Source organism: unidentified bacterial endosymbiont, assembly GCF_918797525.1.
Classification (GTDB): domain Bacteria; phylum Pseudomonadota; class Gammaproteobacteria; order Enterobacterales; family Enterobacteriaceae; genus Enterobacter.
Window position 1 is genome coordinate 4,478,900 of the sequence record NZ_OU963893.1, and the last position, 57,671, is coordinate 4,536,570.

At 53.0% G+C, this 57,671-nt stretch carries 53 protein-coding genes and 4 tRNA genes (2 of these 57 running past the window's edge); 20 read left to right on the forward strand and 37 right to left on the reverse strand.

All coding sequences use genetic code 11. The features are described from left to right. The 21 genes from NL510_RS21380 to nnr all read right to left on the reverse strand — a co-directional run. Window positions 1-95, reverse strand: partial view of a DUF2065 domain-containing protein gene (locus tag NL510_RS21380; RefSeq protein WP_253380167.1) — the 5' portion only. Its footprint begins 103 nt before the window's first position; the window shows 95 of its 198 coding nt (coding positions 1-95); its start codon is at window positions 93-95; its stop codon lies off the left edge, out of view. A 46-nt stretch (window positions 96-141) separates the two neighbouring features. Then, on the reverse strand, window positions 142-894 hold the full coding sequence (locus NL510_RS21385) for an SDR family NAD(P)-dependent oxidoreductase (protein ID WP_253380169.1): 753 nt from the start codon (window positions 892-894) through the stop codon (window positions 142-144). Next, window positions 881-1,129 (reverse strand): acyl carrier protein, encoded by a 249-nt coding sequence (locus NL510_RS21390; protein WP_253380171.1) that lies wholly within the window; start codon window positions 1,127-1,129, stop codon window positions 881-883. The genes NL510_RS21385 and NL510_RS21390 overlap by 14 nt, the downstream gene beginning before the upstream one ends. Window positions 1,130-1,141: 12 nt before the next feature. Next, window positions 1,142-1,906 (reverse strand): MaoC/PaaZ C-terminal domain-containing protein, encoded by a 765-nt coding sequence (locus NL510_RS21395; protein WP_253380173.1) that lies wholly within the window; start codon window positions 1,904-1,906, stop codon window positions 1,142-1,144. Further along, window positions 1,903-3,156, reverse strand: a complete 1,254-nt coding sequence (locus NL510_RS21400; RefSeq protein ID WP_253380175.1) for a beta-ketoacyl-[acyl-carrier-protein] synthase family protein — start codon at window positions 3,154-3,156, stop codon at window positions 1,903-1,905. Before NL510_RS21400 ends, NL510_RS21395 begins: the two co-directional genes overlap by 4 nt. Then, window positions 3,153-4,535 carry a TolC family protein gene (locus NL510_RS21405; protein WP_253380177.1) on the reverse strand — a complete coding sequence of 461 codons (1,383 nt, stop codon included), beginning with the start codon at window positions 4,533-4,535 and terminating at the stop codon, window positions 3,153-3,155. The genes NL510_RS21400 and NL510_RS21405 overlap by 4 nt, the downstream gene beginning before the upstream one ends. Continuing rightward, window positions 4,532-6,445 (reverse strand): ATP-binding cassette domain-containing protein, encoded by a 1,914-nt coding sequence (locus NL510_RS21410; protein ID WP_253380180.1) that lies wholly within the window; start codon window positions 6,443-6,445, stop codon window positions 4,532-4,534. Before NL510_RS21410 ends, NL510_RS21405 begins: the two co-directional genes overlap by 4 nt. Window position 6,446: 1 nt before the next feature. Next, complete coding sequence (locus tag NL510_RS21415) at window positions 6,447-7,598, reverse strand: efflux RND transporter periplasmic adaptor subunit (protein WP_253380182.1); 1,152 nt, start codon at window positions 7,596-7,598, stop codon at window positions 6,447-6,449. Next, the gene (locus NL510_RS21420) at window positions 7,588-9,666 is read right to left on the reverse strand and encodes a peptidase domain-containing ABC transporter (RefSeq protein WP_253380184.1); all 2,079 of its coding nucleotides are present in this window, start codon (window positions 9,664-9,666) and stop codon (window positions 7,588-7,590) included. Before NL510_RS21420 ends, NL510_RS21415 begins: the two co-directional genes overlap by 11 nt. A gap of 32 nt (window positions 9,667-9,698) precedes the next feature. Then, the gene (locus NL510_RS21425) at window positions 9,699-10,646 is read right to left on the reverse strand and encodes a lysophospholipid acyltransferase family protein (protein ID WP_253380186.1); all 948 of its coding nucleotides are present in this window, start codon (window positions 10,644-10,646) and stop codon (window positions 9,699-9,701) included. Continuing rightward, a complete protein-coding gene (locus NL510_RS21430) occupies window positions 10,646-11,317 on the reverse strand; it encodes a DsbA family protein (RefSeq protein WP_253380187.1) in 672 nt (223 codons plus the stop codon). The genes NL510_RS21425 and NL510_RS21430 overlap by 1 nt, the downstream gene beginning before the upstream one ends. 68 nt (window positions 11,318-11,385) lie before the next feature. Next, window positions 11,386-11,580: a DUF4762 domain-containing protein gene (locus tag NL510_RS21435; RefSeq protein WP_253380189.1), complete on the reverse strand. Its 195-nt coding sequence runs from the start codon at window positions 11,578-11,580 to the stop codon at window positions 11,386-11,388. A gap of 203 nt (window positions 11,581-11,783) precedes the next feature. Beyond that, entirely contained in the window at window positions 11,784-12,788 is a 1,005-nt protein-coding gene (gene hflC, locus NL510_RS21440) for a protease modulator HflC (RefSeq protein ID WP_253380191.1), read from the reverse strand. Window positions 12,789-12,790: 2 nt separating this feature from the next. Further along, complete coding sequence (gene hflK, locus NL510_RS21445) at window positions 12,791-14,050, reverse strand: FtsH protease activity modulator HflK (RefSeq protein WP_253380193.1); 1,260 nt, start codon at window positions 14,048-14,050, stop codon at window positions 12,791-12,793. 56 nt (window positions 14,051-14,106) lie between these two features. Continuing rightward, complete coding sequence (hflX, locus tag NL510_RS21450; RefSeq protein ID WP_253380195.1) at window positions 14,107-15,387, reverse strand: ribosome rescue GTPase HflX; 1,281 nt, start codon at window positions 15,385-15,387, stop codon at window positions 14,107-14,109. Between the two features lie 73 nt (window positions 15,388-15,460). Next, window positions 15,461-15,772, reverse strand: coding sequence for an RNA chaperone Hfq (gene hfq, locus NL510_RS21455; RefSeq protein ID WP_152083197.1), 312 nt, complete (start codon window positions 15,770-15,772; stop codon window positions 15,461-15,463). Between the two features lie 85 nt (window positions 15,773-15,857). Further along, window positions 15,858-16,808 (reverse strand): tRNA (adenosine(37)-N6)-dimethylallyltransferase MiaA, encoded by a 951-nt coding sequence (gene miaA / locus NL510_RS21460; protein ID WP_253380197.1) that lies wholly within the window; start codon window positions 16,806-16,808, stop codon window positions 15,858-15,860. After that, window positions 16,801-18,651 carry a DNA mismatch repair endonuclease MutL gene (mutL, locus tag NL510_RS21465; protein WP_253380199.1) on the reverse strand — a complete coding sequence of 617 codons (1,851 nt, stop codon included), beginning with the start codon at window positions 18,649-18,651 and terminating at the stop codon, window positions 16,801-16,803. Before mutL ends, miaA begins: the two co-directional genes overlap by 8 nt. Before the next feature lie 9 nt (window positions 18,652-18,660). Beyond that, window positions 18,661-20,001 carry an N-acetylmuramoyl-L-alanine amidase AmiB gene (amiB, locus tag NL510_RS21470; RefSeq protein ID WP_253380201.1) on the reverse strand — a complete coding sequence of 447 codons (1,341 nt, stop codon included), beginning with the start codon at window positions 19,999-20,001 and terminating at the stop codon, window positions 18,661-18,663. A 16-nt stretch (window positions 20,002-20,017) separates the two neighbouring features. Then, complete coding sequence (gene tsaE / locus NL510_RS21475) at window positions 20,018-20,479, reverse strand: tRNA (adenosine(37)-N6)-threonylcarbamoyltransferase complex ATPase subunit type 1 TsaE (protein WP_253380202.1); 462 nt, start codon at window positions 20,477-20,479, stop codon at window positions 20,018-20,020. Next, complete coding sequence (nnr, locus tag NL510_RS21480) at window positions 20,472-21,992, reverse strand: bifunctional ADP-dependent NAD(P)H-hydrate dehydratase/NAD(P)H-hydrate epimerase (RefSeq protein ID WP_253380204.1); 1,521 nt, start codon at window positions 21,990-21,992, stop codon at window positions 20,472-20,474. The genes tsaE and nnr overlap by 8 nt, the downstream gene beginning before the upstream one ends. On the opposite strand from nnr, the gene queG reads away from it, so the two are divergent. Beyond that, complete coding sequence (gene queG, locus NL510_RS21485; RefSeq protein ID WP_253380206.1) at window positions 21,991-23,130, forward strand: tRNA epoxyqueuosine(34) reductase QueG; 1,140 nt, start codon at window positions 21,991-21,993, stop codon at window positions 23,128-23,130. The genes nnr and queG overlap by 2 nt on opposite strands. 271 nt (window positions 23,131-23,401) lie before the next feature. Here the strand turns inward: queG and NL510_RS21490 are convergent. The 4 genes from NL510_RS21490 to orn all read right to left on the reverse strand — a co-directional run bounded on the left by NL510_RS21490 (window position 23,402) and on the right by orn (window position 24,463). Beyond that, a tRNA-Gly gene (locus tag NL510_RS21490) sits at window positions 23,402-23,477 on the reverse strand. 45 nt (window positions 23,478-23,522) lie between these two features. Then, window positions 23,523-23,598: transfer RNA gene (locus NL510_RS21495), tRNA-Gly, on the reverse strand. A 46-nt stretch (window positions 23,599-23,644) separates the two neighbouring features. Beyond that, window positions 23,645-23,720: transfer RNA gene (locus NL510_RS21500), tRNA-Gly, on the reverse strand. A gap of 197 nt (window positions 23,721-23,917) precedes the next feature. Beyond that, the gene (orn, locus tag NL510_RS21505; RefSeq protein ID WP_253380208.1) at window positions 23,918-24,463 is read right to left on the reverse strand and encodes an oligoribonuclease; all 546 of its coding nucleotides are present in this window, start codon (window positions 24,461-24,463) and stop codon (window positions 23,918-23,920) included. Window positions 24,464-24,570: 107 nt separating this feature from the next. Here orn and rsgA point away from each other — a divergent pair, with 107 nt between their 5' ends. The 3 genes from rsgA (at window position 24,571) to mscM (ending at window position 30,032) form a co-directional block, all read left to right on the forward strand. Further along, a complete protein-coding gene (gene rsgA, locus NL510_RS21510) occupies window positions 24,571-25,623 on the forward strand; it encodes a small ribosomal subunit biogenesis GTPase RsgA (RefSeq protein ID WP_253380211.1) in 1,053 nt (350 codons plus the stop codon). A gap of 97 nt (window positions 25,624-25,720) precedes the next feature. After that, on the forward strand, window positions 25,721-26,689 hold the full coding sequence (gene asd / locus NL510_RS21515; protein ID WP_253380213.1) for an archaetidylserine decarboxylase: 969 nt from the start codon (window positions 25,721-25,723) through the stop codon (window positions 26,687-26,689). 19 nt (window positions 26,690-26,708) lie between these two features. Then, entirely contained in the window at window positions 26,709-30,032 is a 3,324-nt protein-coding gene (gene mscM / locus NL510_RS21520) for a miniconductance mechanosensitive channel MscM (RefSeq protein WP_253380215.1), read from the forward strand. 36 nt (window positions 30,033-30,068) lie between these two features. On the opposite strand, the gene yjeM is transcribed toward mscM, so the two are convergent. Continuing rightward, window positions 30,069-31,568 (reverse strand): glutamate/gamma-aminobutyrate family transporter YjeM, encoded by a 1,500-nt coding sequence (gene yjeM / locus NL510_RS21525; protein ID WP_253380217.1) that lies wholly within the window; start codon window positions 31,566-31,568, stop codon window positions 30,069-30,071. A gap of 143 nt (window positions 31,569-31,711) precedes the next feature. Continuing rightward, window positions 31,712-32,689 (reverse strand): elongation factor P--(R)-beta-lysine ligase, encoded by a 978-nt coding sequence (epmA, locus tag NL510_RS21530; protein ID WP_253380219.1) that lies wholly within the window; start codon window positions 32,687-32,689, stop codon window positions 31,712-31,714. A 310-nt stretch (window positions 32,690-32,999) separates the two neighbouring features. Between epmA and frdA the strand changes: the two genes are divergently transcribed. The 5 genes from frdA (at window position 33,000) to ampC (ending at window position 37,659) form a co-directional block, all read left to right on the forward strand. After that, window positions 33,000-34,790: a fumarate reductase (quinol) flavoprotein subunit gene (frdA, locus tag NL510_RS21535; protein ID WP_253380221.1), complete on the forward strand. Its 1,791-nt coding sequence runs from the start codon at window positions 33,000-33,002 to the stop codon at window positions 34,788-34,790. Further along, window positions 34,783-35,517 carry a succinate dehydrogenase/fumarate reductase iron-sulfur subunit gene (locus NL510_RS21540; RefSeq protein ID WP_253380222.1) on the forward strand — a complete coding sequence of 245 codons (735 nt, stop codon included), beginning with the start codon at window positions 34,783-34,785 and terminating at the stop codon, window positions 35,515-35,517. The genes frdA and NL510_RS21540 overlap by 8 nt, the downstream gene beginning before the upstream one ends. Window positions 35,518-35,527: 10 nt before the next feature. Then, window positions 35,528-35,923: a fumarate reductase subunit FrdC gene (gene frdC / locus NL510_RS21545; protein ID WP_253385055.1), complete on the forward strand. Its 396-nt coding sequence runs from the start codon at window positions 35,528-35,530 to the stop codon at window positions 35,921-35,923. A gap of 10 nt (window positions 35,924-35,933) precedes the next feature. Further along, a complete protein-coding gene (frdD, locus tag NL510_RS21550) occupies window positions 35,934-36,293 on the forward strand; it encodes a fumarate reductase subunit FrdD (protein WP_253380225.1) in 360 nt (119 codons plus the stop codon). Between the two features lie 220 nt (window positions 36,294-36,513). Next, a complete protein-coding gene (ampC, locus tag NL510_RS21555) occupies window positions 36,514-37,659 on the forward strand; it encodes a CMY2/MIR/ACT/EC family class C beta-lactamase (RefSeq protein ID WP_253380227.1) in 1,146 nt (381 codons plus the stop codon). A 35-nt stretch (window positions 37,660-37,694) separates the two neighbouring features. Here ampC and sugE read toward each other — a convergent pair whose 3' ends face one another. Continuing rightward, window positions 37,695-38,012, reverse strand: coding sequence for a quaternary ammonium compound efflux SMR transporter SugE (sugE, locus tag NL510_RS21560; protein WP_253380229.1), 318 nt, complete (start codon window positions 38,010-38,012; stop codon window positions 37,695-37,697). 262 nt (window positions 38,013-38,274) lie between these two features. On the opposite strand from sugE, the gene NL510_RS21565 reads away from it, so the two are divergent. Beyond that, on the forward strand, window positions 38,275-38,874 hold the full coding sequence (locus NL510_RS21565; protein WP_253380231.1) for a helix-turn-helix transcriptional regulator: 600 nt from the start codon (window positions 38,275-38,277) through the stop codon (window positions 38,872-38,874). 36 nt (window positions 38,875-38,910) lie between these two features. Here the strand turns inward: NL510_RS21565 and ecnB are convergent, their stop codons facing one another. Together ecnB and efp are read right to left on the reverse strand one after the other, a co-directional pair. Next, a complete protein-coding gene (gene ecnB, locus NL510_RS21570) occupies window positions 38,911-39,057 on the reverse strand; it encodes a lipoprotein toxin entericidin B (RefSeq protein WP_047346104.1) in 147 nt (48 codons plus the stop codon). A 173-nt stretch (window positions 39,058-39,230) separates the two neighbouring features. Next, window positions 39,231-39,797 carry an elongation factor P gene (efp, locus tag NL510_RS21575; RefSeq protein WP_010427766.1) on the reverse strand — a complete coding sequence of 189 codons (567 nt, stop codon included), beginning with the start codon at window positions 39,795-39,797 and terminating at the stop codon, window positions 39,231-39,233. A gap of 40 nt (window positions 39,798-39,837) precedes the next feature. On the opposite strand from efp, the gene epmB reads away from it, so the two are divergent. Beyond that, on the forward strand, window positions 39,838-40,866 hold the full coding sequence (gene epmB, locus NL510_RS21580; RefSeq protein ID WP_253380233.1) for an EF-P beta-lysylation protein EpmB: 1,029 nt from the start codon (window positions 39,838-39,840) through the stop codon (window positions 40,864-40,866). Between the two features lie 35 nt (window positions 40,867-40,901). Here epmB and NL510_RS21585 read toward each other — a convergent pair whose 3' ends face one another. From NL510_RS21585 to NL510_RS21595, 3 genes are all read right to left on the reverse strand, one after another. Beyond that, window positions 40,902-41,255 carry a DUF4156 domain-containing protein gene (locus NL510_RS21585; protein ID WP_253380234.1) on the reverse strand — a complete coding sequence of 118 codons (354 nt, stop codon included), beginning with the start codon at window positions 41,253-41,255 and terminating at the stop codon, window positions 40,902-40,904. 134 nt (window positions 41,256-41,389) lie between these two features. Beyond that, window positions 41,390-43,036: a chaperonin GroEL gene (groL, locus tag NL510_RS21590; protein ID WP_253380236.1), complete on the reverse strand. Its 1,647-nt coding sequence runs from the start codon at window positions 43,034-43,036 to the stop codon at window positions 41,390-41,392. Window positions 43,037-43,067: 31 nt separating this feature from the next. Continuing rightward, window positions 43,068-43,361 carry a co-chaperone GroES gene (locus tag NL510_RS21595; RefSeq protein ID WP_003855929.1) on the reverse strand — a complete coding sequence of 98 codons (294 nt, stop codon included), beginning with the start codon at window positions 43,359-43,361 and terminating at the stop codon, window positions 43,068-43,070. Window positions 43,362-43,540: 179 nt separating this feature from the next. Between NL510_RS21595 and yjeH the strand changes: the two genes are divergently transcribed. Continuing rightward, the gene (gene yjeH / locus NL510_RS21600; protein ID WP_253380238.1) at window positions 43,541-44,782 is read left to right on the forward strand and encodes an L-methionine/branched-chain amino acid transporter; all 1,242 of its coding nucleotides are present in this window, start codon (window positions 43,541-43,543) and stop codon (window positions 44,780-44,782) included. A 21-nt stretch (window positions 44,783-44,803) separates the two neighbouring features. Here yjeH and NL510_RS21605 read toward each other — a convergent pair whose 3' ends face one another. Continuing rightward, window positions 44,804-45,268: an FxsA family protein gene (locus tag NL510_RS21605; protein WP_253380241.1), complete on the reverse strand. Its 465-nt coding sequence runs from the start codon at window positions 45,266-45,268 to the stop codon at window positions 44,804-44,806. Between the two features lie 334 nt (window positions 45,269-45,602). Here NL510_RS21605 and aspA point away from each other — a divergent pair, with 334 nt between their 5' ends. From aspA to NL510_RS21645, 8 genes are all read left to right on the forward strand, one after another. Continuing rightward, entirely contained in the window at window positions 45,603-47,039 is a 1,437-nt protein-coding gene (gene aspA / locus NL510_RS21610; RefSeq protein WP_253380243.1) for an aspartate ammonia-lyase, read from the forward strand. A gap of 117 nt (window positions 47,040-47,156) precedes the next feature. Then, window positions 47,157-48,458 (forward strand): anaerobic C4-dicarboxylate transporter, encoded by a 1,302-nt coding sequence (locus tag NL510_RS21615; RefSeq protein WP_253380245.1) that lies wholly within the window; start codon window positions 47,157-47,159, stop codon window positions 48,456-48,458. 113 nt (window positions 48,459-48,571) lie between these two features. After that, window positions 48,572-48,895, forward strand: a complete 324-nt coding sequence (gene cutA, locus NL510_RS21620) for a divalent cation tolerance protein CutA (RefSeq protein WP_253380247.1) — start codon at window positions 48,572-48,574, stop codon at window positions 48,893-48,895. Continuing rightward, entirely contained in the window at window positions 48,871-50,580 is a 1,710-nt protein-coding gene (locus NL510_RS21625; RefSeq protein ID WP_253380249.1) for a protein-disulfide reductase DsbD, read from the forward strand. The genes cutA and NL510_RS21625 overlap by 25 nt, the downstream gene beginning before the upstream one ends. 49 nt (window positions 50,581-50,629) lie before the next feature. Then, a complete protein-coding gene (locus NL510_RS21630) occupies window positions 50,630-51,205 on the forward strand; it encodes a transcriptional regulator (protein WP_253380251.1) in 576 nt (191 codons plus the stop codon). A gap of 119 nt (window positions 51,206-51,324) precedes the next feature. Beyond that, window positions 51,325-51,400 (forward strand) — tRNA-Phe (locus NL510_RS21635). Window positions 51,401-51,594: 194 nt separating this feature from the next. Next, window positions 51,595-52,803 carry a tyrosine-type recombinase/integrase gene (locus NL510_RS21640; protein WP_253380253.1) on the forward strand — a complete coding sequence of 403 codons (1,209 nt, stop codon included), beginning with the start codon at window positions 51,595-51,597 and terminating at the stop codon, window positions 52,801-52,803. Between the two features lie 324 nt (window positions 52,804-53,127). Beyond that, window positions 53,128-54,102: a ubiquitin family protein gene (locus NL510_RS21645; RefSeq protein ID WP_253380255.1), complete on the forward strand. Its 975-nt coding sequence runs from the start codon at window positions 53,128-53,130 to the stop codon at window positions 54,100-54,102. A 156-nt stretch (window positions 54,103-54,258) separates the two neighbouring features. Here the strand turns inward: NL510_RS21645 and NL510_RS21650 are convergent, their stop codons facing one another. The 3 genes in view from NL510_RS21650 to NL510_RS21660 are tightly spaced (each overlapping or abutting the next) and all read right to left on the reverse strand, a layout consistent with a single transcriptional unit that may run on beyond the window. Further along, complete coding sequence (locus NL510_RS21650) at window positions 54,259-56,592, reverse strand: AAA family ATPase (RefSeq protein WP_253380257.1); 2,334 nt, start codon at window positions 56,590-56,592, stop codon at window positions 54,259-54,261. Then, the gene (locus tag NL510_RS21655; RefSeq protein WP_253380259.1) at window positions 56,567-57,232 is read right to left on the reverse strand and encodes an ABC-three component system middle component 1; all 666 of its coding nucleotides are present in this window, start codon (window positions 57,230-57,232) and stop codon (window positions 56,567-56,569) included. Before NL510_RS21655 ends, NL510_RS21650 begins: the two co-directional genes overlap by 26 nt. Next, window positions 57,213-57,671 carry the 3' end of an ABC-three component system protein gene (locus tag NL510_RS21660; RefSeq protein WP_253380262.1) on the reverse strand. Its footprint extends 690 nt past the window's final position, so only the last 459 of its 1,149 coding nucleotides appear in the window; its start codon lies off the right edge, out of view — the gene reads right to left on this strand; it ends in the stop codon at window positions 57,213-57,215. The genes NL510_RS21655 and NL510_RS21660 overlap by 20 nt, the downstream gene beginning before the upstream one ends.

Genomic DNA, 57,671 nt, shown 5'->3' on the forward strand with positions numbered 1-57,671 from the left:
GCGATCATCCGCCGCCATGCGCGGGGATAAAGCATCGGGCCAAGGCCTTCAAGGACCAGAACGAGGGCCAGCGCCAGCCAGATCGTTGAATTCATATTGCTTCCTTTATAAAACTGCCTGCGGTGCAGGCAGTCGTGATAGCTAGAGGCTCATCCCTCCGTCAACCGTCAGGCACTGACCGGTTATCCACGGGCTCTCATCTGACATTAAAAACTGCACGGCTGAGACCACATCTTCCGGCTTACCGATACGCCGAAGAGGAATTTGGCGAGCCAGTACTTTAAACTTGTCGGCTGGCATTGTCTTTAACATCTCGCTGTCAATCATACCGGGCGCCACACAATTGACACGCAGGCCGAAACGTCCCACTTCCAGCGCCAGCGAACGGCATAAGCCAATCATCGCCGCTTTACTCGCGCTGTAAGCAGTCTGGCCCACATTGCCTCTCACCGCGCCCGACACAGACGAGATAAAGACCACAGCCCCCTTGCCCTGCGCCATCATTGAGGGCAGCAAAACCTGATTCCAGTAAAATAACGCATTCAGATTGGTGTTCATTACCTGGCGCCATCTCTCCCCCGTTTGCGAGATATGTAAAGCATCCAGCGTAACGCCTGCATTATGTACAACCCCGACGGGTGCCCCGAGGCGCTCTACCAGCATGGCTCCCGTTTGCCCAACCAATGCATCGTTGCCGCCATCGCATTGTATGGCCTCAACCGACCCGCCTGCTTCAGCGCAGTGCGCGAGGGTATCAAGGCAGGCTTGTTGATCGTTATGCCAAGTAAAGACGACATGCACCTGCGTTGAAAACGCCGTGACCAAAGCCCGGCCTATCCCCTTGCTTCCGCCGGTTATCAGCACCCAGGGCCGTAAGAAATCATGCTTTACCATCGGCAATGACCTGACAAAGCTGTCCCAGCGTAATGTCCGGGTGATTAATAAAGAGTTCAGGCGTCAGCGTGATCGCAAAATCACGTTTCACCGTAACCATCATTTCGACATAGTCCAGGCTATCAAGCTCCAGCTCGCTGAGCCGGGTCTCGGGTGCCAGCGTTTCTGCCTCTAAATCTTTGACGTCGGCCAGCAGACCAACAATGTTGGCCCACACTTGCGAAGAGTTTTCCATGTAATGTCCTTATTAGTTTGAAACGGCCACAGGCCAGGTTTTTAGCGTCACGGCTGTCGTCATCACCATTTTTCCTTCAGACAGGCAGGCGGCACGCATCTGTAAAATAAAACCATTCTGGCGGTCGCCCATCACCAGCGATGGGAGGGGAGCACAAGTCAGAACAGGGGGAAGGGCCGGTAAAGAAAAAAGATCGTACGTAAGCCAGATGTCGTGGTGAGTTTGCACGATGGGTAGCAACAGAAAGACGTCCCCCAGCGTTTGGGCCTGGAGTTCAGGCAGCACGCGGTGGACGACAGCCATTGATTCCGGGGCATCAACGATCAGTTTAAAAAGCAGTGCATCGAGATAACACCAGTCGCGTCGCGAGAAGGGATAGCGGAACGTGTTATCGGTTTTTAACGGCCTTAGAGACAGGTCCGCTGGTGTGACAAACGGGTTCGCTTTCTCCTCAAGGCGGCCGCTGAAACAACAGATTCCCGTTGAGGAATGACGGATTTCGCCTTGAACGCCCCTGGTGTCGGGCAATGCCGTCAGCGCGTAGGAGGTATCGGTCAACAAAGGCTGACGTAAACGGATCCCACAGTGCAGCTCGCCTGCGCGGGTCGCTTTCCACGAGTGCGCCATCTGCTGTTTGAGATCCCACATCGCGCGCATACCGTGAACGGTAACATCGTCAGCGCCTGCCGCCTGCGCGGCCGCACGGTCGAAATGAATGGGGTTGTGATCCCCGGAAAAAACAGCCCAGCGCTGCGCATCTTCTGACGTCCATTTCATTGTTCAGCCCGCCTCAGAACCAGTGCCGCATTGGCGCCGCCAAAGCCAAAGCTGAGATTCAGAGCGTAGGTAAGGGTGGCCTGTCGATGCCCCTCGGCGACGAAATCGAGATCGCATTGCGGATCGGCACTACTCAAATGGTGAGTGGCAGGCACAGTGCCGTGCCGTATTGCCTGCAGGCAAACAATGGTTTCAAAGCTACCGGCCGCTGCGATCAAATGCCCTGAGTAGGATTTTGTGCTAGAGACGGGGATACGATAAGCCGCGTCGCCAAAAGCCAGTTTGATTGCCTCACATGCGTTCTTATCGTTGAGCTGGGTTGAGGTGCCGTGAGCGTTAATGTAATCAACGTCATCATGCGCTATGCCCGCCTGCTGAAGAGCAAACGCAATCGTCGCCACTCTTGCCAGTTTATCGTCCGCTGGTGCGGTAAAGTCGGTGGCATCGGAGAAATTTCCATACCCCACAATTTCGCCCAACAGCGTCGCGCCGCGGGCAATAGCAGACTCCCGTTCTTCCAGACACACTACGGCTGCGCCTTCCGATAAGACGAATCCACTGCGGTTGAGGCTGAATGGGCAGCACGCCCGGGTGATGTCCTCCTGCTCGCGGCTCAGCGCACGCAGAATATCGATATTCCAGATAGAGGTATTACTGCGCAGCGACTCGCCGCCGCCCGCCAGCATCATGGATGCCCGTCCAGAGCGGATAGCCTCAAAGGCGTCGCCGATGGCAATAGTCCCCGTGGCACAGGCCGCCACGGGAGTATTTTGATATCCCCTCAATCCCCAAAACTGACTGCATGCCGCCGTTGCCACATTGGGCATCGAAAAAATACAACCAAAGGTCGAGCCGAGTCCCGTATCACGGTATTGATCGTGATTGGCAATCGATTCATCTTGCCCAGCCCAGCCGGTGCCGATGATCGCGCCGCATGCGGTATCGGGGTAATAGTCCTGAGGATGGCCATCGCCAAACGCTTGTTCTATCGCCTCTTTTGCCGCCGCCATGGACAGGCGGGCAAACCGGGGTAAACGTCGGCGAATAGATGCCGGAACAAAGCGAATCTCGGGTTCATTTTCCAGCTCACCATAAAAGCAGGAATGAATACCTGCGGCGGAAAGATTGTGTTTTTGGTAGCCTAAGCGATAATCCATAATGGACTGCCAGCTCTGTGCGGCACTCATGCCCAGCGGCGTAACGGCGCCATATCCTGTTACGACGACCCTGCGTATCTGTTGTTTAATCATGTTCCCTCATTATTCCGGTTGACGGATGTTCCTGTTTCTTCCTGATTGAACGTAAGCCATAACGTCAGAGCGCTGGTGAGATAGTCGTAGTTCACACTCTGCAGCGTATTCTTCGCCAGTAGCCATGCGCTTTCTGCATTTAGCGCATCCTGGAGGCTGGTTTCTCCCTGCGCATAGCGCATTTTTTCCTGCTGCCACAACGCCTGGCTAAGCTCCAGATTACGGTTGTTCATGTTGTACTGGTTAAGCGCGTGCCGGCTGTCGGAATAGGCATCTTCTGTATCAGCTAATGCTTTCCAGATGGCGGTGCGAAAGTCCGCTTGTGCAGCCTTAACATCCAGATCGGCGTTCTCAACGGTCAGCATGACCTTATCCCACTGCAGGAAGGGAAGAGCCACGCTTGCTGATACAGTTCGGGACGGATGGGCAAACCAGAGCGAAAACATGCTGCTGGCCGATCCCAGCGCGCTGCTCAGGCTCAGGGTCGGATAGAAATTAAGCCTGGCGACATCCGATCCCGCCAGGGACGCCCGGAGCTGCATCTCGGCTTTACGTACATCCGGCCGGTTGGAAAGTGCCTGTAAGGGGATCGCCTCTGGGCCAGAAACCGTCCCGGCATCCGGCAACCCGACTCTCTCAGGCTGTTGCTGACGTGGACTGCTATCAAAGAGAATGGATAACGCATGCCTGTCGCGGCTACGCTTCGCCAGCAACGCATCGCGCGACAGCGCTAACTGAAGGACGCTTTGCTCTGCGCGATAACAATCGCTGGCTGAAACCTCCCCCGCACGGTATTTTTGTTCAACCAGGTTAACCAGCTGTTGGCTAATCGCAATCTGCGCATCGTAATTTTCCAACTGGGCATTACTTAACGCTATCGTCCAGTAGAGCTCCGCCGTGGTTTTGATTAACGACAACGCCGTTGCGCTTCGATCGTAATCACTGGCCTGAGCTTGCCATACGCTCTGGTCACGCTGGCGGGCAAGTTTGCCCCATAAATCAATCTCCCAGCTTAATGACGTGTCGCTTTGCCAGCTTTCGGTGCTGTATTGCTTAGGCTTTAACTGTTGGCTGTTAGCCACGGTGGTAGTTGCAGAAATACCGGGAAAACGGGCTTCGTCCGCCAGCCCGGCCGCAAGCCATGCCTGGCGCAAGCGAAACCCGGCAACGGCTAAATCATTATTGTTGGACAATACGTCCTGGATGAGTTGTGACAGAACCGGATCGTTAAAATGCCCCGTTACCCGTGTCGCCTGCTGCATCACGCTTTTTCCGCTGGTGGTTGAACGCCAGTCGTCCTGTTTCCCGTCGGGTGAAGGCAGCGTAGGGCTCGCACAGCCAAACAGCAGTGCCGTCAGAAGTAATATGCCGCGCTTCATTCTCTGGATATCGCCTCTACAGGATCGAGCCTTGCCGCGTTACGTGCCGGGAAGAAACCGAACACAATCCCCGTCAATGTCGAAATGATAAATGCGCCAAGAACCGGCGTAAGCCCCACGATCATGGCGATGTTGGGGGCCACCTGCCCAACGATCGCAGACGTCAGCAGTGAAAGCAGGATCCCCAGCAAGCCGCCAAGCAGACAGAGCACCACTGATTCAGTGAGAAACTGTCGCAGAATGTCATGCCGGTTTGCCCCCACGGCCAGACGTATACCGATTTCCCGGGTGCGTTCCGAAACGGAAACGAGCATCACGTTCATCACGCCAATGCCACCCACCACTAACGAGATACAGGCAATGGCCGTAATCAATAAACTTAATGAAGATGAGGCACTGCTCACCGCACTCAGGACCTGTTGATTCGTTTTGACCTGGATGCGGTCGCTGCCATGTCTGGCAGCCAGCGCAGCGGCAATATTGTTGGCCGCCTTGCTCTCCGGATAGCTGTCTATAACCCGGACATCAATCTGATTAACCGAAGCGCCCGGGGCAATTCGCTGCATCATGGCGGTAAAAGGGACAAAAAATTGCCCATCTCCCGCCTGTCCCGCGTTTCTGATAAGGCCTACGACACGCCAGAGCGTGTTATCAATAGTGACAAGCTGTCCAACCACATTATCCGCAGCCGCCGGGAACAGTTTGTCGCGTGCATTCTCATCGATAACGACCACCGGGCTTGCGGCCGACTGCTCTGCGACCGAAAAGAGCGCCCCCTGGAGGACTTCCCGATCATTCATCGCAAACCACTCTCGTCCCACCCCCAGAATGCTCATTGAGCTTGTGCGCGACAGACTCGCTACCGGCATGTTCTGCCCGATCAGCGCAGAAACTTCACGAACAAAAGGCCAGCGCTTTAACTCGCGCACATCCTCTTCATTCAGCACGTCGTAGTAATAATTGCCTTGTGGATCGGTACCCGGCTGGATATCAATTTTGTGCGCTCCCAGACGAGCAATATCGCTCAATACTTTTTCTCTCGCGCCTTCACCAATCGCCACGGTATTGACCACCGCCATAATGCCGATAATGATGCCGAGCATAGAGAGAAAGGCACGTACCCGGTGCCCTGTGAGAGCAAGCCAGGCCGTGATAATGGCATCGCGGAAGCTAAAGCGGGCGCACTGCACGTGTGGTAAAGAGAGGAGCGTGGCGCTGCCCTGCCTGTCCGTTGTACGCACTGCAGCGATCCTGCCATCCTCCAGATAGATCTGCCGTTGCGCTTGCGCGGCAATGTGGGCATCGTGGGTCACAATCACTATCGTATGCCCCTCGCGATGCAGTTCATCCAGCAGCGTCATGACCTCCTGCCCGTTCTGTTTGTCCAGAGCGCCAGTGGGTTCATCGGCCAGAATGATAGGGGCGCCATTCATTAATGCCCGGGCAATGCCGGTACGCTGTTGCTGGCCGCCAGAAAGTTGATTGGGTAAATGACGCATTTTTTGCGCCATTCCCAAACGCGTCATCAGTTGCTGTGCTCGCTCCTGCGCTTGCGAATTCGGCTGAGTCGTGTACCGGGCAGGCATCGTCACGTTATCAATCGCCGTTAACCAGGGCAAAAGCTGATAGCGCTGAAAAATGAAACCAATATATTTCTGCCGACACTCAGCCAGACGATCGTGAGACATCCGCCGGGTATCTTCACCAAACAGCACCATATGCCCTGCATCTGGTTTGTCCAGGCAGCCTATGATGTTCATCAACGTGGATTTACCCGACCCCGAAGGGCCAACAATCGCGACCATCTCTCCCTGATGAATTGTCAGATTGATCTCTGACAGTACCGTATTGGTTTCGCCATTGATGACATAATCCTTGCGGATGTTCTCAAGATGGATGGCAACAGGCATCTCACGCTCCACTGACATCCTCCCGGCGACCAATAACGACCCGATCTTTCTCTGATAGTCCCGAGGTGATTTCAATCATGCGTTCGTCATGAAGCCCGGTTGTTACTGGCGTTTCAACAATCCGATCGCCGACTTGTTTTCGGACCCGCGTTCGGGCGGTTCCCGTCGCAGGCAATAATGCGGTCAGAGGAACGAGCAAAACGTTTTTAGCCTCTGCGCTGGTGACAAACACGTGCGTTGTCATCGAGGTTCGAAAACAGCGGCAGCTATTATCGACATCAAAGTTACCGGTGTAATAAACGGGAGTGCTTTGCCCTGAGGTCGTGGACGATGATGCATCTTCTTTATTAGCGTTGTCAGGTGAGCTTTGAATTTGCCCCATCTTGCCCCGCCAGATTTTGTCAGGGTTAGCCACGGTATAGAACGTGAGCGGCTGGCCTGGGTGTATTTTTAGAATGTCCACTTCCGGGATATTCACTCCCACCGTCATTTTCGTGAGATTCGCCAGTACCAGAATCGTGGTCGCGGTTTGCGATGACACAATGGTTTGGCCCTCTTCTGTCACAATCGCGAGAACATCCCCCTCCATCGGTGCATGAATTTTGGTGTAGCTCAGGTTGGTTCTGGCACTTTCAACATCCATCTGTGCCTGAACCACATTGGCCGCTTCAATACGCAACTGCTGCTTCTGAGATTCAAACTGGCTTCTCGCCTGTTCATACTCTTTCTGTGGTGTTGCATCATCGCGTTTCATCCTGCTCTGGCGCCGAAACTCCGCGTCGTATTGCCACAGCATGACCTTTGCCGACTCATACTGCGCTTGCGCCCGTGTCAGACTGGCCTCGGCTTTACGTAAATCAGCCTGTTGAATCGACGGATCAATTTCCGCCAACAAATCGCCCTGCTTAACATGCTGACCATCGTGTACATATAGCCGCTTTAGTTGCCCCGTCACCTGCGCGCCCACTTTCACCTTGCGATAAGGTTTTACGGTACCCGTGAGCATGACCATTTCCTGAATGTCGCCACGTACCACGGTCTGCAGTTCATCACCCTGTGCCTGGTCATCTTGCTGGCTGCCTACCAGCAGATACCCGCATCCGCATATCATCAGCAGCAGGCAAAGACCAGCCGCGTAGAGTTTAATGCGCATGATCACGTCCTTGCGGTACAAGACCGCCCCCTGACAGCCGATATACCGCATCGAAGTCCCCCAGCAACGACAAATTGTGGGTGACTACGATCAGCGTTTTATTTTGCTGCCGACACTGCGCCAGGATGGCCGTCATGGTCTGCTGCGCAGCGGCGTGATCCAGATTAGCGGTAGGTTCATCAAGAATAATTAACTCATGATGGCAGTAGAATGCTCTCGCCAGCAGCAGACGCTGACGCTGGCCGGCAGAGAGCGTGCTGTTACCTTCCCGTATCCGTGCATTTAGCCCGCCCGGGAGATTTTCAATAGCTTCGGCAATTCCCAGCGCACTCAGGATCTGCCAGATCTGGCGCTCTTCCCCTGCCGTACCGGTACTTTTAAAAAGCGTAATGTTGTCCCGGACATCCCCTTGCAGAAGAATATGATCGGTACTGTTCATAAAGGCCATGCTCGCCCACTGGCCCGGCGTTTGTTCGATACCGTCGATAGACAGACTTCCGCTTTCAGGCGCCAGCAGTCCGGCCGCGATCGACAGAAACGTCGTTTTCCCCTCTCCGGACGGCCCTACAATAGCCAGACACTCTCCTTTACGTAGCGACATCGTCAAACCATTGAACAACCTCTCTTGCGCGTTCCAGCCGAAACATAAATCATTCATCTGAATTGAATGACTGAAGCATTCTGTTTTCTCCTGTGATTGCGTGAGCAGGCTTTCGCAGTGAAGAAAATCATCGGCGCGTTTATCGATGACGCTAATTTCATTCTTTTGCAGCGCAGTAAAGAACAGCCTGGTCATGGTGTTACCGTAGATCTGTTTCACCAGCCCATAGGAGACAAATGCGCCTAAATTCATCGCTCCGCTCTGAATCAAAGGGAGCGAAATCGCAATAAACAGCAGCATTTCACCATTATTTGTCAGCTGATAAAGCGTGTTTTTAACCTTGTTATAAACGGCGTAGTCACGTAGCAGTTTAAGCATCTGATGGTTTTGCGCTGCAAATTCTACCTGGCGATGAGTTTGCAAGCCCGCGGATTTAATCGTATGGATACCGCTGATGGTCTCCATAATAAAATCATTCTGCTCAGCACCGAGGATTTCTATTTTTTGCGTATATACACGGTCTCTGTAGGTGGCCCAGAGGCTAATAAGGCCCATCACTATTACGCTCAAAAAGGAGATCAGTGACAGCAGGGGGCTGACCCAGAACATGACGCCAAATGCGATAACAGCCACTACCCAGTCGATACGCAGTGTATTATCCAGCGTTATTTTCTGGTTCAAGGCTCCACACCAGTGGGTGAAGCGGCTATATATCTCACCTGAATTACGCTTGTGGTAATAACGCAGCGGTTGCTGCATTAAACGCATAAATCCCTTAGCACTACTGGTGTGCGAAAAGTGTTTAATTACATTCGCAGAGAAAATACCGTTTAGCAGCTCCACGCCAGCAATAGCAAAAAAGGCAAAGATATAATATTTCCACGGGACCTCAACGGGGCCACTATGGTTATATAAGCTGTTCAGGGAAGAGCTCATTATTGCCGGAATGATAAACACCGCCAGCGAAATGGCAAAAGTGCTCAGCATAAGACGATAGACATAAGGTACAGCGGACGTCGCTTTTACGCTTATCCAGGCTGGAAGGCGAGGCTGTTTTGCCCTTGAGACCCATCCCGCTTTGGGTGCAATTTTTTCGCCCTCTTCTACAATAAGCGCATAGCCGCTGATTTCTTGCTTCAAGGCATCGAAGCTCAGCATCTGCGCGCCCAGAGCAGGGTTCAGCACACAAACCCTATCCCCACTACGCCATGCAAGAACCACATAGTGCCCGGCACCATAGTGGAGGATCGCGGGCAAGGGCAGCGCATTCAGCTCGTTAAAATCAAACTGAACGGGAATACCTGGGATCCCAACGTCACTCAGTATCGTACCCAGCCTGGAGAGAGTTGAGCCATGCACGGAAACCGGGTATCGGTCACGAAGTTTCTCCAGCGGAGCATCAATGCCATGGTAGTTCGCCAGCATGGCAATACATGCCAACCCACATTCACTGACTTCATTCTGCATGACAATTGTGGGAATTCCTTTTCTCACAATGATTATCCTTCGTTAAGAAAATAGAGACAATGTCGGTGCCAAAGCAGCCAATCATTGGGTGATTCTGTTATTGCCTGTTCAATTATCTGCGGCATCATTATCGAAGCATGACGGTACTCCACGCCGGGGAAAATACTGATCTGTAAACCCCGGTCGTAATAGAGATAAAAAAAGAGAATGTTAGCCTTTGTCACTTTCGCTAAACGCAATAACCCACTGTGCAGATATGCAGGGCGGCCAAAAAGATGGCAGGATAATTTGTCCTGTACCGTCTCGCTATTATGAAAAGTGTAATCGGGTACCATGTCAGCAAATACCACAAGGTCCCGTTTATTTTCAGCGACATCCATACAGGCCGTTGCCAGATTCAAACCAATCTCCTTACTACTGCTTTCAACAGAGCAATAGTCGACATCCACCTTTCCCAGTGCCCTGGCCTGTTCGTTCCATTGGCTGGCATTAGAGGAGACCACGACGGTGGTGTGTAATGATGTCGCTTTACTGGCAACAATCACGGAGACCACATCGGATGTCATGTGCAGAGGTGCGAAGATCAGCGGTTTGCCAGCCTCAACGAGCGCTTGCGCCCTGGCGCCCAGTAATTCGGCGCAACGTTCAATTTCTGATTGCAACTGAGGAGACTGGCCCCAGGTTGCATAAAACTCAAGTAGCTCTCTTCGTTGCGCAGTCCAGGTATAGTGAAGCGAAGCGTTGGGCAGAAGGCAGCGCTGATTGGCGATGGCGACCTGCTCTCTTAGACGGTACGCTTTGCCGTAAAGGCCTAAACTTCGCCGCGCATGCGCCCAAAGGAAAGCGAGGCGGAGCGGGATTTTTCTCACAATGCGAAATCGCGCAATTGCCCCCTCTTTTCGTACCCTGGCTACGCTATGGCTTAGACAATCCCGAACCCGGTGGTAACTGGACCATACCCGTAGAATCGCGATGTTCATTATTTTTCCAACGGTTTGTTAGTAAGCAGTAATGACTTAAGCTGCTCCCCCATGGCTGGCCAGTCCCGGTCGGTTAACGTCACCCAATTTTTACCGACGATATAAGCTGGCGTCGCAGAAACGCCGTAAGCGCCTGTCACCTGCTGTAACATCGCCAGCAGCGATTTCACACGCGCTGATTTTTCCGTTTCTTCATATTGCGCAATATCAACACCTTGCTCAGTGAGCCATTGATTGCGAACAGCAACATCAGCGAGATCCAGATTGTCTTCCAGTACGGCTTTAAATGCCGCCTGGTGCAGCTTCGATTCCAGTCCCATTACCGTTAATGTGGCATACAGCGGTGCGTAGCGCCCTAATCCATCGCTTTGCCCGATATGCAGTCGAATAAGTTTAATGTTTTTAGGCAACGTTTTTTCAAAAGCGCTAAGGTCAGGCTCTGCTTTTTCGCAATAATGACAACCGTAAGAAAATACCTCGATAATAGAGGAGGAGGATGTGAATGCCACCTGTGCAGTTTTGTCATTATCAACGTGGCGTAATACTTCAATATCAGGTTTAGCCAGCACCACCTGAAAGATATAAAATGTTGTCACTACGGCGGAAGCAATAATAACTAAAAGTGTATAAAGCGCCTGCAATACAAAGAACTTCCTTTTTTTATCATCCACTGTAGTCGTCCTTTACCTGGATCATGAAACCAATTGCACAGCATTTACTGTGCAATTGGTTTAGTGCATTACATACCGCGAGCAAGACATGCGGCAGGGCCTACATTATTAGTCTCCTGGTAGCTTGTACCATGCTTGTCAGAGCAATAATAATCGGCCATGCAATTTTTATAGCCATTAGACCATTCCCAACGATAATTTTTATAGCTGCAGTCATCGCCACCTACAATGGCATTTGCTTCATTTTCATTCATTCTTTTCATAGATTATCCTTAAATTATTTTCCTGTTATGCTTATACAACAAAAAAACAATACAAGAATGGTTAATTACAGTAAAGTGTAACAGGCTAAATATAATCCTAAAACCAATTAAGTTTTATTTAATACAGAAGTAAATAAAAATAATATTTATTGACGGCAAAAAAAAAGCCAGCCCGTTAGGCTAGCTTTTTAGTTTTTTTAGAATCAGCGCGTCGCGTTAGCTGGCGTCTTCATATAACGGAAGAAATCGCTGTCCGGGCTGAGAACCATCACATCCTGGTTGCCCTGGAAGCTATTCTCGTAGGCACGCAGACTACGAATGAAGGCGTAGAAGTCCGGATCCTGGCTGAAGGCATCGGCAAACAGTTTCGCGGCCTCAGCGTCACCTTCACCACGCAGAATACGACCCTCACGCTCAGATTCTGCCAGCGTTTTGGTTACTTCGTAGTCCGCTGCGGCACGCAGTTTCTCAGCTTGTTCCTGGCCCTGTGAACGGTGGCGACGGGCGACCGCTTCACGCTCAGCGCGCATACGGTTGTAAATTGCCTCGGACACTTCCGCTGGCAGGTTGATCTGCTTGATACGCACGTCAACCACTTCAATACCCAGCGCCGCCATACTGTTCGGGTTGACCACCGGTACATTACCGTTGGTTTCAGCCTGAACACGTTCTGCCGCTTTAGCAATCGCGTCATCCGCTGCTGGCGTTTCGACTTCGTCTTCAGTACCCGCTGAACCCGAGTTCAGGGCATCACGTACTTCCAGGGTCAAACGACCACGGGAGTCGGTTACGATGTCTTTCACATCCAGACGACCAATCTCAGAACGTAGGCGGTCAGAGAACTTACGTTTCAGCAGAACTTCCGCCTGAGAAACGTCACCGCCGCCCGTTGCCAGGAAGTAACGGCTGAAATCACTGATGCGCCATTTGATGTAGGAGTCAACAATCAGGTCTTTCTTCTCTTTGGTCACGAAACGGTCGGCCTGGTTATCCATAGTCTGAATGCGGGCATCAAGCGTTTTGACTGACTGAATAAAAGGAACCTTAAAGTGCAGACCCGGCTGATAAATTACCGGACGTTTGTCGCTGTCACGCACAACACTGCTGAACTGGAACTTGATCCCACGCTCGCCCTCTTTCACCACAAAAATAGAGGTATAAAGCACGACAAGCGCGATGATGACGATCGCAATAACTGACTTACGCATCCTTATTCCCCCTGACGCTGGTAGTCGTTACGCTGCGCATTAGCACGGCGTTGGTTCATAATGTCACCATCGTTCGAAGAAGGCGTTGTGTTCGCGCTGGAATTACCGGATGACGCAGGTGGGACGCGCAGCAGGTTACTGGCACCGCTGTTCTCCGCTTTCGCTGGTGCAGAACCGCCTTTCAGCATCTGATCCAGCGGCAGCACCATCAGGTTTCCACCCTTGCTGTCGTTAACCAGCACTTTACGCGTATGGCTCAGCACTTTTTCCATGGTCTCGATATACAGACGCTCGCGGGTAATTTCCGGCGCCGCTTTATATTCAGGCAGGATCCGGGCGAAACGAGCCACTTCACCCTGCGCCTCGAGGATGGTACGGGTTCTGTATGCACGCGCTTCTTCCAGAATACGCTGCGCCTGACCGTTAGCACGCGGCTGCACTTCGTTGGTGTACGCTTCTGCTTCACGAATGTACTGCTGCTCGTTTTCACGTGCGGCAATCGCATCGTCAAAGGACGCTTTTACCTCTTCAGGCGGACGAGCGGCCTGGAAGTTGACGTCCAGCAGAGTGACACCCATGTTATATGGACGAATGGTCTCTTCCAGCTCACGCTGGGTATCGCTACGAATAACGGTACGACCTTCCGTCAGGATACGATCCATGGTGTATTTACCGATCACGCCACGCAGGGCGCTATCAGTCGCCTGGCGCAGGCTGTCATCAGCACTGGTCACGCTAAACAGGTAATTCTTCGGATCGGTAATGCGATACTGGACGTTCATCTCAACGCGAACCACGTTCTCGTCAGAGGTGAGCATCACGCCGGAAGCAGCCAGTTCACGGACAGACTCCACGTTTACCGCGGTGACGCTGTCAATGAAGGTCGGTTTCCAGTTCAGGCCCGGTTCAACCAGATGGCTGAACTTACCAAAACGTGTCACCACGCCGCGCTCGGCTTCTTTGATGGTGTAGAATCCGCTGGCTGCCCAGATAATCACCACAGCAGCAGCCACGATGCCCACAATGCGGCCACCCATTTGCGGGCGTGGCCCCTGGGTGGAATTTCCACCCGAACCGGAACCTTTACCCCCGCCAAGACCACCAAGCTTTTTGCTTAGCTTGCGGAAGATATCATCGAGATCCGGCGGCCCCTGCTCGCGACCACCTTTGTTGCCATTTCCCCCAGAGTTGCCGCCTTGATTATTGCTGCTTCCCCACGGGTCGCGGTCCTGTCCGTTATTACCGGGCTGATTCCACGCCATGTATATGCTCCATATTTGTTATGCAAGGGCGAATTATTCAGGCATCCCCTTTCTGATCAGACGATATAGTCGACCAGCGCAGGTTCTTGTTTACAGAGGCGACGCCAGTCAACGATCGGCATACGCACCAGCATCCCCACGCTGCCGTCATCCTCCATCCACTCTTTTTCTATCGCCTGAAGCTGATAAAACCGGCTGCGCAGCCTGCCTTCCTCTGGCGGTAATCGCAGCGTATGCTGGGCGACCTCACCGGAAAGACGTTCTGTTAAAGCCTGGAAAAGAAGTGGCACGCCAATACCGGTCTGAGCTGAAAGCCAGACCCGAATCGGTTTGTTCTCTTCATCACGGTCGATACGTGGTTCAAAATCGTCCAGCATATCGATCTTGTTCATCACCAATAGCGTTGGAATTTCGTGGGCCTCGATCTCTTCGAGCACCACGTCTACCGCATCGATGTTCTCCTGCACACGTACGTCTGCAGCATCAATCACGTGCAACAGCAAGGTCGCCTGTCGCGTCTCCTGCAGGGTGGCTTTAAACGCGGCCACAAGGTCATGCGGCAGGTGGCGAATAAAGCCTACGGTATCTGCCAATACGGTTTCACCGACGTCGGCGACGTCAATACGGCGCAACGTGGGGTCCAGGGTCGCAAACAACTGATCTGCGGCATAAACCTGAGCCTCGGTGATCAGGTTAAACAGGGTGGATTTACCGGCATTGGTATATCCCACCAGCGACACCGTTGGGATATCGGCTTTCGTTCGCGCCCGACGCCCCTGCTCACGTTGTTTCTCAACTTTAGCCAGACGTGAAAGGATCTGGGTAATACGGCCACGCAGCAAACGGCGGTCGGTTTCGAGCTGGGTTTCCCCCGGACCGCGCAAACCAATCCCGCCTTTTTGTCTTTCAAGGTGGGTCCAGCCGCGCACCAGCCGCGTTGCAAGATGGCGCAATTGCGCCAGTTCAACCTGCAGCTTACCCTCATGGGTACGCGCACGCTGAGCAAAAATATCTAAAATCAGCCCCGTACGATCGATAACACGGCATTCGCAAAGCGCTTCCAGGTTACGTTCCTGGGCTGGAGACAGCGCATGGTCAAACAACACGACTGATGCACCGGTTGCTTTAACGGCATCGGCAATTTCGACTGCTTTACCTTCACCAACAAAATACTTCGGGTGCGGCGCTTTACGGCTTCCGGTGATCACCTGCATCGCTTCGACGCCAGCGGAAGAGACCAGAGATTCAAACTCCTGGAGGTCTTCCATATCTTTGTCTTGCGAAAAATAGATGTGTACCAGCACCGCATGCTCACCGGCATCATAACGGTCAAACAAGCTGTATAATCCTCAAAAAATCAGCGGGGAACGCAGGATCCCTGGCTCCCCGTGTGGATAACAGCAAGAAACCTTATTCGGTATCTTCGCTGTCCTGCGCAGGAGAAGAAGAACCCTGCGCGTTGCTGCCATGATGATAGTTACTACCTGTGCCGCCGCCAGCGTTATTGCTGTGATGAGATACCGGACGAGACGGAACAACGGTAGAAATAGCGTGCTTATAGACCATCTGGCTGACCGTGTTTTTCAACAGAATCACGAACTGATCGAAAGACTCAATCTGACCTTGCAGCTTAATACCATTCACCAAATAAATAGAAACTGGAACACGTTCCCGACGCAATGCGTTCAGGAACGGATCTTGTAAAGATTGCCCCTTAGCCATTCTATCTTTTCCTTATATGCTTGTTTTGTACTTAGAACCTTGCGATTCTGAAAAATTGCGCACGATACGACTTAATTGTACACATTCAGTGAGCGATATCACCAATAACCTCAATCACTTCGTTTAACGCCTGTTGCGGTTTTTCACTGTCTAACCAGTGAACCCCCTCCCAACCGCGTAACCAGGTGATCTGGCGCTTCGCTAACTGCCTCGTGGCGCAAACACCTCGATAAACCATATCATCGTATGAAATCTCACCTTCAAGATACGACCACATCTGGCGATACCCCACACAACGAATGGAAGGCATATCCGTATGCAAATCTCCACGGGCAAAAAGCGCCCGCACTTCTGCTTCAAAATCTGAAGCCAACATCTGATGAAAACGCTGCTCAATTCGCTGATGCAGCAGTTCACGACTCGCCGGGGCGATAGCGAACTGATGCACCTGATACGGCAGAGCCTCTCCTGACGTTTGCGTCAGTTCCGTTAAAGTTTTACCCGAAATGAAAAAAACTTCCAGTGCCCGGGAAAGCCTTTGCGGATCATTTGGATGGATCCGTGCTGCAGCAACCGGATCAATCTCTGTTAGTTGCTTATGCAAAACGTCCCAACCCTGCTCTGCCGCCTGCTGTTCTATTCGCGCTCTGACGTCGGGATCTGCTGATGGAAGAGGTGATAGCCCTTCCAGCAACGCCTTGAAATAGAGCATAGTTCCGCCAACCAACAGCGGAATACGCCCCGCTGCGGTTATCTCGGCCATTTGGGCTAAGGCATCACGGCGGAAATCCGCTGCGGAGTAAGCCTGGGCCGGGTCGAGAATATCCAGCAAACGGTGCGGTGCCGCACGCAACTCTTCCTCGTCAGGCTTCGCCGTGCCGATGTCCATTCCCCGATAAATGAGGGCAGAATCAACACTAATCAACTCTACGGGCAAAACTTTACGTAACTCAATGGCTAACGCCGTTTTGCCGGAGGCCGTTGGCCCCATTAAAAAAATCGCCTTAGGCAGGCTCGCCGTACGTGCATCAATCATGTTTCAGGGCGGTCATCGCCATTTTTAAATCAACAGGTTGTAATAATCCACCCGGCGGCGCTTTTACCAGATGCGGACAAAGTCGTTCAACCTCCGCCAGCACGTTAATCGCCTGCGCCATACTCCAGGTAGCGTGTTCGCAAGCCAGATGGCGGGCAATCCACTGCGCGATGTCAGCGGCCTCAAACGAGGGTTGTTGCGCCAGGTAGCCTATCAGTTCAGGAATCAAGTTTTGTAAATTTTGTTGGCGTAAGGGTAAAGGCACTGCGCGAATTGTCACATGCTGCGCTTCCAGCACGATTTCAATGCCCATCTGCGCAAGCTGCGCCGCTACGCGCTGCAATACCTTTGATTCTTCCTGGGATATTTTCAGCCGCACCGGGATCAGCAGCGGCTGCCCGCAGGCTGCGTTTTGCCCCGGCGTGAGTTGCGCCTGTTTAAGCCAGCGTTCTGCAACCGGCAGCGCCAGCAACATCACTTTACCCTCATGTTCCAGTAAGGCCATATCCGGCGCCACAATCATCAATACCCGGCCAAAGCTCTGGCTATGCCCGTCCAGGGAAGGCGTGGTCGCCACGGTATGCTCTTTTCGCTCATTCGCAGGCGTGTCCAGCAATTTACGGTACAGTGCCCCCTGCTGTTTTTGATAGCCGGGCTGGGCGTTTGGATAGTTCGCACCGGTTGGGCGTGCCGCACCTGCACCGCCCGCCGCAGCGTAACGCGGCGCGGCCAGTTCGCGCGCAACGGCAGGTTCAGCAAAATGGTTGCGTCCTGCGGCAATACGGTTTTCAGGAAGTGGACGCGGCGCGGGCTCTGCGTTCTCCAGCGGCAGTGTCGGTTCGGCCTGCTGCTGCAAAACGCTGACCACACCCTGATAGATAAAATCGTGCACCAGACGCGACTGGTGGAACCGCACCTCGTGCTTGGCGGGATGAACGTTTACATCAACCTGATGCGGATCTATTTCCAGATACAATACAAACGCGGGCTGCCGATCTGCGTCGAGCTTATCTTCGCAGGCCTGGCGAATAGCGTGGTTAATCAGGCGGTCGCGCATCATCCGACCGTTTACATAGCAATACTGGATCTCAGCAAACGCGGCGCTGCTCGCACTGGGATCGGCAACCCAGCCGCGCAGGGCCAGATCGCCGTGCTGCCATTCAATCGCCAGCGCTTGTTCCAGAAACGGTGTCCCGCAAATAGCGCCTAAGCGACGCTCTTTTTGTCCACCTTCCGCCACCGCGCGATACTGACGCATCACCTTGCCGTTGTGGCTGAGGTTGATGGTGACATCGAAGCGCGCCAGCGCGATACGGCGGATAATCTCATCGATATGGCCAAACTCGGTCTTCTCGGTACGCATAAATTTGCGTCGGGCGGGGGTGTTGTAAAACAGATCTAGCACTTCGAGCGTAGTCCCGACAGGATGCGCCGCGGGCTTAACCGTGACGTCCATATCGCGTCCTTCAGCATACGCCTGCCAGGCTTCCTGCTGCTCCGCGGTGCGTGAGGTTAGCGTTAGCCGTGAAACGGAGCTGATACTGGCCAGCGCTTCACCGCGAAAACCGAGGCTAATGATGGCTTCAAGATCGTCCAGCGAGGCAATCTTACTGGTGGCATGACGCGCCAGCGCCAGCGCCAGCTCGTCTTTTTTGATGCCGCTGCCGTTGTCACGAATACGGATAAGCTTTGCGCCGCCGCGTTCGATATCAATATCAATACGGGTTGCGCCCGCATCGAGGCTGTTTTCCACCAGCTCCTTCACCACCGATGCAGGGCGCTCCACCACCTCACCGGCGGCGATTTGGTTCGCGAGCTGCGGCGGTAGAATCTGAATCGGCATGAATTCTCCTTAGTTGGTCGCAGTCATTTCACCAGGCAGCGCTGCACTGGCCGTCTGGCCTGCCCCACTCTGCGGTGCGGACTGGAGCGGATGCGCGTTAAAGTAGTTACGCAGACCCTTATAAATTGCGTCGGCAATCTGCTGCTGGTAGCCATCGCTGCCCAACAGGCGCTCTTCACCGCTATTGCTGATAAAGCCCGTCTCTACGAGGATGGACGGAATATCCGGCGAACGCAGAACCCCAAGGCTGGCATGTTCAGGCCGACGTTTATGCAACACGCCAATGCTCTGCAACTGGCTCAATACGTTAGTCGCTACATCATACCCGACGCGCTGAGAATGACCGAACTGTAAATCCAGAACCGCCTGGCTGAGGTAGGGATCGGACTGGCTGTTTGCCAGAACATCACCCGCCCCGCCTAACAGTTCAGACTGCTTCTCATGCTCCTCAAGCCAATTAGCCATTTCGCTATTGGCGCGGCGGTTCGAAAGCACCCAAACCGAGGCGCCGGTGGCGTTACGGTTTGGCGCGGCATCCGCATGAATCGACACCAGGAAGTTGGCATTCTGTTTACGCGCAACGTCTGAACGCCCCATCACAGAGATAAAATAATCGCCGTCACGGGTCAGCACCCCTTTGAACATGGGATCGTCGTTTAACAGCGTACGTAGCTTACGGGCAATGGCAAGGGTCACATTCTTCTCGCGCAAACCGCCCGAGCCAATAGCGCCTGGATCTTGTCCGCCGTGACCAGCGTCAATGGCGATAATGACTTTCTCACCGCTGACGGATGGCCGCGCACTGGCTGCCGGACGCGTCACCGTATTGCTGCTGGTGGCCACGGTCATCCGGTCGTTTTGCGATTTAAACGGATTACGCGCAGGTTCAGAAGGACGCGGGGTGTAAACCGGCGCCTCTGCGCGCTTTGCCACAACCGCTGGCGGAGGAGGCGGCGGCGGCGGCGCATCGGCTTTGATGGTAAAGACAACCGTGTAGTTCGCACCGTTTTGTTGCTTGACCGCCTGGGTTTTCCCTTTTTCGGTCAGATCAACCACCAGGCGCAGTGACTGGGCGTCCTTCGGCGTCCCGGAACGAATGCTTTTTACCAGATTATTGCCGCTAAACTGAAGCGGCAATCCCTGGATAACCCCAGTCTGTTTGATATCCAGCGCCACGCTGTGGCTATCGGGTTGAGAAAACGCATACTCAGGATCGCCCATAAAGCTGAAGGTGATCCTGGCCTGGTTCTCCCCGTTTGAGACCTGAATATCCGAGAGATTTGCCGCCCCAGCCTGTGCGCAGAACAGCAGCGTAGCGGCCAACAACCATCCTTTAACACGATTTACCATCCCGTCATCCTCACGCTTAATCTGCCAGACGCGACAGTAAGGAACCGCCTGATGAGGAAACAGCGCTGATGCGCGCCTCACGCCCTTGAGCCTGGTAATCTAAGTGAATTTCGACATCCGGATCAGGCAACACACCCGCTCCTTGTTGCGGCCACTCCACCAGACAGATGGCATCGTTAGCAAAATAATCACGGATCCCCATAAATTCCAGTTCCTCAGGATCCGCCAGACGGTATAAATCGAAGTGGTACACCACGATATTTCCAAGGGTGTAGGGTTCTACCAGGGTATAAGTTGGGCTTTTCACATTCCCGTTATGGCCTAGCGCCTGCAGAAAACCCCGGCTGAACGTGGTTTTACCTGCGCCCAAATCCCCATACAGATTAATGACGGTTGCCCCCTGACAGGCCTGCGCCACGCGCTTGCCGAAATCTAAAGTGGCTTGTTCATCAGGTAAAGAAATCGCTCGATTAGTCATTTTCTACGTCAATCACATCCGGGTTAACAACACGTCGTAGCGTGCAAAAAAGATCGGTGGCCAGCATACCGCGTGTGCCGTAACGCGCCAGCCTGTCGGCCGCTGCGCCGTGGACAACACAGCCCGCACAGGCTGCATCATAAAGCGGAAGTTTCTGTCCAAGCAATGCGCCGATAATGCCGGAAAGCACATCGCCCATTCCGCCGCTCGCCATTCCCGCATTTCCGGCATCAATAATGCCTTGCGCTTCGTCGCTGGCGATAACGGTTCCCGCCCCTTTCAGAACCACAACACCTCCGTAACGTTTTACCAGACGATGGGCAGAAAGTAAGCGGTCGCTTTCAATTTCTGCCACGCTACAGTTAAGCAGCCGCGCGGCTTCGCCGGGGTGAGGTGTCAGAATGCGATTGTGACGTTTATCCGGGTTGATTGCCAGAAGGTTCAGCGCGTCGGCATCCCACAGCATCGGTTTACGAAAATTCTCGGTTTTTTGCAGGGCCTGTTTGCCCCAGGCCTGTTGTCCTAGCCCTGGGCCGATCACCACGACATCCGCCCATTCCAGACCCTCTTCAAGCGTTTGCGGCGTAAGCTCATGCACCATCAGTTCAGGGCGAGCAGTAAGCATTGGCGCAATATTTTCACTGCGCGTGAGAACGCGAACCAGCCCTGCGCCGCTGCGCAACGCTGCCTCGCTGGTCATGCGGATCGCCCCGGCCGTGCCCTGGTCACCGCCAATAATCACCAGCCTGCCATGATCGCCTTTATGCGACGTCGGACGACGTGGCGGGAGCCACTGCGCAAGCTGCGAGGCGTCAAAGCGTGTGAGGTGCGTATCCTGCCCTGCAAGCCAGCTTTCAAGGCCCAGCGCAGTGTGGTGCAGTGTGCCCACCACATCCCGCGCTTTACCGGTAAGCAGCCCCGGTTTTAGGCCAATGAAGGTCACGGTGTGTGTGGCACAAATCACCGCGCCTGGCGTTGCACCGGTTTGCGCCATCAGGCCAGAGGGAATATCCAGCGCAACAATGGGCGCGGCATGCGCATTAGCGCGCTCAATCAGTGCGGCAATAGCGTCGCGTGGCGCACTGCGCAAGCCAGTGCCCAACAGGCCATCAATAATTAAATCAATATTATCCGGCCAGATACTGTCTGGCGCATGTATCACGCCACCAGCGTTAAGCCAGGCTTCCCGCGCCGCGCTGGCTTCGTCCGGCAACGGCTTATCGCTCTCCAGCGCCAGCAGGGTCACTTGCAGCCCGGCAGCAGCGGCCAGACGAGCGATAACCCAGGCGTCGCCGCCGTTATTGCCGTGTCCGCATAAAATTAACCAGCGTGAGGCGCCCGGAAATGCCGCGCGAGCAACGCGAAACGCCGCCTCGCCCGCTCGCTGCATCAGTTCATAAAGCGTGATGCCGAGACTGTCTGCAGCCTCTTTTTCGGCGTATCGGAGGTCATCCGCATGCCAGATGGAATGTGGTATACTTGCGGGGTTTTTCTTCACACTATGGTCCGTCATGTCACAGCCCCTCGATCTCAATCAGTTAGCGCAAAATATTAAACAGTGGGGTGCTGAGCTTGGCTTCCAGAAGGTAGGTATTACCGATACCGACCTCTCCGCCAGCGAACCTAAACTGCAGGCGTGGCTCGACAAACAGTACCACGGCGAAATGGCGTGGATGGCACGTCATGGCATGATGCGGGCTCGCCCACACGAACTGTTACCGGGTACCTTACGCGTTATTAGCGTGCGCATGAACTACCTGCCCGCCAATGCGGCCTTTGCGCGCACGCTAAAAAATCCCTCTCTGGGCTACGTCAGCAGATACGCCCTTGGGCGTGATTATCATAAGCTTCTGCGTAACCGCTTAAAAAAACTTGGGGAAACTATTCAGCGGCACTGTGTTTCGCTGAATTTTAGACCCTTTGTGGATTCTGCGCCTATTCTTGAACGCCCGATCGCTGAAAAAGCCGGGCTTGGCTGGACAGGTAAGCACTCACTTATCCTCAGCCGCGATGCCGGGTCGTTCTTCTTCCTGGGTGAATTACTGATTGATTTACCCCTGCCGATAGACGGCCCGGTCGAGGAAGGCTGTGGCCGCTGCGTGGCCTGCATGACCATCTGCCCGACGGGTGCGATTGTCGAGCCTTATACCGTGGATGCGCGCCGTTGTATCTCCTACCTCACCATCGAACTGGAGGGTGCAATTCCGCAGGAGTTTCGTCCGCTTATCGGCAACCGTATCTACGGTTGTGACGACTGCCAGCTCATCTGCCCGTGGAACCGCTATTCACAGCTCACCGACGAAGAAGACTTCAGCCCGCGTAAAGCGCTGCACGCCCCCCGGCTCATTGAATTGTTCGCCTGGAGCGAAGCCTGGTTTTTGAAAGTGACGGAAGGCTCGGCCATACGCCGTATCGGCCATCTGCGCTGGCTGCGAAACGTCGCCGTTGCGCTGGGTAATGCTCCGTGGGATGACGCCAATATCCAGGCGCTCGAAAGCAGAAAAGGTGAGCACCCACTTCTCGATGAACACATAGATTGGGCGATTGCGCAGCAAATTGACAAGCGGAATGCCTGCGTGGTCGAAGTACAGCTACCGAAGAAACAGCGTCTGGTCAGGGTGATTGAAAAAGGGCTTACGCGGGACGCCTGAACTATTCACAGCCTGTGAATAAAAATCGAAACTCAAGCGCCATCGGGCCTGGCTAACAGATCAAGCGATCTTCCTGACATTACGAAATAAAATTTAATTGATTATTTTCAATGAGTTATGTGATACCACCTCACCCTGCTATGCTTTCGCTATAGTCGTCCAGCTCACGCGTCCTGTGGATAACTCTGTTTAAAAGCGTATTTCAGATGAAATAAAAATCGTCCCCAACGAAAAACTTCGCTGTGGATATTTTAGATTAAGAAGAAGAATTTGGAGCGGGAAACGAGACTCGAACTCGCGACCCCGACCTTGGCAAGGTCGTGCTCTACCAACTGAGCTATTCCCGCTTGGTGGTTCTGATGCTGTGTGTATCTTACGATACTTTCAAATTTTGGAGCGGGAAACGAGACTCGAACTCGCGACCCCGACCTTGGCAAGGTCGTGCTCTACCAACTGAGCTATTCCCGCTTGGGTGGTTCTGATGCTGTGTGTATCTTACGATACTTTCAAATTTTGGAGCGGGAAACGAGACTCGAACTCGCGACCCCGACCTTGGCAAGGTCGTGCTCTACCAACTGAGCTATTCCCGCAAATCTGCACTGCTTTTGCTGCTGCCGTAACCTGTAATTCTCTGTCGTTACGGGAGGCGCATTATACGAGAAATTCGTTTAGCTGCAACCCCCCGTAAGGCTATTTTTTTGAAATTCAGTTCAAGTGCTTAATTATTCGGCAAGCTGAACAATTTAACGTCAACCCCCCCGGCTGCGCAAGGCGAGAGGTCGCAAAATCACAGCTTAATAAAGTTTTCGCGGTAGTACGCCAGCTCCGCCACGGACTCCCGAATATCGTCCATCGCCTGGTGCGTACCCTGCTTTTTAAAGCCATCCAGAATCTCAGGTTTCCAGCGGCGCGCCAGCTCTTTCAGGGTGCTGACATCCAGATAACGGTAGTGGAAATAAGCCTCCAGCTCCGGCATATACTTAAACAGGAAGCGACGATCCTGGCCAATGCTATTGCCACAGACAGGCGATTTTCCTTCCGGAACCCACTGCTTCAGAAATTCTATGGTCGCCAGCTCCGCCTCACGGTCACCCTGAGTGCTGGCCTTTACGCGCTCCACCAGCCCGCTGCCGGTATGGGTACGCACGTTCCAGTCGTCCATCAGCGCCAGTTGTTCATCGGACTGATGAACCGCAATGGTTGGCCCTTCCGCCAGAATATTCAGGTTGGCATCGGTGACAAGCGTAGCGATCTCAATAATGCGATCGCGCTCGGGATCCAGCCCGGTCATTTCAAGATCGATCCAAATCAGGTTGTTTACATCCGCGCTCATGTTATTTTCCACCCTTCTCGCATAATCGGCTGTAGCAGGTTAACTAGTATTAATTAGAGTGTATCATAGAGGTTTTGCCCCTTACGGGCGACCAGGAGCCAGTGCGATTGAGTAAAAATAAACTCTCCAAAGGGCAGCAGCGCCGCGTAAATGCCAATCATCAGCGTCGTCTTAAAACCACGTCGGAGAAGGTCGATTACGACGACAACCTGTTTGGCGAGCCGACTGAAGGCGTAGTGATCAGCCGTTTCGGTATGCATGCCGACGTGGAATCCGCCGACGGTCAAACCCACCGCTGCAACATTCGCCGCACCATCCGTTCGCTGGTTACCGGAGACCGCGTGGTCTGGCGGCCAGGCAAAGAGGCTGCGGAAGGCGTAACGGTAAAAGGTATCGTTGAAGCCGTACATGAACGTACGTCGGTGCTCACCCGTCCCGATTTTTACGACGGCGTTAAGCCTATTGCGGCCAACATCAACCAGATTGTCATTGTTTCAGCCATTTTGCCCGAGCTGTCGCTCAATATTATCGACCGCTACCTCGTTGCCTGCGAAACGCTGCACGTTGAGCCAATCATTGTGCTGAACAAAATCGATCTACTGGATGACGCAGGCATGGCCTTTGTGAATAAGCAGATGGATATCTACCGCAATATCGGTTATCGCGTCCTGATGGTTTCCAGCCACACCAAAGACGGCCTGAAGCCGTTAGAGGAAGCATTAACCGATCGCATCAGCATTTTTGCGGGTCAATCCGGCGTGGGTAAATCGAGCCTGCTGAACAACCTTCTCGGCCTCCAGCAAGCGATCCTGACCAACGATGTGTCGGATGTATCTGGTTTGGGCCAGCACACTACCACCGCCTCACGCATGTATCACTTCCCGCACGGCGGCGACGTGATCGATTCCCCGGGAGTTCGTGAATTCGGTTTGTGGCACCTTGAGCCGGAACAAATCTTCAACGGATTTGTCGAATTCCATGAGTATTTAGGCGCTTGCAAATACCGTGACTGTAAACACGATAATGACCCAGGCTGCGCTATCCGCGAAGCGGTGGAGAACGGTGAGATTGCAGAAACCCGCTTCGAGAACTACCACCGCATTCTGGAGAGCATGGATCAGGTAAAAACGCGTAAAAACTTTTCTGATTCTGATAACTGACAACTAAGCTAAGCATCGCTAAAATCGTTCCCTTTTTTCAGGTTCCGGCAGCGTTATGCCGGATCAGGAACGACAAAACAATGGCCTGGAGGCTACCTTGTTAAACTCATTTAAACTTTCGCTTCAATACATTCTGCCAAAACTGTGGCTCACTCGCCTGGCGGGCTGGGGCGCAAGCAAACGAGCTGGCTGGCTGACTAAACTGGTCATCGACCTGTTCGTGAAGTATTACAAGGTCGACATGAAAGAAGCGCAGAAGCCGGATACCGCCAGCTACCGTACTTTCAATGAATTCTTCGTCCGCCCGCTGCGTGATGAAGTGCGCCCGTTAAATACCGACCCTAACGTGCTGGTCATGCCTGCTGATGGCGTCATCAGCCAGCTTGGTAAAATCGAAGGCGACAAAATTCTGCAGGCGAAAGGCCACAACTACAGTCTGGAAGCGCTGCTGGCAGGTAACTACCTGATGGCGGATCTGTTTCGCAACGGCGTCTTTGCGACGACCTATCTGTCACCACGCGACTACCACCGCGTTCACATGCCATGTAACGGTATTCTGCGCGAAATGATCTACGTGCCAGGCGATCTGTTCTCTGTGAACCACCTGACCGCGCAAAACGTGCCGAACCTGTTCGCCCGTAACGAACGTGTTATCTGTCTGTTTGATACTGAATTTGGCCCAATGGCGCAGATTCTGGTGGGGGCAACCATTGTAGGCAGCATCGAAACCGTCTGGGCAGGCACCATCACCCCGCCACGTGAAGGCGTGATCAAGCGCTGGACCTGGCCTGCCGGTGAGGCCGAAGGCGCCGTGGCGCTGCTGAAGGGTCAGGAGATGGGTCGCTTCAAGCTCGGCTCTACCGTTATCAACCTGTTCGCGCCGGGTCAAGTCAACCTGGCTGAATCGCTGGAAAGCCTGTCGGTCACAAAACTGGGTCAGCCGCTGGCCGTGTCTACCGCGTCCTTCGTGACACCGGACGCAGAGCCTGCGCTGCTGACAGAAGAAGAGATCGCCGCCGAACACGACGCCAGCCCGCTGGTTGACGACAAAAAAGACCAAGGCTAATAACAGAAGGATCGCTGACGTGCGCCCGATTATCGTATTACTGGTGGCCTGGTGCCTCAGCATGGGGGCGTACGCCGCGACAGCCCCCGACGCCAAACAGATAACCCAGGAACTGGAGCAGGCAAAGGCGGCAAAACCCGCCCAGCCAGAGACCGTTGAGGCGCTTCAGTCCGCGTTGAACGCGCTGGAAGAACGTAAAGCTTCTCTTGAGCGTGCTCAGCAATATCAGCAGGTTATCGACAATTTCCCTAAACTTTCGCAAACGCTGCGCTCGCAACTCAATAACCTACGCGATGAACCGCGCGACATTCCTGCGGGCATGACGTCCGACGCGCTGAATCAGGAGATCCTGCAGGTCAGCAGCCAGCTTCTGGAAAAGAGCCGCCAGGCGCAGCAGGAGCAGGAACGTGCGCGCGAAATTGCCGATTCGCTTAGCCAGCTTCCGCAACAGCAAACCGATGCCCGGCGTCAGTTAAACGACGTGGAGCGCCGTGTCGGTACGCAATCCGGCAATACGCCGCAAAATCAGGCTCAGAATCTCGGACTGCAGGCGGAATCCGCCAGGCTTAAAGCGCTGGTCGATGAACTGGAGCTGGCACAACTTTCCGCCAACAATCGTCAGGAACTGTCGCGGATGCGCGCCGAGCTGGCGCAAAAGCAGGGTGAACAGCTGGATGCTTACCTTCAGTCCCTGCGTAATCAGTTGAACAGCCAGCGCCAGCGTGAAGCTGAACGGGCGCTGGAAAGTACGGAACTGCTGGCGGAAAACAGCGAAAACCTGCCTGACGGAATTAACGAACAATTCAGAATTAACCGCGAGCTTTCAGCCGCCCTGAATCAACAGGCGCAGCGAATGGATCTTGTGGCGTCGCAGCAGCGTCAGGCGACCAATCAAACCCTGCAGGTTCGCCAGGCTCTGAATACCCTGCGCGAACAGTCTCAGTGGCTAGGCTCCTCAAACCTGCTCGGGGAAGCATTGCGCGCCCAGGTAGCCCGCCTGCCGGAGATGCCTAAACCTCAACAGTTAGACACCGAGATGGCGCAACTGCGGGTTCAACGTCTGCACTATGAAGACCTCCTTAATAAACAGCCGCAAATCCGCCAGATCCGCCAGGCGGACGGGCAGGCGCTAACCAGCGAGCAGAGCCGTATTCTGGAAGCCCAGATGCGCACCCAGCGTGAACTACTGAACTCCCTGCTGCAGGGCGGTGATACGCTGATTCTGGAACTGACCAAGCTGAAAGTGTCCAACAGCCAGCTTGAAGACGCGCTAAGGGAGGTCAACGAAGCAACGCACCGTTATCTGTTCTGGACTTCCGACGTGCGTCCAATGACCTTCTCCTGGCCGATAGACATCGTCCAGGATCTGCGCCGCCTGATTTCACTGGACACCGTCAACCAGATGGGCCAGGCCAGCGTGATGATGCTCACCAGCAAAGAGACCATCATCCCGCTGTTGGGTGCGGTGATTCTGGTGGGCTTCAGCATTTACTCGCGCAGGCACTTCAACCGTTTCCTGGAACGTTCCAGCGCTCGCGTAGGCAAGGTGACGCAGGATCACTTCTGGTTGACGCTACGCACGGTCTTCTGGTCGATACTCGTCGCCTCGCCGCTGCCGGTGCTGTGGATGACGCTCGGCTACGGGCTGCGTGAAGCCTGGCCCTTCCCGCTCGCGGTGGCGATCGGCGATGGCGTGACCGCCACCGTGCCGCTGCTGTGGGTGGTGATGATCTGTGCCACCTTTGCCCGTCCAAACGGCCTGTTTGTCGCCCACTTTGGCTGGCCGCGTAACCGCGTCGCGCGTGGCATGCGTTACTATCTCATGAGCATCGGATTTATCGTGCCGCTGATCATGGCGCTCATCATGTTCGATAATCTCAACGACCGGGAGTTCTCCGGTTCGCTCGGTCGGCTCTGCTTTATACTGATCTGCGGCGCGCTGGCGGTGGTCAAGCTCAGCCTGAAACGCGCCGGTATTCCGCTCTATGTTGATAAAACGGGCAGCGGCGATAACATGTTTAACCGTCTGCTGTGGAACCTGATGCTCTCCGCCCCGCTGGTTGCGATGCTGGCCGCTGCAGTCGGTTACCTTGCCACCGCGCAGGCGCTGTTGGCGCGCCTGGAAACCTCGGTCGCCATCTGGTTCCTGCTTCTGGTGGTCTATCATGTTATCCGCCGCTGGATGCTTATCCAGCGGCGTCGTCTGGCGTTCGACCGCGCTAAACATCGGCGGGCAGAAATTCTTGCCCAGCGTGCGCGGGGCGAGGAAGAGCCAAACCACGTTAACAGCACCGAAGGGGCAACGGATGCCGATGAAGTCGAGCTGGATCTGGATGCCATCAGTACGCAGTCCTTACGGCTGGTGCGCTCCATCCTGATGCTCATTGCTTTGCTGTCGGTTATCTTTCTGTGGTCAGAAATCCATTCCGCGTTTGGTTTCCTGGAAAATATCTCCCTGTGGGACGTAACCTCCACGGCGCAGGGTGTAGAGAGTCTGGAGCCGATAACCCTGGGTGCTGTGCTGATTGCGATTCTGGTGCTGATCATTACCACACAGCTGGTACGTAACTTCCCGGCACTGCTGGAGCTGGCGCTGCTGCAGCATCTGGATTTAACCCCGGGCACGGGCTATGCCATTACCACCATCACCAAGTATCTCATCATGCTGTTTGGCGGGCTGGTGGGCTTCTCGATGATTGGTATTGAGTGGTCGAAGCTGCAGTGGCTGGTCGCCGCCCTGACGGTGGGCCTGGGCTTTGGTTTGCAGGAGATCTTCGCCAACTTCGTTTCCGGTTTGATCATCCTGTTTGAAAAGCCGATCCGTATCGGCGATACGGTGACGATCCGCGACCTGACCGGCAGCGTCACCAAGATCAACACCCGAGCCACCACCATCAGCGACTGGGATCGCAAAGAGATCATCGTGCCAAACAAGGCCTTCATCACCGAGCAGTTTATTAACTGGTCGCTGTCTGACTCCGTTACGCGCGTGGTGCTTACCGTACCTGCTCCGTCGGATGCCAGTAGCGAAGAGGTGACGCAGATCCTCTACACTGCGGCCGAGCGCTGTACTCTGGTGATCGACAACCCGGCGCCGGAAGTATTTCTCGTTGATTTGCAGCAGGGGATCCAGATTTTCGAGCTGCGTATCTACGCCGCCGAAATGGGGCACCGTATGCCGCTGCGCCATGAGATCCACCAGCTTATTCTGGCAGGCTACCGCGAGCACGGTATTGATATGCCATTCCCACCGTTCCAGATGCGTCTGGAAACGCTGGGTGGAACAAAAACCTCAAGAACCTTGTCGTCAGCAGGGCGTAAGCGTCCGGCGGGAAGTTTATAATGATCCGCCCTCCCGTACGGGAGGGCTTCTCATCCGCTACGCCACTTGCGCAAGACGGACAGTCGAGCGACGGCGATAGTTCTCATAAATCCCCATCGCCAGCAGCGAAAAGAAGATCGGCCCACCGACCATCCATAGCGCACTGTTCCAGTCATTCGCCTCAATCACTGGCTGAATAATGGTAAAAATATTGGCAAACGCCACCACCAGCACCACCAGCGCCGTTGCCAGCAGTGTTGCCGCACGGGTTTTAAACATCACAAACGGACGCTCGAGATCCTGTTTCGCCTTAAAGAATGGGAAGGCCAGCGTCAGGAAAAGGTAAGGCAGCGTCATCGACACGTTCGCCATGAGCGTTAATTTGTTATAAAACGCCGACGCGGTATCCCCACCAAATGACACCAACAGAATGAACACGCACACCAGCAGACATTGCATCCACATGGCGTTAGCCGGCATGCCGGTACGATTGAGATGCGTCATACGCGCAGGCCACAACGCTCTGGGGGTACCCTGAATAATGGCTTTCAGTGGAGAGTAAATAAGCGTGAAGAATGCGCCGGTATAGGCGAGGAACATTGATAATCCGGTAATACGCGCGAACCAGCTTCCCATCGTTGTCGCCGCGTCTGGCGTCAGGTGCATCGCCTGACCCAGCGTCATGCCCAGACTTTTCATCAACACATAGGTGATATTGCCCAGATTGATGGTGTTATTACTCAGTACCTGCTGCCAGTTGGTGCTGACGCCCCAGAGGAAAATCGCCAGTGAGTAGCCAACAGAGATCACTATCGCGGCGAAGATAATGCCTTTGGCAAAGTTTTTTTCCGGATTCTCGGTCTTGTCGACCAGGCCGCCCACGGCCTCGATACCGCCGTAAGCAAAGATGGCAAATACCACGAAGGAGAGCATAGCCAGCCCGGACTGATAGCCCGGATTGGGGGAAGAAACAAAGTTTACCTTCTGTGCAAAATGGCCGCCGTTCAGACAGAGAATGGCGATACTCACCAGCAGTAGCACCAGGTTCAGGCACATGACGGCAATCCCGCCCACGGCGGTAATACGGGCAATTTTATTGATGCCCCTTGATGCCACCAGCGTCACCACCACCATCCAGCACACTGCCAGCATACCCACTACCTGCGTGGCGCTGAGTCCTGCAAGCGACCAGACCTGCGTTTTATCTGCTCCGAATAAGAATGTCGAAAACGGTACCCACACCTTGGCCGCGGTACTGACCATCCAGACGACGTAGGAGGAAAACCACATGAAGGTGCCGATAAAAGCGTAGCGCGGACCCACGCTGTTGTTCATCCACGAATAGATCCCGCCCTCTTCTTTGCGATAGGCCGAGCCCATTTCCGCCATCATCAGCGCAAAGGGGATGAAGAAGAACAGCGCAGAAACGATATAGAACGGCGTCGCGCTATAACCCATCAGGTAAAACGCCGACGGGCTGTTCGCAAAGCCAAAGACGGAAGTAAAAATCATCAGGATGAGCCCCGTCAGGGTCATCTTTTTAAGTGAGTGGGACATATAACCATCCGAAGAAGAAGTAAACTGCGCGGATGGTAGCAGATGACCAGACAGATAATGTGGCTATAAGGGGCAAAGTTAGAAAAAGGAAATTGTACAGAGAAGATGTTTGCCGGGTAAACACGCTGCCACCCGGCAAATTATCAGGCGCGATCGACCGTAAAAGCAATCACATCGCCCAGTTGCTCTGCGTCCAGCGCCAGCATCACCAGACGATCTACGCCAAGCGCCACCCCGGAGCAGTCCGGCAGGCCAGCCTTTAACGCTTCGAGTAGATGAGTATCAATAGGCTGCTGGGGTAAGCCGCGTGCGCCGCGCTTGCGGTTATCTTGCTCAAACCGTTGCTGCTGTTCACGCGCGTCAGTCAGCTCGTGGAAACCATTCGCCAGCTCAATACCCTTGTAATAGACCTCAAAGCGCTCTGCCACACGGTGGTCTTCGGTGCTGATGAGCGCCAGCGACGCCTGGCTTGCCGGGAAGTGATAGACGAAGGTCGGACGATCTTTGCCAATCTGCGGTTCAACGCCAAAGGTGAACAGCAGTTGTAGCAACGTGTCGCGATCATCTTCACTATCCGCCACGTTGCTCAGATCCAGTTTTGCCGCCACTTCTCGCAGTTGGGTTTTGTCTGCTGACAACGGATCGATGTTCAAATGACGCTGGAAAGCCTGTTGATAAGAGAGCGTTTCCGCTTCCGGGCAGTCCAGTACCTGCTGGAGAAGATCGTCCACCTCGTTCATCAGGCGGTACATATCGTAATGCGGGCGGTACCACTCCAGCATGGTGAATTCCGGATTATGGTGACGCCCCATCTCTTCATTGCGAAAACTTCTGCACAGCTGATAAACCGGGCCACATCCCGCCGCCAACAGGCGCTTCATGTGGTATTCCGGGCTGGTCATCAGATAGAGATTCATGCCCTGAGAATGGCCAGGACCGACGAAACGGGTTTCAAACGGGACCAGATGAATATCGGTTACCGTTGCCTGACTCATGCACGGCGTTTCCACCTCCAGGACGCCGCGATCGGCAAAGAAACGGCGGATCGCCGTCATAATTGCTGCGCGTTTTAACAGGTTTGGGATGGATGCGCTCGGCTGCCAGGTGGCCGTTTCGCTCATGGGTTTTTCTCCTATTTCATACAAGGGCACGAAGTCTACTCGTAAGCCGGGGCGGAGACAAATTTTGCACCGTAAAAGCCTTCTTTTCATTCAAGAGGGTAATTTCGTGACGAAATATATCAATAACAGTGATAAATCTCGCCACATAACAGCAAAAAAATCGAACGCGTCAAATTTCCCTCACATCCATGCGGTTATACTGTTTTACCCATAAAGGAGCAGTGGAAACGCTTTCGCAATCGTCCATTCGGACAGGTGGGCTACTTTTAGTCCTGTGGGTTGCGAAAAAACAAAAATCTGGAGGAATGTCGTGCAAACTTTTCAAGTCGATCTTGCCGTTATAGGCGCTGGCGGGGCTGGATTACGTGCTGCAATTGCTGCAGCGCAGGCTAATCCGAACGCTAAAATCGCACTGATTTCAAAAGTCTACCCGATGCGCAGCCACACGGTTGCCGCAGAAGGAGGATCCGCCGCCGTGGCGCAGGATCATGACAGCTTCGAATACCATTTCCACGATACGGTCGCTGGAGGCGACTGGCTTTGCGAACAGGATGTGGTTGACGACTTCGTACACCATTGTCCTGGCGAAATGACCCAGCTTGAGCAGTGGGGATGCCCGTGGAGCCGCCGTCCGGACGGTAGCGTTAACGTTCGCCGCTTCGGCGGGATGAAGATCGAACGCACCTGGTTTGCCGCCGATAAAACCGGCTTCCATATGCTGCACACCCTGTTCCAGACGTCCCTTCAGTTCCCACAAATTCAGCGCTTTGATGAACATTTCGTCCTCGACATTTTGGTTGATGACGGCCAGGCCCGTGGTCTGGTGGCGATGAACATGATGGAAGGCACGCTGATGCAAATCCGTGCCCATGCGGTGGTGATGGCCACAGGCGGAGCGGGCCGCGTTTATCGATATAACACCAACGGCGGTATTGTCACCGGTGACGGCATGGGCATGGCGCTCGGTCACGGCGTGCCGCTGCGCGATATGGAGTTTGTGCAATATCACCCGACCGGTCTGCCAGGTTCCGGCATTCTGATGACGGAAGGCTGCCGCGGTGAAGGCGGCATCCTGGTCAACAAAAACGGTTACCGTTACCTGCAGGATTACGGCATGGGTCCGGAAACCCCGCTCGGCGAGCCGAAAAACAAATACATGGAACTCGGCCCGCGCGACAAAGTCTCTCAAGCCTTCTGGCACGAATGGCGCAAAGGCAACACCATTCCCACGCCGCGCGGGGATGTGGTCTACCTTGACCTGCGCCATCTCGGCGAGAAGAAACTGCTGGAACGTCTGCCGTTCATCTGTGAACTGGCCAAAGCCTACGTGGGCGTTGATCCGGTGAAAGAGCCGATTCCAGTGCGCCCTACGGCCCACTACACCATGGGCGGTATTGAAACCGATCGGCAGTGCGAAACCCGTATTAAAGGACTCTTCGCCGTGGGCGAGTGTTCCTCTGTCGGTCTCCATGGTGCCAACCGTCTGGGATCGAACTCACTGGCAGAGCTGGTCGTCTTTGGCCGCATAGCGGGCGAGCGGGCGATGGAACGGGCCGCAACCGTAGGCGAGGCTAACAGCAGCGCGCTGGATGCTCAGGTCGCTGACGTTGAAAAACGCCTGAAGGATCTGGTCAATCAACAGGGCAACGAAAACTGGTCAAAAATCCGCGATGAAATGGGTCTGTCGATGGAAGAAGGCTGTGGGATTTACCGTACACCAGAGCTGATGCAAAAAACCGTCGACAAGCTGGCGGAGCTGCAGGAACGTTTCAAGCGAGTCCGCATTACCGATACCTCCAGCGTGTTCAATACCGACCTGCTGTACACCATCGAACTAGGCCATGGCCTGAATGTAGCGGAATGTATGGCGCACTCCGCTCTGGCACGTAAAGAGTCACGCGGCGCGCACCAGCGTCTGGATGAAGGTTGTACCGAACGTGACGACGTCAATTTCCTGAAACACACCCTCGCCTGGCGCGATGCGGATGGTACCACTCGCCTGGATTACAGCGACGTGAAGATCACTACGCTGCCACCGGCGAAACGCGTATACGGTGCAGAAGCAGAAGCCGCCGAGAAGAAGGAGAAGGCGAATGGCTGATATGCAAAAACTGAAAGTTGAAGTGGTGCGCTACAATCCGGAAGTGGACACCGCCCCGCACAGCGCTTTCTATGAAGTCCCTTACGACGAGCAAACCTCCCTCCTGGATGCGCTCGGCTACATCAAAGATAACCTGGCGCCAGACCTGAGCTATCGCTGGTCCTGTCGTATGGCTATTTGCGGCTCCTGCGGCATGATGGTTAACAATGTGCCAAAACTGGCCTGCAAAACCTTCCTGCGCGAATATACCAAAGGCATCAAGGTAGAAGCGCTGGGTAACTTCCCAATCGAGCGCGATCTGGTGGTCGATATGACTCACTTTATCGAAAGCCTTGAAGCCATTAAGCCCTACATTATTGGCAACCCGCGCACGCCGGATCAGGGACCCAATACCCAAACGCCCGCGCAGATGGCGAAATACCATCAGTTCTCCGGCTGCATCAACTGCGGCCTGTGCTATGCCGCCTGTCCGCAGTTTGGTCTGAATCAAGAGTTCATTGGCCCGGCCGCCATTACCCTGGCGCACCGTTATAACGAAGACAGCCGTGACCACGGTAAAAAGGAACGTATGGCGCAGCTTAACAGCCAGAACGGCGTATGGAGCTGTACTTTTGTCGGCTACTGCTCTGAAGTCTGTCCGAAGCATGTCGACCCGGCCGCCGCTATTCAGCAGGGTAAAGTAGAAAGCTCGAAAGACTTTCTTATTGCTACCCTGAAACCACGCTAAGGAGTGCATGATGACGACTAAACGCAAAGCCTATGTGCGGCCGATGCCGTCCACCTGGTGGAAAAAACTGCCGTTTTATCGCTTCTATATGCTGCGTGAAGGCACTGCAGTACCGGCGGTCTGGTTCAGCCTGGAACTGATGTACGGCCTGTTCGCCCTCAAACACGGCCCTGAAACCTGGGCCAGTTTTGTCGGGTTCCTGCAAAACCCGATCATCGTTGTGCTGAACCTGATCGTGCTGGCAGCCGCGCTGCTTCATACCAAAACCTGGTTTGAACTGGCGCCAAAAGCGGCGAACATTATTGTTAAAGGCGAAAAAATGGGGCCCGGGCCAGTCATTAAAGGGCTGTGGGCAGTGACGATTGTCGTCACTGTCGTCATTCTGTTTGTCGCACTGTTCTGGTAAGGAGACAACTGTGATCAATCCAAATCCAAAACGTTCTGACGAGCCGGTCTTCTGGGGCCTGTTCGGCGCGGGCGGCATGTGGAGCGCTATTATTGCACCGGTCATCATCCTGCTGGTTGGTATTATGCTGCCGCTGGGGCTGTTTCCGGGCGATGCGCTGAGCTATGAGCGCGTGCTGGCGTTCGCGGACAGTTTTATTGGCCGCGTGTTCATCTTCCTGATGATCGTCCTGCCGCTGTGGTGTGGCTTACACCGTATTCACCATGCGATGCACGACCTGAAAATCCACATCCCGAGCGGAAAATGGGTGTTCTATGGTCTGGCGGCCATCCTGACCGTGGTGACGCTGATTGCCGTAGTGACCATCTAAACCTGTCGGCCCGCCATCCGGCGGGCCTCTATTTTCTGCAGCATCCCCACCAGCCACTGGGCAAATTCACGCATTGCGAGCGTCTTACAGGCTCAGCGGTAAGAAAAATTATCAGCACATACGCCATTTAACTATTTGTCAGGTACAGTCTACTTCAACAGACTATGTTTATCTGACGGGTCCGGACACTCACCCGCCTCCCTGTTACGGAAGATAACTGATGATGAATAAAAACCTTTGCTGCGCCCTGCTGCTCGGCGTTTCATGCACAAGCGTTGCCGCGCCGGCATCAGAAAAACAGCTGGCTGAGCTTGTAGCGGATACTGTTACCCCTCTGATATCTGCCCAGGCCATTCCAGGCATGGCGGTTGCGGTAATTTATCAGGGCCAGCCGCACTACTTCACCTTTGGTAAAGCCGATGTCGCCGCCAGCAAGCCCGTCACGTTGCAAACGTTGTTCGAGCTTGGCTCTGTTAGCAAAACCTTCACCGGCGTACTGGGCGGCGATGCTATCGCCCGCGGTGAAATTTCGCTGGCCGACCCGGTAGCAAAATTGTGGCCTGAACTGACGGGCACACAGTGGCAAGGTATCCGCCTGCTGGACCTGGCGACTTACACCGCTGGCGGCCTGCCGTTGCAGATGCCAGATAACGTGACGGATAACGCCTCCTTGCTGCACTTCTACCAGACATGGCAGCCGCAGTGGCAACCGGGCACCACGCGTCTGTACGCTAATGCCAGCATCGGTCTTTTTGGCGCTCTGGCGGTTCAGCCTTCCGGCATGAGCTTTAAGCAGGCGATGACAGAGCGCGTTTTTAAGCCTTTGAAGCTGTTCCATACCTGGCTTGACGTTCCCAAAAACCAGGAACAGCACTACGCCTGGGGCTACCGCGATGGCAAGGCTGTCCATGTTTCACCGGGCATGCTGGATGCCGAAGCCTATGGCGTGAAAACCAACGTGCAAGATATGGCAAGCTGGGTAATGGCCAACATGGCCCCCGATACTATACAGCATTCTACATTGAAACAAGGCGTTGCGCTGGCTCAGTCGCGCTACTGGCGCATAGGATCAATGTATCAGGGGCTGGGCTGGGAGATGCTGAACTGGCCGGTAGAGGCTAAAACGGTGGTCGATGGCAGCGACAACAAGGTGGCACTCGCCCCCTTCTCTGCGAGAGAAGTAGATCCCCCCGCGCCGCCTGTAAAAGCCTCATGGGTACATAAAACAGGTTCGACCGGCGGATTTGGTAGCTACGTGGCCTTCATTCCTGAAAAGAACCTCGGTATCGTGATGCTGGCAAATAAGAGTTACCCTAACCCGGCGCGGGTCGCTGCGGCTTATCGTATTTTGAACGCTCTGCAATAAAACACGGCCGGGCTCACCCGGACCAGACAAGCGCATTAATGGGTACTGAGTTTCAACCCAATAATACCGGCCACAATCAGGGCGAGGCTGGCGATACGCGCCAGACTCGCTGACTCTCCCAGCAGCAGAATGCCGGTGATGGCGGCGCCTACGGCACCAATACCGGTCCAGACGGCATAAGCCGTACCCACTGGCAGGGTGCGCATCGCCCATGACAGCATGACAATACTCACAATCATCGCGATAACGGTAATGACGCTCGGCGTCAGGCGGGTAAACCCGTGGGTATACTTCAGACCAATCGCCCATACCACTTCGAGCAGACCGGCAATGAACAGAACAATCCAGGGCATTTCAGGCTCCTTAACTTAAAGGCAAGTTGGGGCCGTCCCCGATGAAGTAAGCGCTTACGGGTCGTCCCGTAAGGCCATGGTTAGGCTTTATAGTTTGGTTAACGTGCGATTTTTTTTCAATCCTTTTGTGCTGAAGGTGTTAAAGCAAGAAATAGCCTCAGTATGGTGCGTAGTTCAGGCATTTATCACTCATCGGACTTCTTTATGATGATGTGCTTTCTGATGGCAGGAAGCCAAAACTCTAGCCAACTGCGAATCTATTATGTTCAAAATTCTGTTGATTGACCGATGTCACTTCACCCGTACAGGGTTTGAAGCGTGGCTCAATCATTCCGGTTTATTCCCTGACCACTTCGTCGTGACCGGGCTGAATAATCTTATCCTTGCCAGGGAGCATATTTTGCAGTGGAAACCGACGCTGGTTATAGCGGACCTGCATGGCTTCAGGCAAGATATCCACCATTTTCAGCAACTCTCTACCCTGCTTAATGCCAGCGAAGCAGTGCCTTTTATTTTACTGCAGTCGGGTGAGGAACAGGGAATGTCCTGCTACCTGGCGCAATTCCCGGTCTGGTCTTCGCTGTTGAAAAAAGCGGGCCTTAATGAACTGGCGACGGTCATCAACGACGCATTGACGTCCCGCGCAAGCATTAAGATCCCAAGGGTCGCGGCGCCCCTGCTAACGCCTCAGGAGGCGAAAGTGCTGACGTTGTGGATGGATGGTGCAAGTAATCAAAAGATTGCCAGTTACCTGAACATCAACGGGAAAACGGTGTACACCTACAAACGCAATATCCGCATGAAGTTGCATATGGATACGCGCTTCTCTCCGTTTTTATCTCTGCAGGAAGCGGAGAGTTGACGGTACGGTATAACCCACCGCACCGTCAATGCTTCATTAGTTCTGAGCTTTTGTCGCTGCACCAGAAATAGCATTACCACCGTCGGAAATATCTTCCCCAACGCCGCGGGTGGTATTACATGCAGTCAGTACTGTAGAAAGCACCAGGACAGAAAAGATCGCTGCAATTGTTTTCTTAACCATAATATCTTCCTTTTATAGCCAAAGTTATTTTGTGTATAGCAAATTAAGGATAGACAAGATCCCGTCATTTGATGGCTCAGGAAGAAATTTTAGGAGAAATAGACGAATTTAGCCGGGCAACGTCAGAGATGAATCAGGCGCAGCGGGCGCTGCGCCTTGAATCGCAAAGAGGATTACTTCACGCGGGAAACGTATTCGCCGGAGCGGGTATCCACTTTGATCACTTCGCCAGTCTGTACGAACAGTGGCACTTTAACCACTGCGCCAGTAGACAACTTAGCGGGCTTACCACCGGTTCCTGCGGTATCGCCTTTCAAACCTGGATCGGTTTCAACGATTTCCAGCTCTACAAAGTTGGGTGGGGTGACTGCGATAGGCTGACCATTCCACAGGGTAACGATGCATTCAGCCTGGTCCAGCAGCCATTTCGCGCTGTCGCCTACTGCTTTCTCATCAGCAGACAGCTGTTCGAAAGTAGAGTTGTTCATGAAGTGATAGAACTCACCGTCGTTGTAGAGGTAAGTCAGGTTCATATCAACAACATCAGCACCTTCAGCGGAGTCAGTAGACTTGAAGGTTTTTTCTACACGGGTGCCGGTCAGCAGGCGACGCAGCTTAACGCGTGCGAAAGCCTGGCCTTTGCCTGGTTTAACGAATTCGCTAGCTTCAACCGCATACGGTTCGCCATCCATCATGATTTTAAGACCAGCACGAAAATCGTTGCTATAGTACGTTGCCATAAGGCCCTCTAAATTTGTTAACTGGTAGCTAAGCCACAAAATGGCGCATATTGTAACCCTAAACACCCCATCCAGAGAAGATTGGTTATCGCAACTTGCCGATGTAATCACCAGTCCTGATGAATTGCTGTATCTGTTAGACCTCGATCGGCATGAAGCCTTGCTCGCCGGACGTGAAGCGAAGCGGCTTTTCGCCCTGCGCGTTCCCCGTGCTTTTGTTGCCCGTATGGAGAAAGGCAATCCTGACGACCCCTTATTAAAACAAATACTTACCCTACAGGATGAGTTTGTGACTGCGCCGGGTTATAGTACGGATCCGCTGGAAGAACAGAACAGCGTCGTGCCAGGTTTACTGCACAAATATCACAATCGCGCCCTGCTGCTGGTGAAAGGCGGCTGCGCGGTAAATTGTCGTTATTGTTTCCGCAGACACTTCCCCTATGCCGAAAACCAGGGCAATAAACGCAACTGGCAGGTTGCGCTGGACTATATTTCCGCCCATACGGCGCTGGATGAGATTATTTTCTCCGGCGGCGATCCGCTCATGGCAAAAGATCATGAGCTGGACTGGTTGTTGACCCAACTGGAAGCTATCCCGCACGTTAAGCGTCTGCGCATTCACAGCCGTCTGCCAATAGTCATTCCGGCACGTATCACCGAGGGGCTGGCGTCACGTTTTGAACGATCGCGCCTGCAGATCCTGCTGGTGAACCACATCAACCACGCCAATGAAATTGATGATGCGTTTCGTGCGGCAATGGCACGCCTGCGTATAGCGGGAGTGACGCTGTTGAATCAAAGCGTATTGCTCCGTGGCGTGAATGATAATGCCCGCGTGCTGGCTGAACTCAGTAATGCGCTGTTTGATGCGGGCGTGATGCCCTATTATCTGCACGTGCTGGATCGCGTCCAGGGCGCGGCGCATTTCATGGTTACCGATGAAGAAGCCCGGCAGATTATGCGTGAACTGTTAACGCTGGTTTCAGGTTATATGGTGCCGAAGCTGGCACGAGAAATTGGCGGTGAGCCAAGCAAAACCCCGCTGGATTTGCAGCTGCGACAGCGCTAATTTTCCCTCTCCCCAAAAAGAGAGAGGGAAAATACTCAGTTCGGGCATTTATAAACCTGGCCGTTCATCTGGCTGGCGGTGGGCACAAAGCTGGACAGCATACCCTGCGTTGGGCTGCTCACACCGTAAATCACGTTGCCGCCCATGGCGGCAGCCTGGTTACGCAGCGCATTCGCCGCACCGCGCATAGAGCCACCCTCTTCGCCATGCTGGCCCGACATCCAGTTGCTTTGTTCGCCGCTGGCGGTACCTAACAGCTGGCACTCACTGCCCGGCTTATCTTCTACAAAGCGAACGCTCTGGCCCGCTGCCGACAGTTCGTTGCTCGAGCTACAACCCGTCAGCAGCAACGCTACCCCCACGATCCCTGCACAGACTTTTACGCGCATGTTATTCCTCGTTTTCAATAAGCTGGACAGTAGTTGTCCGTGTGTAAACCTTATACCGAAAAGATGACCAAAAGAAAAACCCCCGCGCATTTCTGCCCGGGGGTTTTTCGTATTCTACGACGGATAGCGCACGATTACATCATGCCGCCCATTCCGCCCATGCCGCCCATACCGCCAGCGCCGCCTAAATCAGGTGCGTCGCTTTTAGGCAGGTCGGTTACCATGCACTCGGTAGTGATCATCAGACCCGCTACAGAGGCCGCGTACTGCAGAGCAGAACGGGTCACTTTGGTTGGATCCAGGATACCGAAGTCGATCATGTTGCCGTATTCTTCAGTTGCCGCGTTGTAACCGTAGTTACCTTCGCCCGCTTTCACGTTGTTGGTCACAACAGATGGCTCTTCGCCGGCGTTGGACACAATCTGACGCAGCGGCGCTTCCATTGCGCGCAGCGCAACTTTGATGCCGACGTTCTGATCTTCGTTCTGAGCGGTCAGGCCAGCCAGTTTCGCGGCAACGCGCACCAGCGCGACACCACCACCAGCAACTACGCCTTCTTCTACCGCAGCACGGGTCGCGTGCAGGGCATCGTCAACGCGTGCTTTCTTCTCTTTCATTTCTACTTCAGTAGCCGCGCCGACTTTGATTACCGCAACGCCGCCAGCCAGTTTCGCTACGCGCTCCTGCAGTTTTTCACGGTCGTAATCAGAAGTGGCTTCTTCGATCTGCTTACGGATCTGAGCAACACGGCCCTGGATTGCACCTTCTTCACCCATACCATCGATGATGGTAGTGGTGTCTTTGTTGATCACAACGCGTTTCGCCTGACCCAGGTCTTCCAGAGTCGCTTTTTCCAGTTCCATACCGACCTCTTCAGAGATAACGGTACCGCCGGTCAGAGTAGCGATATCCTGCAGCATGGCTTTACGACGATCGCCGAAACCAGGTGCTTTAACTGCAGCCACTTTCACGATGCCGCGCATGGTGTTAACCACCAGGGTCGCCAGCGCTTCGCCTTCAACATCTTCAGCGATGATAACCAACGGTTTGCCTGCTTTCGCAACGGCTTCCAGCACTGGCAGCAATTCGCGGATGTTAGAGATTTTCTTGTCAGCCATGAGGATGAACGGGCTTTCCAGCTCAACAGTACCCGTCTCTGGCTTGTTGATGAAGTATGCAGACTGGAAGCCGCGATCGAAACGCATACCTTCCACAACGTACAGCTCGTCTTCCAGACCAGTACCGTCTTCAACGGTGATCACACCGTCTTTACCGACTTTGTCCATCGCTTCAGCGATCAGTTTACCGACGGTTTCGTCGGAGTTAGCGGAGATTGTACCAACCTGAGCAATGGCTTTAGAGTCTGAGCACGGCACAGACAGCGCTTTCAGCTCTTCAACGGCAGCGATAACCGCTTTGTCGATACCACGTTTCAGGTCCATTGGGTTCATGCCCGCAGCGACGGCTTTCAGACCTTCGGTGATGATAGCCTGAGCCAGTACGGTTGCGGTGGTGGTGCCGTCGCCTGCAGCGTCGTTCGCTTTAGAGGCCACTTCTTTCACCATCTGTGCGCCCATGTTTTCGAACTTGTCTTCCAGCTCGATTTCACGTGCAACAGAAACACCATCTTTAGTGATGGTTGGCGCGCCGAAAGATTTATCCAGCACTACGTTACGGCCTTTCGGGCCCAGGGTGACTTTAACTGCGTCTGCCAGTACGTTTACGCCGCGGAGCATTTTTACACGGGCGTCGTTACCAAATTTTACGTCTTTAGCTGCCATGTTCTTATTTCCTCAAATTCTCGTGCGTATATTACGCTTCAACAATTGCCAGAATGTCGCTCTCGGACATGATCAACACTTCTTCATTGTCGATCTTCTCGGATTTAACGCCGTAGCCATCATTGAAAATAACGATGTCACCAACTTTAACGTCCAGTGGCTGCACAGTTCCGTTTTCCAGGATGCGGCCCTTACCGACAGCGATGATTTCGCCACGCGTTGATTTGGCTGCCGCAGAACCGGTCAGAACGATGCCGCCAGCAGACTTGGTTTCAACTTCTTTACGTTTGACGATCACACGATCATGTAACGGACGAATACTCATTGATAGCTCTCCTTTGAGAAAGTCATTATCAGTTATGGATAATGCCGGTCCGTATATGGTTTTCCGGCTAGTGCCCTGAGAGATGGGGTTAGCTTTTTCCCCCTTCAAGGGGTAGCCAAAAAAAAATTTTTGAAAATGTTACCATCGCCCTCTCTTTTGATAGTGACAGGACGAAGTAAATGAGTGGACTCAGGCAGGAGCTGGGGCTGGCGCAGGGCGTTGGTCTGCTCTCAACCTCGTTGTTAGGTACGGGCGTCTTCGCCGTCCCCGCGCTGGCAGCGTTGGTCGCGGGGAACAACAGTTTGTGGGCGTGGCCGGTTTTGATTGTGCTGGTCTTTCCCGTCGCAATTGTATTTGCCGTACTCGGGCGTCACTTCCCCAGCGCGGGCGGGGTCGCATATTTTGTCGGCATGGCGTTTGGCCCGCGACTGGAACGCGTGACCGGCTGGCTTTTTCTCTCGGTGATCCCGGTGGGCTTGCCCGCAGCCTTACATATCGCGACCGGCTTCGGGCAGGCGCTGTTTGGCTGGCATAACGAGCAACTGCTGCGGGCCGAGCTGGGTACGCTGGCGATAATCTGGTGGGTCGGCTCGCGTGGAACTCGCTCAAGCGCCAACCTGCAAACGCTCGTCGCGGTGCTGATCGTCGCCCTTATTGCCGCCGTCTGGTGGGCGGGAGATATTACCGTGGCGGAAATCCCGTTTCCGACGGTGAAGGATATCGATCATGCGCAGCTTTTCGCCGCGCTCTCGGTGATGTTCTGGTGCTTTGTGGGGCTGGAAGCCTTCGCTCATCTGGCCTCCGAGTTTAAACAACCGGAACGTGACTTCCCGCGCGCCCTGATGATTGGCCTGCTGCTGGCTGGCACGGTTTACTGGGCCTGCACCGTGCTGGTATTGCATTTCAACGCGTACGGTGCAGACAAGGCCGCTGCCGCATCGCTACCGGGGATCGTGGTGCAGTTGTTTGGCGTGAAGGCGCTGTGGGTCGCCTGCGTCATCGGCTATCTGGCCTGTTTTGCCAGCCTTAACATCTATATTCAGAGCTTTGCACGCATGGTCTGGTCGCAGGCGCTGCATCAGCCCGATAGCCGCCTCGCGCGCCTGTCAACGCGCCAGCTCCCGTTAAATGCCCTAAACGTCGTGCTGGGCTGTTGCGTGCTGAGCACGCTGTGTATTTACGGGCTTAAAATCAATCTTGACGCATTGATCGTCTACGCTAACGGCATTTTCATCATCATCTATCTGCTGTGCATGCTGGCGGGCTGTCGGCTGCTGAAAGGTCGTTTTAAGGCGCTAGCGGCGGTCGGGGGCGTGCTTTGCCTGCTGCTACTGGCAATGGTGGGCTGGAAGAGTTTGTACGCCATTATTATGCTGGCGGGGCTATGGATGTTCTTACCGAAGCGCGGCGCCTTAAAATAAAGCGCCCCCTTCAGCAAAGGATTAACGATCGTCTTTGTGGTCCAGACGGTCGTGCTGTTCGTCTTTACGCTGGTATTCACCATCAAACGTCTCGCCCGGCCCGGTACTGAAACCACCGCCCGGCATACGACTGAATCGCAGATGCGGCAGAAGCTTCAGGGTCAGGTGCTTTTGTACCGGTGGCAACAACAGCAGCAGGCCGATGAAATCAGTGAAGAACCCCGGCAGGATAAGCAACAGACCGGCAATAATCAGCGATACGCTTTTGATCATTTCGGCTGCCGGGCTTTCGCCAGCGGCCATTTTTTGCTGCATTAAGAGGAAATTTTTGAAACCCTGATTACGCACCAGCGACATGCCTATGACGGAAGTGAAGATCACCAGAATCAGCGTCAACAGGACGCCCAGGACATGGGCAACCTGAATAAAAATCGAAATCTCGATGTAAACATAGAGAAAGAGAGCAATAAACGGTATCCAGCGCACTGGCATCTCCTGTATGGCAGGTGCCGTCAGGCCCCTGTCTGATATGTTCGCGAAACGCGTCTATTAGAGATGGAGATGGTTAACGAAAATTCAATCGGTTTGCACGGATATTTTTTTTGAGAATATTAAAGCGGTGATTCATTTCACAGATTAATAATTATCATGAAATCGAGGCGATAATAAGTGATCCAGCTTACGGCAATTCGCTATCATCAGCATATGATCTCGAACATCTGGCTAATTGAGGGAATAATCGTCGGTCAGAAAACATCCAAAAACACATATATACTGTGTGTTTAGTATAATCCATCGGCAGCTTGAAAAGAAGGTTCACATGTTAAACAACATTCGTATCGAAGAAGATTTGTTGGGTACCAGGGAAGTTCCAGCGGATGCCTACTATGGTATTCACACTCTGAGAGCGATTGAAAACTTCTACATCAGCAACAGCAAGATCAGCGATATCCCTGAATTTGTGCGCGGAATGGTGATGGTGAAGAAAGCCGCAGCCCTGGCAAATAAAGAGCTGCAAACCATCCCGAAGAGCGCGGCAAATGCCATCATCGCCGCCTGCGATGAAGTGTTGAACAATGGCAAATGCATGGATCAGTTCCCGGTTGATGTCTACCAGGGCGGCGCGGGAACCTCGGTCAACATGAATACCAACGAAGTCCTGGCGAACATCGGCCTGGAGCTAATGGGTCACCAGAAGGGTGAATACCAGTATCTCAACCCGAACGATCACGTGAATAAATGCCAGTCTACCAACGACGCCTACCCAACCGGATTTCGCATCGCGGTATATGCCTCGGTGGTGAAACTGGTCGATGCCATCAACCAGTTGGGAGATGGCTTCGAGCGCAAAGCAGTTGAGTTCCAGGACATTCTGAAAATGGGCCGCACCCAACTGCAGGACGCGGTACCCATGACCCTCGGTCAGGAATTCCATGCGTTTAACGTGCTGCTAAATGAAGAAACGAAAAATATGCTCCGCACGTCCGAACTGCTGCTGGAAGTGAACCTGGGCGCAACCGCTATCGGTACACGTCTGAATACGCCAGATGGCTATCAGCAGTTGGCGGTACAGAAGCTGGCCGACGTGTCTAACCTGCCGGTGGTACCTGCAGAAGACCTGATTGAAGCCACTTCCGACTGCGGCGCCTATGTGATGGTGCACAGCGCCCTTAAACGTCTGGCGGTGAAACTCTCTAAAATCTGTAACGACCTGCGCCTGCTCTCTTCCGGCCCGCGCGCTGGCCTGAATGAAATCAACCTGCCCGAGCTGCAGGCCGGTTCGTCTATTATGCCCGCCAAAGTGAACCCGGTCGTGCCGGAAGTGGTCAATCAGGTTTGCTTTAAAGTCATCGGTAATGATACAACCGTGACCATGGCCTCTGAAGCGGGTCAACTGCAGTTGAACGTCATGGAGCCGGTGATTGGTCAGGCGATGTTTGAATCCATCCATATCCTGACTAACGCATGCTACAACCTGCTGGAAAAATGCATTAACGGTATCACCGCGAATAAAGCAGTTTGCGAAAGCTACGTCTACAATTCCATCGGGATTGTTACCTACCTTAACCCGTTCATCGGCCACCATAACGGTGATATCGTCGGTAAGATTTGTGCTGAAACGGGTAAGAGCGTACGTGAGGTGGTACTGGAGCGCGGGCTGTTGACCGAAGCCGAATTAGACGATATTTTCTCGGCACAGAACCTGATGCATCCGGCCTATAAAGCGAAACGTTATACCGATGAAAGCGAACAGTAACCGTTCAGACTAAGCTTGCGAAAGGCACGTCACTTGTGACGTGCCTTTTTTCTTTTTAAGCGCAATCAATTACACAACAATTTAATATCAACTTGTTAATAAACAAGGAAGGCACTTATGTTTGGAGCAGAACTCGTCATCGTCTTGCTGGCGATTTATTTGGGCGCAAGACTCGGGGGGATCGGCATCGGTTTCGCTGGCGGCCTTGGGGTGCTCGTTCTTACCCTTATCTTTCAGATCAAACCCGGCGCAATCCCTTTTGACGTCATCGAGATCATTATGGCGGTTATCGCTGCTATTGCAGCCATGCAGGTCGCGGGCGGTATGGACTACCTGGTAAGCCTGGCGGAACGTATGCTGCGCCGCCATCCGAAATATATCACCTTTCTTGCCCCCCTGGTGACCTGGTTTATGACCATTCTGGCCGGAACCGGACACACCGCCTTTTCCACGCTGCCGGTAATTACCGAAGTGGCGAAAGAACAAGGTATCCGACCGTCACGTCCGCTCTCTATCGCCGTTGTTGCTTCCCAGATTGCGATTACCGCATCGCCAATTTCCGCCGCCGTAGTCTTCTTCGCTGGCATTCTGGAGCCGATGGGTGTGAGTTACCTCACCCTGTTGGCGATCTGTATCCCGGTGACGCTGATCGCCGTGATGATCACCGCCGTACTGTGTAACTTCCTCGGCGCTGAGCTGAAAGACGACCCGGTTTACCAGGAGCGTCTGGCAAAAGGTGAAGTAAAACTGCGCGGTAGCCAGGTCTTCGAACTGAAGCCGCACGCGAAACGCTCTGTGCTACTGTTCCTGATCGGTATCATCGCGGTGATGTTCTACGCCACCGCCATCAGCGACACCGTGGGTCTGATCCAAAACCCGGTTCTGCCGCGTAACGAAGCGATTGTGGTGTTCATGCTGACCATCGCGACGCTTATCAGCATCACCTGTAAAATTGATACCAGTGAGGTGCTGAATGCCAGCACTTTTAAATCGGGTATGAGCGCCTGTGTCTGCGTTCTGGGCGTGGCATGGCTGGGCGATACGTTCGTCAAAGCGCACATCGGTGATATCCAGGCCGTTGCGGGTGACCTGCTGCATAATTACCCGTGGCTGCTGGCCGTGGTGCTGTTTTTCGCCGCCACGCTGCTCTACTCCCAGGCGGCGACCACTAAAGCGCTGATGCCTGCGGCGCTGATGCTGGGCGTTACCCCGCTGACGGCTATTGCTTCATTCGCTGCCGTTTCTGCTTTGTTCGTTCTGCCCACTTATCCCACGCTGCTTGCAGCCGTTGAGATGGATGATACCGGCTCGACCCGTATCGGTAAGTACGTGTTTAACCATGCATTTCTGATCCCGGGCGTAGTCGCGATTTCGCTTTGCGTTATCCTCGGCTTTATCATCGGCGGCATTGTGCTGTAAACGCTGAGCGGGTGTAAAAATAGTGAAAATTGGGCCGCTCTGCGGCCCGATTCATTAATACCCCATCGCCCTGCGTGATATAGTGAAGACTTTCGTGATGAGGAGGTCGACTTGTGAACACGCATGATGCTGTTGTCGTACTTTGTACCGCCCCTGATGAAGCCTCTGCCCAGGATCTTGCGGCTAAAGTGCTGGCCGAACAACTGGCTGCCTGTGTAACCCTTCTCCCCGGCGCCACCTCCCTCTATTACTGGGAAGGCAAACTGGAGCAGGAATACGAAGTGCAGATGCTGTTAAAAACCAATCAGGTGAATCAGCAGGCGCTTCTCGACTGCCTCAAATCTCATCATCCTTACCAAACCCCGGAACTGCTGGTACTGCCCGTAGTCCACGGCAATAACGACTATCTCTCATGGCTCAACGCTTCCTTACGCTGATCCTGCTGCTGTGCAGCACATCAGTTTTTGCCGGGTTATTTGATGCACCCGGCCGTTCGAATTTCATTCCTGCCGACCAGGCGTTTGTTTTCGACTTTCAGCAAAACCAGCACGATCTCAATCTCACCTGGCAGGTGAAAGAGGGCTATTACCTCTACCGCAAGCAAGTGAGCATTACGCCAGCGCAGGCGAATGTGGGGGCATTACAGCTACCCACAGGCGAGTGGCATGCAGACGAGTTTTACGGCAAAAGCGAAATCTATCGCCAGCGCGTAAGTGTGCCCGTCACGGTGAACCAGGCGGATAAAGGCGCCACGCTGACGGTGACATATCAGGGCTGCGCCGACGCCGGATTCTGCTATCCGCCGGAAACTAAGGTCGTTCCGCTTACTGAAGTTAAAGCTGCCGCCGCCTTTTCCTCTCTCCCTTCTGGGGAGGGAGCCAGGGTAAGAGGGGAAGGCGAAGCCGCTTCTGATCTTCCTTTCTCAGCGCTCTGGGCCTTGCTGATCGGCATCGGTGTTGCATTTACTCCCTGCGTGCTGCCAATGTATCCACTGATTTCCGGCATCGTTCTGGGTGGTAAGCAACGCCTTTCCACACCCCGTGCGCTACTGTTGGCATTTATTTATGTGCAGGGGATGGCGCTGACCTATACCGCGCTCGGCCTTGTGGTCGCCGCTGCCGGGCTACAGTTCCAGGCAGCACTGCAGCACCCTTATGTGCTCATCGGCTTGTCAGGGGTGTTTATCCTGCTGGCTCTGTCGATGTTCGGCCTGTTTACCCTACAACTGCCCTCTTCTCTGCAAACCCGCTTAACCTTGATGAGTAATCGCCAGCAGGGTGGCTCTGCGGGGGGGGTGTTCGTCATGGGGGCCATCGCCGGGCTGATTTGCTCCCCCTGTACCACAGCGCCTCTGAGCGCGATCCTGTTGTACATCGCTCAGAGCGGAGACCTGTGGCTCGGCGGCGGTACCTTGTATCTCTACGCGCTGGGAATGGGCCTGCCGCTGATACTGGTGACGGTGTTTGGTAATCGCCTGCTGCCGAAAAGCGGCCCGTGGATGGAGACGGTGAAAACTGCGTTTGGTTTTGTAATACTGGCGCTGCCGGTATTCCTGCTGGAGCGGATCATCGGTGACGTTTGGGGTCTACGTTTGTGGGCGATGCTCGGAGTGGCCTTCTTCGGCTGGGCGTTTATTACAAGCCTGGGGGCGAAAAAACCGTGGATGCGTCTGGTACAAATCCTCCTGCTCGCCTGTGCACTGGTGAGCGTGCGCCCGCTGCAGGACTGGGCGTTTGGCTCGCCAGCGGCGCATACGCAGGCGCACCTGAACTTCACGCAAATTAAAAACGTGGATGAGCTCAACAGCGCCCTGGCGCAAGCGCAGGGCAAACCAGTTATGCTCGATCTTTACGCTGACTGGTGCATTGCCTGTAAAGAGTTTGAAAAATATACCTTTAGCGATCCGCAGGTACAAAACGCCCTGAAGGAAACCGTTCTGCTTCAGGCGAACGTCACTGCTAACAGCGCCCAGGATAAGACCTTGCTGAAACACCTTAACGTGCTGGGACTGCCAACCATTTTGTTCTTCAATGAGCAGGGTGAAGAGCAGCCCACGCAGCGCGTAACCGGGTTTATGGATGCGGCGGCATTCAGCGCTCATTTGCGCGATCGCCAACTGTAAACAACACTGTAGACGGGACAAACCGTCGGGAATAACGGAGGAGAAAACCGTGCAACGCGAAGACGTACTGGGACAAGCCCTGCAATTACTTGAGATTCAAGGGATCGCCAGCACCACGCTTGAGATGGTAGCCGACCGTATCGATTACCCGCTGGACGACCTTACGCGCTTCTGGCCCGATAGAGAGGCGCTGCTTTATGATGCCCTGCGCTATCTTAGCCAGCAGGTTGATACCTGGCGCAGGCAACTTATGCTCAATGAAGAGCTGAGCGCGGAGCAAAAACTGCTTGCGCGCTATACCGCCCTGACCGAATGCGTCAGTAACAATCGTTATCCAGGCTGTCTGTTTATCGCCGCCTGTTCGTTCTACCCTGATCCCGACCATCCGATCCATCAACTGGCAGAGCAGCAAAAACGTGCGGCGCATGATTTTACCCACAGGCTACTGACCACCCTGGAAGTGGATGATCCAGCCATGGTCGCTAAGCAGATGGAACTGGTGCTGGAAGGCTGCCTGAGCCGCATGCTGGTAAACCGTAGTCAGGCCGACGTGGATACCGCCCACCGCCTGGCGGAAGACATTTTGCGTTTTGCTCAGTGCCGTATGGGTGGGGCGTTAACGTAAGCATAATTTGACCTGTTTGGCACATAAACAGCCAAATTGCCGCAAACTTAAGCAGTTGAACGGATTTTCCCGAAATAGTGTTGACGGTCAGGCTCAATTGCGGTTTAATGCGCTCCGTTGCCCGGATAGCTCAGTCGGTAGAGCAGGGGATTGAAAATCCCCGTGTCCTTGGTTCGATTCCGAGTCCGGGCACCAAATTCATATCAACGGACCTCCACGGAGGTCCGTTTTTGCATTCTAAGCCTGCCAAAATCAACACTTCTACAATCCCTTAACTCCACCCAACTCAATCAACTTCAACCCGCATCAAGTCCCTTGCGAGGGTACAACTGAGGGTATAGTCTGATTCGATAAAATTTATACCCCTTTTCTATCAGGAGATACCGCCAATGGCGCTCACTGACGCTAAAATCCGCGCAGCTAAACCGGATGAAAAACCTTATAAACTTGCCGATAGCGGTAACATGTTTTTGCTTGTTCATCCTAATGGCTCACGCTACTGGCGACTCCGCTACCGGTTTCTGGGCAAAGAGAAAACGCTCGCTCTGGGGGTCTATCCTGAAGTCTCGTTATCAGAAGCAAGGGAAAAACGCGATACGGCGAGAAAGCTGATAGCTGAGGGAACTGACCCGTGCGAACAGAAACGGATAAAAAAGTCAGTCCCAGAAACAGCTCAGACATTTGAAGGCATCGCAAGACAGTGGCATAAGAGCAACAAAAAATGGTCAGCCTCACATAGTGAGAAGATACTGAAAAGCCTCGAAACTCATGTGTTTCCCTTTATTGGCTCACGTGACATTACCACCCTCAGAACTCCCGATTTACTTGTTCCAGTAAAGGCAGCCGAAGCCAAAGAGATCTATGAGATTGCAGCGCGCCTTCAGCAGCGTATCACTGCAATCATGCGCTATGCTGCCCAGTCAGGTATTATCACCTATAACCCTGCCGTGGATATGGCTGGCGCGTTAACTACGGTGAAACGCCAGCACCGCCCCGCTCTTGCACTGAATCGCATTCCAGAGCTTCTTGGACGCCTGCATGCCTACAGAGGCCAGCCTCTTACCCGACTGGCCACCAGACTCACCCTGCTTATCTTCATCCGTTCCAGTGAACTACGCTTTGCCCGGTGGTCTGAGATCGACTTCGAAAAAGCCATGTGGACCATTCCTCCTGAGCGAAAAACCATTGAGGGGGTCAAGTATTCTCATCGTGGCTCAAAAATGCGTACAGAGCATCTGGTGCCGCTCTCCCGCCAGGCTCTAGATATTCTGAAGCAAATTCAGGCTATCAGTGGTGAGCATGAACTTATCTTCACTGGCGACCACAATCCGTGGAAACCCATGAGTGAAAATACGGTGAATAACGCACTACGCCTGATGGGCTACGATACAAAAGTCGATGTCTGTGGTCACGGTTTCAGGGCAATGGCTTGTAGCTCATTGATTGAATCAGGTCTTTGGTCGAGGGATGCTGTTGAGCGCCAGATGAGCCATCAGGAACGTAATGGTGTCCGCGCAGCTTACACTCATAAAGCGGAGTTTCTTGATGCAAATGATGAGAAATCAGTAAGCCCCTTTGACTTTGCGAAACTTCACTAAGGATAGTGGTTCGAATTAAAAACAGCCTGGTAGGAGGGGGAACGATGCATTGGTATGCTGACTACTCCTATGGGCAAGAAGATACTTATAAAACTACACTGGTATAAAAGCTCAGCCCATAAACGGGCTGAGCCTCAGAGTATCCCTTTTTTTTGTAACCCTCAGAGCTTTACCCAACCATACCTGGTGCTCAGGAGATATAATCTAGACTACTTCATCTCTACCTAATTCGCTGTCATAGGGGTTAGAATACGTAAAGCTTGCCTTGCAGAACCAGTTCTGATAAATCGTTGTAATCATATACTAAAAATACCATTAAAGCTGATGAGCACACACTACCGTCTTTATCCTCCTTTCCTGTATGTCCAGGAAGAACAGAACTTTTCCGATACGTGGGAGCGTTTCTGTTGCACTTTACTGAATCTTAATCATAAAACCGATGAGGTTTACGTTCGTAATCCGCCCGAGCAAGGGGTGGATCTGTATTATCCTTCTGCCAAAATCGCTTACCAGTGCAAAAGTATTGAATCAGGCAAGAGTGGCGATTTTAATGTTAGTAAGGCAATTAATTCTATCAACGCTGCCAGAGCCATTCAGGATCAACTCGGATGGGAAAAGTATATTCTGTGTGTTAATGTCGCCATCAGCGGCAGCGCCGAGAAGAAATTAAAAGAATGCCTGCCCGATATTGAAATCATGAGTGAATCCCGGTGGGTACAGCTTAGTAGAACATTTTATACTGAAACAGAAAGCTACTTCAGAAAACTCGTCGATATACCAAGAAAGCGTGTTTATGATGCGATTGGTAATACGTTTATCAGCCAGTATTCAGACCAACTGAAAGCTCAGCTTGATTCCTCATCCTTTGACATTTTTTTATTTTCGAATCAATACGACAAAACATTCAGGGTTTCGGTATCTGATAAATTTACCGTGAATGATTTGCTGGGAATCTTCCGGCATTTTTTCCGTCTTCCGAAATCAGCTGAATTTGCTTCTGAAGAAATTCGTGTCAGTTTGAGCCATTCCCTCGTCTTTAATGGCCGTAAAACACCACTTAATAAAACGTTACAGGATGTGGGCATAACGCAGGGAGATGTTGTTACTTATTGGACTACGATGGTCTGGAAAGACCTTCATGGTCAGGAATTTAATGGTGACGTTATCCACATGATGGTAGGTGATATGATTCACAAAACTTCGCCAGCAATTATAATGATGCGTAAAAATAATGCACTAAGAAAATATTCACAGACGATCTACAAAAGCTTTAAGGAATTTGAAAACACACTGAGCTAAAAGTACATCCTCACTCATATAAAGTTAGCATTCACAGCTTAATATAACTGGTTGTCTGGACTGACCCCCGTAGACAAATTCTGTCCTCACCAAGAGGTCTGCCGGAAGACCTCTATAGTAGTGCCACACAGCTCTGCCATGTGGCCATGGACAGATTTACGAAGCTTCTTTTGCCAAGAGCTGCATGTTGAGTGAGCTTGTTGTCAAACCCGCTCTGTCGAACCGGTAGCGCATATAAGCCGAGATATCGTCCTCATGGGAGGAGACAACCAATTGGCAATGCTTGAGCTCACAACGGAGTAGATCGGTCAGGGATGCAACGTTGACTTCATCCAGGGATTGCGACGGGTCATCAATCAGGATTAGAGGCACCTGCGAATAGACTTTGTTGAGCGAGAGGAAGAAGGCAAGGCTAAGGGCGGACACTTGGCCAGAGCTCATGGACATAACTGCGTCGTGTTCAGACTTCTCCGCAGTCAGGAATCTCAATTGCGTACCTTCTCGGCTCTCGATAAACAGGCCCAGGCCACGCTGGTAGTTTTGGATCAGACGGCCACTGTAGATGTGGAATATGAACTCAATAGCCGAAATTGTCTGGTCGGTATAACTTTGCTCTGTCTTCTTCAGTGTACTGCGGAGCTTTTCGACTTTATCTTGTGCTTTTTGGGCTGCCTTAGTTTCTTTTTCGATAACTTTAAGATCGGTAATACAGGTTTGGAGCCTGGAATGTTGAGCCTCATTAGCTTTAATCGATATGTACTTCTCTTTGTCCTTCAGGTCTTCAGCCGTGACTATATAGAAGTCCTGTAGGTCTTTGAAAGCGCGGTTTGTGGTTTCTCGCCAGTCCTCCGGCAGCGCTAAGGCATCAGCTTCAACCTGTTTTTTATTTCTTAGAATCTCCTTAAGCTTTTCAAATCGCTCATCTACTACGTCATCAATTTCCGTGAATGCGTAAGTAAATTGAATATGTTCACTTTGCAGCTTCTCCAGTAGCTGGATAATTGCCGGGAGCCGAAGCTTAATTCTGCTCAGCGCTACATGAAGATTTGGTTCAAAGGTAGGCGTAAGAAGTTTCAGGCGGTCTTGTATGTGGGTGTTGATGAGTTTCAGCTCAGCGTCCATAGCAGCGATAAGGATAACTAAGCCTTTACCGTCCTGCCCTAGCGAATCAGAGATCTGCTTATTTTTTGCTTCAATGGCATCTACCATTGATTTGTGATCTTCCCAGTCAGCGCCACAGAGGGGGCACATCTTATCGTCGGGATAGGACTTTTTATGTTCCTCAAGCAGTTGCTTTTTCAGATGTTCCAATTCGGCTACGACGTTCGCATTGGTGCTGCTTTTTTCTACTAGTCTGTTTCGAGATTGAATTTGTAACTCAAACCACTCAAGGCGCCCATCTTCCCAGTTTGGTAGTGATCGGGCTTCTTCGACCTTGATGACCTTAGCACCGCGTTTGATGATGTTTGCTGAGCGCTCTAATTCATCAATCTCCTGCTTGATAGCTTCAAGCCCATCAAGCTTACCAAGGTCTTTACCGAACCGAGCCAGGCTTCTCAGTGATTCCTCGTTACGCTCGATGGCAGCATCGATTGTCTCGTTGTGAACCCTGGTTTTTATCGTGGCTTTGAGTGGCAGAAGGGCAATAATCTTACGAACTGATTCCTGGTAGGCTGCATGGTCTACCGCAGAATACGATGAGAACAGTATCTCCTTGTCCCATCCAGGTTGAACATCAGTCGTCGAGAGCTTTTTGTACTCAATGATCACAGCCTCTGCCTGCAAAGAGTCTCTTAGGGTGGCTATCTCTTCTTTAAGTGTTACAGCTTTTGCCGTGCGTTCCGGATTGTTGATGTACCTTGTAAGTTTAGTGTATATAGTGTTGCAGTTTTCGATCTCAGCTTCAACATCGCTGATATTAAAGAGGTTTCCAAGTTTCTCCTTACGTTCGTCTACCCGAGTGTGTAACAGTCGGTTTTGTCCTTGCTCGAGATAGTTAAGGAAAGAGAAGTTTTCCCTGAAATTTTTTCCGAAAATTTCGTCCAGGAAGTTGTTGTCGCGCAGATTGTTCTTGGTGAAATCAGATGATTCAAATTCTGGTAGCTCATAAAGCCTGAAGTTCCCATATTTGTCTGCACGATTGTTTGCTGGTTTTTTGAATATCGCCGCAGGGCAATGTCTGGCTAAAACAAGTTTGCGACCATCATTAATGAATTCAATCTTGATGCAGAGATCGTTATCGCCAGAGCGACTGTTCCAGAAGAGATTGTCTGCATAGTCTCTCTTGTTCCTGGTTAATAATGTATTGAATAGATTTTGTATTCGATTGATCTGGCCGGTAAGCAGCAGTTCGATTGCGTCGAAAATGCTTGTTTTGCCATAACCGTTTGGGCCGTCAAGAGTTAGCAAGGACGCCCCGCCAAGGTCCAATAAAATATTCTTGAATGCTTTGAAACTAGAGACTTCAATCCTGGATATTTGCCATTTCATTACGAATCATTTCCTTGATAAAGTCGCCAGCGTTTTTGTCTGTGACTTGCTGGATAGTCGAATATATATCGTTCAGGTCGGTTTCAGCTACAGCTTCAGCAGCTTGCAACCTCAAGGACACAAGGTTCCCTTGATGACTAGGTAGTTCTAAGAATGGAAGCTTGATAAAGGTCTTCGCAGCGAAACTGTATTGTGTGGCGACAAGAGGGTTTTCTTTATATTCAAGAAATTCCTTTTGGTCAGCAATCACCGTTAACAGTTTGTCATAGGTAAAATTAGCGAGCACGCTTTCTTCCGCAACACTGTAATAGAGGACATATTTTTTATAAAAGTGCGGATCTTCCTCAATTGCGAAGATTTCTTCTTCGTGATCCTTAAACCTGGCCAGAACATCAAGGCGATGAATACAAATCAAGTCGCAGTTTTTCTTAAAGCTTGGGTTTCTGAGAAATTCGTCAGGAGCAAGTTGATTGATTCTGTTATTTAGTTCGGCCGGATCCAGGAGATCGTCAAGATTATGTAGGACTGCGAACCTGATCGCAGATCCAGACTCGCGAATATAAAAGCTTGTGTTGTCCATGTCGAGTTTACTGACAAAGTCATGGGCCAGAAGTGCTTCATTAATTAGTTGTTTTATCATTCAGTCGTTCCTCCGCGTCGTCTTTTGTTATGACACTAATGCATAGCGACTTGGTGATGTTGCTCTCAAACTTTTCAGTGGTTTGCTTGTTGTCAAAGTCATCCGAGCTCGTGAATTTTGTATTAAAAGTGAATGAGGTTTCCGCTTTACTGGCGATTAAATGGTTGTACTCAAAAAGCAGTCTCAGCAGATCTCCGTTGTTTTTCATTTCACGGATCATGTCAAACTCACACTCTTCGCTTTCATCCACGTCAAGAGCGGTAGGTACGTAGAACCGATTTACGCTGTCAAGATAGTGCGGAAGATGGTTGAATATAGGTTCCATCGAAATAGCCTGTATCAGCTTGGTGTATCGCCTGATGTCGTTCTTCTGAACGTCTTGAAACCGCTCGGATGGTTTCATCATCTGGCAAAGGATTTTTAATTCTTTGATATGCGT

Bases quoted from the DNA above. Each gene is read 5' to 3' on its own strand.
- NL510_RS21565 (WP_253380231.1), top strand. From the start codon at position 38,275: ATGTTCAAAATTCTGTTGATTGACCGATGTCACTTCACCCGTACAGGG.
- NL510_RS21405 (WP_253380177.1), bottom strand. From the start codon at position 4,535: ATGAAGCGCGGCATATTACTTCTGACGGCACTGCTGTTTGGCTGTGCG.
- NL510_RS21415 (WP_253380182.1), bottom strand. From the start codon at position 7,598: ATGCGCATTAAACTCTACGCGGCTGGTCTTTGCCTGCTGCTGATGATA.
- NL510_RS21400 (WP_253380175.1), bottom strand. From the start codon at position 3,156: ATGATTAAACAACAGATACGCAGGGTCGTCGTAACAGGATATGGCGCC.
- epmA (WP_253380219.1), bottom strand. From the start codon at position 32,689: ATGAGCGAAACGGCCACCTGGCAGCCGAGCGCATCCATCCCAAACCTG.
- NL510_RS21410 (WP_253380180.1), bottom strand. From the start codon at position 6,445: ATGCCTGTTGCCATCCATCTTGAGAACATCCGCAAGGATTATGTCATC.
- NL510_RS21655 (WP_253380259.1), bottom strand. From the start codon at position 57,232: ATGATAAAACAACTAATTAATGAAGCACTTCTGGCCCATGACTTTGTC.
- NL510_RS21585 (WP_253380234.1), bottom strand. From the start codon at position 41,255: ATGCGCGTAAAAGTCTGTGCAGGGATCGTGGGGGTAGCGTTGCTGCTG.
- epmB (WP_253380233.1), top strand. From the start codon at position 39,838: ATGGCGCATATTGTAACCCTAAACACCCCATCCAGAGAAGATTGGTTA.
- NL510_RS21420 (WP_253380184.1), bottom strand. From the start codon at position 9,666: ATGCAGAATGAAGTCAGTGAATGTGGGTTGGCATGTATTGCCATGCTG.
- yjeM (WP_253380217.1), bottom strand. From the start codon at position 31,568: ATGTCCCACTCACTTAAAAAGATGACCCTGACGGGGCTCATCCTGATG.
- NL510_RS21540 (WP_253380222.1), top strand. From the start codon at position 34,783: ATGGCTGATATGCAAAAACTGAAAGTTGAAGTGGTGCGCTACAATCCG.
- amiB (WP_253380201.1), bottom strand. From the start codon at position 20,001: ATGGTAAATCGTGTTAAAGGATGGTTGTTGGCCGCTACGCTGCTGTTC.
- NL510_RS21425 (WP_253380186.1), bottom strand. From the start codon at position 10,646: ATGAACATCGCGATTCTACGGGTATGGTCCAGTTACCACCGGGTTCGG.
- aspA (WP_253380243.1), top strand. From the start codon at position 45,603: ATGTTAAACAACATTCGTATCGAAGAAGATTTGTTGGGTACCAGGGAA.
- hfq (WP_152083197.1), bottom strand. From the start codon at position 15,772: ATGGCTAAGGGGCAATCTTTACAAGATCCGTTCCTGAACGCATTGCGT.
- groL (WP_253380236.1), bottom strand. From the start codon at position 43,036: ATGGCAGCTAAAGACGTAAAATTTGGTAACGACGCCCGTGTAAAAATG.
- nnr (WP_253380204.1), bottom strand. From the start codon at position 21,992: ATGACGGACCATAGTGTGAAGAAAAACCCCGCAAGTATACCACATTCC.
- ecnB (WP_047346104.1), bottom strand. From the start codon at position 39,057: ATGGTTAAGAAAACAATTGCAGCGATCTTTTCTGTCCTGGTGCTTTCT.
- NL510_RS21390 (WP_253380171.1), bottom strand. From the start codon at position 1,129: ATGGAAAACTCTTCGCAAGTGTGGGCCAACATTGTTGGTCTGCTGGCC.
- NL510_RS21640 (WP_253380253.1), top strand. From the start codon at position 51,595: ATGGCGCTCACTGACGCTAAAATCCGCGCAGCTAAACCGGATGAAAAA.
- NL510_RS21645 (WP_253380255.1), top strand. From the start codon at position 53,128: ATGAGCACACACTACCGTCTTTATCCTCCTTTCCTGTATGTCCAGGAA.
- yjeH (WP_253380238.1), top strand. From the start codon at position 43,541: ATGAGTGGACTCAGGCAGGAGCTGGGGCTGGCGCAGGGCGTTGGTCTG.
- mutL (WP_253380199.1), bottom strand. From the start codon at position 18,651: ATGCCGATTCAGATTCTACCGCCGCAGCTCGCGAACCAAATCGCCGCC.
- queG (WP_253380206.1), top strand. From the start codon at position 21,991: ATGTCACAGCCCCTCGATCTCAATCAGTTAGCGCAAAATATTAAACAG.
- frdC (WP_253385055.1), top strand. From the start codon at position 35,528: ATGACGACTAAACGCAAAGCCTATGTGCGGCCGATGCCGTCCACCTGG.
- NL510_RS21595 (WP_003855929.1), bottom strand. From the start codon at position 43,361: ATGAGTATTCGTCCGTTACATGATCGTGTGATCGTCAAACGTAAAGAA.
- ampC (WP_253380227.1), top strand. From the start codon at position 36,514: ATGATGAATAAAAACCTTTGCTGCGCCCTGCTGCTCGGCGTTTCATGC.
- NL510_RS21395 (WP_253380173.1), bottom strand. From the start codon at position 1,906: ATGAAATGGACGTCAGAAGATGCGCAGCGCTGGGCTGTTTTTTCCGGG.
- tsaE (WP_253380202.1), bottom strand. From the start codon at position 20,479: ATGACTAATCGAGCGATTTCTTTACCTGATGAACAAGCCACTTTAGAT.
- orn (WP_253380208.1), bottom strand. From the start codon at position 24,463: ATGAGCGCGGATGTAAACAACCTGATTTGGATCGATCTTGAAATGACC.
- miaA (WP_253380197.1), bottom strand. From the start codon at position 16,808: ATGATTGATGCACGTACGGCGAGCCTGCCTAAGGCGATTTTTTTAATG.
- hflC (WP_253380191.1), bottom strand. From the start codon at position 12,788: ATGCGTAAGTCAGTTATTGCGATCGTCATCATCGCGCTTGTCGTGCTT.
- hflK (WP_253380193.1), bottom strand. From the start codon at position 14,050: ATGGCGTGGAATCAGCCCGGTAATAACGGACAGGACCGCGACCCGTGG.
- sugE (WP_253380229.1), bottom strand. From the start codon at position 38,012: ATGCCCTGGATTGTTCTGTTCATTGCCGGTCTGCTCGAAGTGGTATGG.
- efp (WP_010427766.1), bottom strand. From the start codon at position 39,797: ATGGCAACGTACTATAGCAACGATTTTCGTGCTGGTCTTAAAATCATG.
- NL510_RS21625 (WP_253380249.1), top strand. From the start codon at position 48,871: ATGGCTCAACGCTTCCTTACGCTGATCCTGCTGCTGTGCAGCACATCA.
- NL510_RS21385 (WP_253380169.1), bottom strand. From the start codon at position 894: ATGGTAAAGCATGATTTCTTACGGCCCTGGGTGCTGATAACCGGCGGA.
- NL510_RS21650 (WP_253380257.1), bottom strand. From the start codon at position 56,592: ATGAAATGGCAAATATCCAGGATTGAAGTCTCTAGTTTCAAAGCATTC.
- NL510_RS21435 (WP_253380189.1), bottom strand. From the start codon at position 11,580: ATGAAAAGAATGAATGAAAATGAAGCAAATGCCATTGTAGGTGGCGAT.
- NL510_RS21615 (WP_253380245.1), top strand. From the start codon at position 47,157: ATGTTTGGAGCAGAACTCGTCATCGTCTTGCTGGCGATTTATTTGGGC.